This window comes from Nonomuraea sp. NPDC003727 (assembly GCF_053586935.1).
On sequence record NZ_JBSFNE010000013.1, the window covers coordinates 54,915 to 110,306 of the forward strand.

The window sequence follows — 55,392 nt, forward strand, 5'->3', positions numbered from 1 at the left end:
CGACATACCTGACGGCGTCGGCGTCGGGACTCGACTCGACACCGATCTCGTGCGGGACGCCGAGCCACGCCAGAGGCGCCAGGTAGGCGGGCATCTCGGCGAAGCGGTAGTGGCGCAGGGTGGCGGGCTGGCCCAGCAGTCCCCTGTCCACGTAGAAGGCGCGCAGCGCGAGCTCGTCGGCCGCCTCCCGGGTGACGAGGGCCGCGGCGTCGGCCGGGAGGACGGGGTCGGGCGCGTCGCGGTGGCGGTGCCGCAGCGTCGCCTCCATCGCCACCGCCCTGTCCCATTCCTGGCGCCCCATGGCGCGCAGCCGCTCGGCCCCGTACGGCAGCAGCGCCACCCTGTGGAGGAAGAAGGCCAGCCCCTCGGGCCCGACGGCCGTCTCGTCGGCGAACGACGGCATCCGCTCGTCCAGCCACGCGGCGAAGCCGTCGAGCGCCCGCACGGCCGCCTCCGTCGCCTCTCCCAGCCCCTCGTCGGACGGCAGCAGCGGCGCGAGGGCCGACATCGCGGTGCGCAGGGCCGTCCCCGCGCCGTCGAGCAGCGTCATCGCCGAGCGGGCGAACGGCGCGGCGGCGTGGCCCTCCAGGTTCTCGCGGCCATGGGCGAGCACCGAGGGGATCGCGCCCAGCACCGTGACGATCGAGGCGGCCCGCTCGGCGGTGAACGGCGGCGGGGGCAGCAGCCGGTTGTAGACGGCCACCAGGGCCTGGTCGACGTAGAAGCAGGGGTTGCGCCGCCACGAGCGCAGCACGTCCAGCTCCCACCGCACCCTGGCCAGCGCCGAGCCCAGCAGCCTGGCGTCGACCCTGACCTCGACGGGCGCTTCGGCCAGGTCGAGCGCGCGCAGCTCGGCGTCGAAGGCGCGCCACGCCTCCCGCCTGGCAGCCACCGCGGCGGCCGACCAGTCGGGGACCCAGCCGGGCGGACGCTCCACCCTGGTGATGTCGTCGGAGGTGTCGGGAGCGGTCGCCATCCGCCACTCCCACAAGCGCTCCGCCAGCTCCCCGAGCACGCCGCCCGCGTCCGCCATCCCGCACCTACCTCCCGATCCCCGCATGCCTAGGCATCGCTCACCCCGCCTTAGGCGTCCTGTGCCGCTACCTCAGGCAGGACATAGGGCATCCGTCCGATGTGGCGGGGCGGGCCTTAGCCCGAATCTAGAGAGTGTCAGGGAAAAACACGACATCACGGGAGACCCGGATGAACCCCGAAATCAACTACGAGATCATGCGGAGCCGGATCGGCGAGCTCCACACCGTGGCCGCGGAGGAGCGGCTGGCGAGGCAGGCGCGCAGGTCGCCGCATGCCGAGCGCCGGCACCGCTCGCTCTTCGCCCGCCTCCGCGCCGCATGATCCCCGTCCGACAGCCCGGCCGCCATCACCTCTGCGGCCGGGCTTTCTCGTCGTCCTGACCGATCCGTTTCCTGACCGATCCGCTTCTGGCCGATCCGTTCCCTGACCGATCCGCTTCCTGGCCGATCAGCCGTTCTGCGGCACGCGGATGATGAGGGCGTCGCCCTGGCCGCCGCCTCCGCACAGCCCCGCCGCGCCGAGCCCGCCGCCGCGCCGCTTCAGCTCGTGCGCCAGCGTCAGCACGATCCGCGCGCCCGAGGCGCCGATCGGGTGCCCCAGCGCGATGCCGCCGCCGTTGACGTTCACCTTCTCGTACGGCAGGCCGAGCTCCTTGGCCGACTGGATCACCACGCTGGCGAACGCCTCGTTGATCTCCACCAGGTCGAGGTCGTCCACCGACAGCCCCTGCTTGGCGAGCGCGTGCTTGATCGCGTTGGCCGGCTGCGACTGCAGCGAGGCGTCGGGCCCGGCGACGTTGCCGTGGCGGCCGATCTCGGCCAGCCAGGGCAGCCCCAGCTCCTCCGCCTTCGCCCTGGACATGACCACCACGGCGCACGCGCCGTCGGAGATCTGCGAGGCGGACCCGGCGGTGATGGTCCCGTCGGCGGCGAAGGCGGGCCGCAGCTTGGCCAGCGTCTCCACGGTCGTGTCGCCGCGCACGCCCTCGTCGTCCTTGACGACCACGGGCTCGCCGCGCCGCTGGGGGATCTCGACGGGGACGATCTCGTCGTCGAACACGCCGTTCTTGATGGCGGCGGCGGCCAGCTGGTGGGAGCGGGCCGAGAACTCGTCCTGCTCGGCCCTGCCGATGCCGAGCCCGGCGTTGTAGCGCTCGGTCGACTCGCCCATGGCGCACTGGTCGAAGGCGCAGAACAGGCCGTCGTGCGCCATCGAGTCGACGATCTGCGAGCCGCCGTACTTGACGCCCTTGCGCAGGGCGGGCAGCAGGTGCGGGGCGTTGGTCATGGACTCCATGCCGCCCGCGACGACGATGTCGAACTCGCCCGCGCGGATCAGCTGGTCGGCCATCGCGATGGCGTCCAGGCCCGACAGGCAGACCTTGTTGATGGTCACCGACGGCACGGTCATCGGGATGCCGGCCTTGACCGCGGCCTGGCGAGAGGGGATCTGCCCGGCGCCGGCCTGCAGCACCTGGCCCATGATGACGTACTCGACCTGCTCGGGTGAGACTCCGGCGCGCTCGAGCGCGGCCTTGATCGCCAGGCCGCCCAGGTCGACGGCCTGCTGGCCGGACAGGGCGCCGAGCAGGCGTCCGATGGGAGTGCGAGCTCCGGCGACGATGACGGAACCAGACATGGCAGCGGGCCTCCTGTGCACGCGAGGGGACGTTTGACACGATACCCATCGGTGTGGAACGCATCCCAGGGGGCCACTCCCCCTGGGAAGTCCATTCCATCCGGCACAGCCGAGCGACCACCATGGAGGCGGATCACACGTGTTTATGCGCATCGACCACATCGGGATCGCCTGCCACGATCTGGAGGAGAAGATCGCGCTGTTCGAGCGGACGTTCGAGCTGACGGTCGTGGCGCGCGAGACCAACGAGGAGCAGGGCGTCAAGGAGGCGATGCTGCACATCGCCGACGGTGAGGGTGGCGGCTCCTACATTCAGCTGCTCGAGCCGCTGTCGCCGGACTCCCCGGTCGGGAAGTTTCTCGCCAAGCGCGGCGAAGGCGTCCATCACGTGGCATTCGGTGTCCCGGACGTAGCGGACGCCATGCAACAAATCAGCGCGAAAGGCGTCAGGCTGCTGGACGAGCGGCCTCGACATGGATCAATGGGTTCCTCGATCGCGTTTCTGCACCCCAAGGACGTGGGAGGAATGCTCACGGAGCTGGTTCAGGCAACTGGCTCCCGGTAAACGCAAAAAAGGTTCATATGTAACTAGTAACGCAGATAGTTGGACGGGGCCTCCAAGGCGGCAACAGCGGAGTACGCTGGCCTACCACCGGACATGGAGCCTGCTGCCAGGAGCAGGCTCCAGACTCGGATGTCCCGAACCCCCCGTCCGGCCCGTGTAGCCGTCTCGACAACCCAGGATCGAGCCTCCATGCAGTCCGACATCGACGCCCAGCTCAACAACTTCTTCGAGGACGCCCCAGCGCGCGAGTTCGACGTGGTGCTCCGTGGTTACGACCGGCACCAGGTCCACGACCACCTCAAGCAGCTCGACAACGAGCTGCGCCAGTCCCGCGAGCAGGTCACCAGCCTGCAGCGCGACCTGTCCGACTCCCAGCGGCAGCTGCAGGAGCAGGAGCGCCCCACCTACTCGGGTCTCGGCGCCCGCATCGAGCAGCTCCTGCGCCTTGCCGAGGAGCAGGCCACCGAGCTCGTCCAGGCCGCCAGGTCCGAGGCCAACGAGATCAAGGCCCACGCCAAGGTCGAGGCCGCCGACCTGCGCGCCGCCGCCGAGAGCGAGGCGGCCGAGAAGCGCGCCCAGGCCACCCGGGAGGCCGACGACCTGCGCACCACCGCCGAGCGCGAGGCCGAGGAGATCCGTTCGACGGCCCGCCGCGAGGCCGAGGAGCTGACCAACACCACCGAGCGCGAGGCCGCCAAGCTGCGTGCCACCGCCGACCACGAGGTGGCCGAGAAGCGCGCCGACGCCGAGCGTGAGATCGCCAAGCTGCGCACCACCACCGAGCGCGAGGTCGCCCAGCTGCGCGCCTCGACCAAGCGGGAGCGCGACGAGGTCCTCACCACCGCCAAGCGCCAGGCCGACGAGATGCGCGCCCAGGCCCAGCGGGTGCTGGAGGAGTCCGAGGCGAAGCGGGCCCAGGACGAAGCCGAGTTCGAGATCCAGCTCGCCTCCCGCCGCGAGGAGGCCGAGCGCCAGGAGGCCGAGCGCCACGCGACCGCGCAGGCCGCCACCCAGAAGCTGGTGGCCGAGGCCGAGCAGCGCGCGGCGACCGCCGAGTCCCGCGCCACCAAGGCCACCCAGCAGGCCGAGCAGACCCGCCGCGAGGCCGACACCCACGCCAAGCAGCTGGTCGCCAACGCCCGCAAGAACGCCGACCAGGTCGCGTCCGAGGCCAAGGCCAGCGCCGAGCACATCGTCAGCGAGGCCAAGGCCGAGGCCGAGCGCATCCGCACCAGCATGCAGCGCCAGGTCGACGAGCTGACCAGGCAGCGTGACAGCATCACCAGCCACCTCGCGCAGCTGCGCCAGCTGCTCGGCGGCGCGCCCCTTCCTGGCATGGACCCCGAGCCGGCCGTCACCGCCGCCCCGCCGAAGCCGGCCCTGGCGCCTTCGGCGTCCAACGGCAGCGAGAAGCCGGCGCCCGCGCCCGCGCCCGCACCCGCCGCTGCGGCCGCCAAGCCGCAGGCCGCGGACGACGACTCGGAGTGGTGGCAGGAGTAGCCCGATCCGGAGGCTGATCGACGGCTGAAGAGAGCCTGGTGACCTTGGGTCGCTAGGCTCTCTTCTTGTCCGTGTACGGCTTGACCGGATCCCCCCACTTCCCTGGAGCCATCGTGACCGCCGACGTCGAGGAACCCGCGTCCCCCGAGCAGGGCCCCCCGGCGGCGGAGCAGACCACGACAGCCGCGGGGGACCCGGCGGCGGCACCGACCACAGCAGCCATGGCGAGCCCGGCGGCGGAACCGACCACAGCACCCGCGGCGAGCCCGGCCACGACGGTCGCGGGGGACCCGGGGGCGCCCCAGGCCGGGGGGTGGAGCCAGGTCGACGGCGCGCTGCCGTACGGGATGCCGGGCAAGCCCCTGGCCCGGGGACCTTTCCTGTTCGGTCTCGTGGGCGGGCTCGGCGTGCTGACCGCGATCGCCATCGGTCATCTGATCACCAACTCGCTGAGCGTGATCATTCTCATCGTGGTGGCGATGTTCCTGGCGGCGGGGCTCAATCCGGCCGTCGAGGCGCTGCAGCGGCGGCGCATGAAGCGGCGCACGTCCATCTCGATCGTCTTCGCCGGCGTCATCGTCCTGTTCGCGCTGTTCGGCCTGGCCATCGTGCCGCCGGTGAGCCAGGAGTCGGCCGACTTCATCGCCGCCGTGCCCGGCTACTTCGACCAGCTCATCGCCAACCCGACGCTCAGGCAGCTGGACGCCGACTACCAGCTCCTGCCGAAGCTGGCGGCGTTCGTCACCGACACGCTCGCGCCCTCGCTCGCCGGCGGGCTGGTCGGCGCGGGCCTGGTGGTCCTGGACGGGGTGTTCACCGGTGTGACGTTGCTGGTGCTGATGCTCTACTTCCTCGGCTCCCTGCACTCGATCAAGGAGTACCTGCTCAAGCTCGTGCCGGCCTCGCGCCGTACCAGGACCGCCGCCATCACCGAGGAGATCCTCGACGGCATCGGCGGCTACGTGGCGGGCAACATCCTCATCTCCGTCATCGCGGGCGTGCTGAGCTGGGCGTTCCTGACCGTCGCGGGGGCGCGCTACGCCCTGGCGCTGGCCCTGGTGATCGCGCTCACCGACCTGATCCCGCTGGTCGGCGCGACGATCGGCGCGGTGCTGGTGAGCGGCGTGGCGTTCCTGCAGTCGGTGCCGCTCGGCATCGCGTGCGCGATCTTCTTCCTCGTCTACCAGCAGGTCGAGAACTACCTCATCTACCCGCGCGTCATGAAGCGCTCGGTGGACGTGGCCCCCGCCGTGACCGTGATCGCGGCGCTGTTCGGCGGCGCCCTGCTGGGCATCGTCGGCGCCCTGCTGGCCATCCCGGTGGCCGCCGCGATCGCGCTGATCATCCGCGAGATCGTGCTGCCTCGCCAAGCTCGGAGCTGACGAACGCGGCCACGGCCGCGTTGAAGGCCTCCGGCTGCTCGACCGCGCTCAGGTGGCCGGCCCGCTCGATCACCGTCAACCGCCCGTCCGGTACGGCCCGCAGCATCGCCTCGGCGTCGTCGCGGGTGGTGAGCCCGTCCTCCTCACCGACGATCACCAGGGCGGGGGCCTTGAGCGCGGCCAGGGTGTCGAAGGAGTCGGGCCGTCCCGCCATGGCCCGCTGCGCCCACGCCACCGCGCCTGGCGGCGCCGACTGGACGAGCCCCCGGACCCTGCCGGAGACCATCGCCCTGCGCTCCTTCGTGGTCGAGCCGATGAGGCCGGGCAGGACCTCCTCGATCAGCACGCCCGTGCCGCCGGACTCCACCTGCCGCGCGATGCGCTCCCTGGTGTCCTTGGCCTGGTCGGTGTCCTGGCTCGCCTTGGTGTCGGCGAGGATCACGCCGAGCACGCGGTCGGGGTGACGCCTGCAGAAGGCCATCGTCACGTAGCCGCCCATCGACTGCCCGCCGATCACGGCCCGCTCGATCCCCTCGCCGTCGAGCATGGCGGCGACGTCGTCGGCCATGAGGTCGAGGGAGGGCTCGTCGTCGCCCAGCCTGGAGCCGCCGAACCCGCGCAGGTCGGGGGTGACGACCCGGCAGGTGGCGGCCAGGCCCTCGCGCTGGGCCAGCCACATCGCCGAGGAGAGCGGGAAGGCGTGGAGCAGGACGACGGGGACGCCGGTCCCCGCTGATCTCGTGTAGAGCTGCACGCACCTCACGGTAACCCGGTTCCCTCCGACAATCACCGTGCGGCATGTGCCGATATGCGGCCAAGGGTCTGACCGCTTCTCCCGTGGCGTCAGATCGTCCTCGCCGTGACCGAACGAGAGCGGGCCGCGCGGAAGCCTCAGCCGGTCAGATCGGTGGGCAGCGGGTAGGCCGCCGGGTTGACCCGCTTGACGATCTCGTTCAGCACGATCCGCACGTACGGCTCGCCGACCCACAGGTGCTTGGCCCCGTCGACCCCGATGACCTCGGCCCCCGGCACCCTGGCGAACCTCTCCTTGGCCTCCTCGGGACGCAGGTAGTCGTCGAACTCCGGCACCAGCGCCACCAGCGGACGCCCGAAGGCGGCCCAGGCGTCGAGATCGTCGTCCGTGGCCCGCTTGAGCGGCGGCGACAGCAGGATCGCGCCCTCCACCAGCGGATCGTGGGCCCACTTCAGCGTCAGCTCGGTGCCGAAGGACCAGCCGACCACCCACACGCGGGGCAGGTCGTGGAACTCGGCGTACTCCAGCGCCGCCGCCACGTCGTAGCGCTCCCCCTCGCCGCCGTCGAAGGCGCCCTGCGAGGTGCCGCGTTCGGAGGAGGTGCCCCTGGTGTTGAAGCGCAGGACCGCCAGGTCGGCCAGCGCGGGCAGCCGGTTGGCCGCCTTCTTGTAGACGTGGCTGTCCATGAACCCGCCGTGGGTGGGCAGCGGGTGCAGGGTCACCAGCGTCGCGACCGGCGGCCTGTCCGCGGGCAGGGCCAGCTCGCCGACCAGGGTCAGCCCGTCGGCGGTGTGCAGCTCGATCGGCTCGCGCCTGGCGGGCAGGACGGTGGCCGCGCGGATCTCCACAGCAGTTCTCCTCGATTCCCTCAGTACCTGCTGCGCCCCGGGCCCCGGTCGAGCCGCTTGCGCCAGCAGGTGGTGTGCCAATGGCGGCGTTCACTGTCGCCGCCCGTCCAGTTGGGCCAGCTCACGATATGCGCAAGACCCGGCCGGATCTCCTGGTCGCAGCCGGGACAGCGGTAGTTCTTGCCCGAGGAGGCGCCGCTGAGCATGCGGACCTTCCACTCCCCGTCGGGCCACTCCTCCACCCGGTCCGTCGAGCTGGCGAAGCCGATCGGGCGGGAGGACTCCTTCCGGCGGGCGCGTCGAGGGCTCATGGGCGGGGGAAGCGCGTCAACCCGGCGGTGACGAGGTGGTCGAGCAGCGGGGCGGGGGCGAGGGAGGGCGAGCGCCGCTCGGCGTAGAGGGCGCGCAGGCCGTCGCGTACCGTGGCCAGGCCGGCGGACTCCAGCAGCTCGAAGGGCCCCGCGGGGTAGCCGCAGCCCAGCCGCATCGCCGCGTCGATGTCACCGATGGCGGCGTAGCCGGACTCGTACATGCCGACCGCGTCGTTCAGGTGGGCGAACAGGAGGGCGTCGATCACCAGGCCGGCCCTGTCCCTGCACGGCACCGGCGTGTACCCGGCGATCTTCAGCAGGTCGCGGGCGCCGAGCACGGCCTCCTGCGCGGTCAGGACGGAGGTGGCCAGCTGCGCCACCTGCCCGGTCAGCTGGACGCGGACGGTCCTGGGCGAGCCGGGGTCGGCGCCGCCCGCCACGAGGATCACATCGGGGTCGTCGCTGTCCTTGAACCCGGCCGCGGCGAGCCGGTCGGCCAGCTCGGGCAGGCCGACGACGCGGACGGTCCGCGCGGCGGCCTTCTCGGGCTGACCGTCGGCAGGGCCGCCGTGAAAGCCCCTGCCCGACTTGCGCCCGAGCAGCCCGGCGTCGACGTAGGAGCGCAGCAGGGGCGAGGGCACGTGCCGGTCGGAGCGCGACTCCTCGAACAGCACTCCCATGATCTCGCAGGCGGTGTCGAGGCCGATCAGGTCGAGCAGCTCGAACGGCCCCATCGGCAGGCCGACGCCGAGCTTCATCGCGTTGTCGATGTCGTCGCGGCCGGCCACGCCGTGGTCCAGCAGGGTCACCGCGTGGTTGAGGTACGGCAGCAGCAGCCGGTTGACCACGAAGCCGGCCCGGTCGCCCACCGTGACCGGTGTCTTGCCCAGCCGTACGGCGAGGTCGGCGATCTCGGAGACGAGGCAGGGGGCGGTGACCACGGTGCCGACCACCTCGACCAGTCCCATGACCGGGGCGGGGTTGAAGAAGTGCATGCCGACCACCCGGTCGGGGCGTGAGGTGGCGGCGGCCAGCGCCGTGACCGACAGCGAGGAGGTGTTGGTGGCCAGGACGGTGGAGGGCTTGCAGAGACCGTCGAGCTCGGTGAACAGCGCGACCTTGACGTCCATGCGCTCCGGGACGGCCTCGATCACCAGGTCGGCGTCGCGCAGGCCGGCGCGCGAGGTGGTCAGCGTGACCCTGCCGAGAATCTCCGCACGCTCGGCCGGGGTCAGCTTCCCCTTCTGGAGCGCCCTTCCCGTGGACCTGTCCAGGTGGTCGCGCCCCCTGGCGAGCGCCTGCTCGTCGGCCTCGACGCCGGTCACCCGGATGCCCGCCCGGGCGAAGACCTCCGCTATCCCGGCCCCCATCGTGCCGAGGCCGACCACACCCACCATTTCGAACGCCATGCGACCAGTTTTCCAGAGCCGGTAGGGTTGGCCGTCATGCGGCTGGTCATCGCGCGATGCAGCGTGGATTACATGGGGCGGCTCACGGCACACCTGCCGATGGCGCCGCGGCTGGTGCTCATCAAGGCGGACGGAAGCGTGAGCATCCACGCCGACGACCGCGCGTTCAAGCCGCTCAACTGGATGAACCCGCCGTGCAAGCTCAAGGAGGACGGCGAGGTCTGGACCGTCACCCACGGCAAGACCGGCGAGAAGCTGGTGCTGACGATGGAGGAGATCCTGCACGACTCCTCCCACGAGCTGGGCGTCGACCCCGGGCTGATCAAGGACGGCGTCGAGGCGCACCTGCAGGAGCTGCTGGCCGAGCACATCAGCACGCTGGGCGAGGGCTACACGCTGATCCGCAGGGAGTACATGACGGCGATCGGGCCGGTCGACATCCTGTGCCGTGACGCGGCGGGCGCGACGGTCGCCGTGGAGATCAAGCGGCGCGGCGAGATCGACGGGGTCGAGCAGCTGACCCGCTACCTCGAACTCCTCAACCGCGACCCGCTCATCGCCCCGGTGCGGGGCGTCTTCGCCGCCCAGGAGATCAAACCGCAGGCCCGCGTGCTGGCGGGCGACCGCGGCATCGACTGCGTCACCCTCGACTACGACGCCCTCCGGGGCATCGAGCCCGAGAACCCGACCCTGTTCTAGTCCGTTCCAGTCCTGCTGTCCGGTCCTCCCGTACGGCAAGCCGGGCCGAGGCCACCGTGGTCACCGGTGGCCGCCCGTCCATCACGCGTGCTCCGGCAGGACTTCGGCGGGCCGCCGAACGCAGACGCCGGCCGCTCTGCACCGCAGGCCGCCGGCCGAGCCGGCCCACCGGGGGACCGGCAAGCCGGTGGACGACGCCGCCCGCCGACCCCGGGATGCGCGACGCCTGGGCGGGCTCATGCGCGGCGGCGCGACCGCGACCAACGCGGTGATCTCCCTCCGACCTCCTTCAGCCGCCGCCCTGACGATCTTGAGCGACTGATCAGGATGATGACCTTTTTGCATGGCCGACGTAAGCGCTAATGTAAACGCTCTTTCCCGATTGCGATCATCCATCCATAATTGTGTGCTCTGGGGGCTCACGATCATGTAGGAATGGGTGAAAAGTGAACCGGTCTTACCGGGGAATGTCGGCCGAGCAAAGGCTGGCTGACAGACGGGAGCGGCTGATGGCGGCCGCGTACACGCTCTACGCGAAACCGGGGTTCGCCGCCACGACGATCGAAAGGCTGTGTACGGAGGCGCGCATCTCCAACCGCGCCTTCTACGAGTGTTTCGGCGGCAGGGAGGAACTCCTCCAAGCCCTGCACGAGCGCTGCGTCGACGAGGCCCTGGCCGCGGTCTCGAAGGCACTTCAGGACGCCCCGCCCCAGCTCGAGGCCCGCATCAGCGCCGGGATCACCACCTATATCGGCTTCGCCACGGCCGACTGGCGGCGAGCCCGCATCATGCATGTGGAGGTCCGGCGGTCGGGCGACGTTCTGACCGCCTCGCGACAACGGGCGATAGACTCCTTCGCGCGCATCGTCGAGGACGTGACGCAACCGTTTCCGGCTTCGGCTCCCCTCGATCGGCACCTGCTCGCGCTCGGGCTGATTGGAGCGCTGCAGGAGCTCCTCATCGAATGGGTGCTGGCCGATCAACCCCCCGAGACGGACGAGCTTGTGCGCACAGCTGTCCATATCTTCCAGCGATCGATTTCCGGTCTTTCCTAATCATTCATTGGCACCTTCCGGATTATCCGGAACGGCGGACATGAGGGAGGGCAGAGCGCGGCTGATCGCGCTCCACCCTCCGATATGGTGTGGCCTCCGGCGTACTCCCGATCCCGCCGGATGTCATCTCAGGCCACCGCGGCCGCCGGCGCTTCCACGCGGAGCACTCGATTCAGCCGAGTCACCGCAAGCACCCGCATGATCCGCGGCGGCACCCCCCGGAGAACGAGGCGGCGATCCGCGCTCAGCGCGCGGCGATGCGTGCCGACGAGAACGCCAAGGCCGGTGGCATCGATCATCTCCAACCGGGAGAGGTCGACGATCAGGTCACCGCGACCCGAGTCGACCGCGTCGTGCAGACGCGGCCGGACCCCTGACACGGTCCCCACGTCGAGCCGCTGCCCGACGTACACCACCTGAGCTCCAGGCGTACCCTTGACCCGCATGCCACCTCCTCAGGTCACGCTGCCATCTAATCACGCAACGTAGTCATGCTCTCTCTCGGGGTGATAATCGGCACACCAACCATCAGTACGGTTACCCGGTCAGAGCCAACCCATGTCCCGAGCCATCCGAATTGCGGTGATTCGGTTGCTCGCACCGAGTTTGGTGATCGCGCTCGACAGGTAGTTGCGGACCGTTCCCTCCGTCAGGTGCATGGCCGCGGCGATCTCGCTGACCGGCGACCCGGCGGCCGCCAGCTCGAGCGCCCGGCGCTCCCGATCGGTCAGCGGGTTCTCCCCCGCCATCATCGCCGAGGCCGCCATCTCCGGGTCGAGGTAGCGCCCGCCGTCACGCACCTTCCTGATCGCCGCCGCCAGCTCGCTGGCCGAGGCGTCCTTGGGGATGAACCCGCGCACCCCCGCCGCCAGCGCCCTGCGCAGATAGCCGGGACGGCCGAAGCTGGTGAGGATCACGATGGCCTGCCCCGGCAGCGCCTCGGCGACGCTCAGGCCGTCCATGCCGGGCATCTCGATGTCGAGGACGATCACGTCGGGCCGGTGCGCGCGGACCGCGGTCACCACCTGGTCGCCCCTGCCGACCTGGGTGACCACCTCGATGTCCGGTTCGAGGCCGAGCAGCGTGGCCAGCGCCTCACGGATGAGGTGCTCGTCGTCGGCCAGCAGCACCTTGATCATGCGGGGATCCTCGCCCTCACCACGAACTCTCCCTTGCTCTCCCCTGCCGTCAGCACGCCGCCGAGCGCGGCCACCCGCTCGCTCATCCCGGTGAGGCCGGTGCCGGCCGTACCCCTGGACGGTTTGGGGTTGTCGTTGCTCACGGTCAGCTCCACCTCCCCGGCTCCGGCCGCCACCCTGATCCGGCAGGCGGTCGCGGCGCTGTGGCGCAGCACGTTCGTGCTGCTCTCGCGTACCAGCCAGGCCAGCAGCGTGCTGACCTCCTCGCTCAGGCCGTCCTGCGGCAGTTCGAGGGCGCAGCTGATGCCCGCCGCCTCCAGGACCGCTCTGACGCTGCGCAGCTCGGCGCCGAGATCGACCGTACGGTAGCCGCGCACCACCGCGCGGATCTCCTTGAGCGAGTCCCTGGCCAGCCGCCTGACCTCCATCATCTCCTTGGCCGCCTCCCCTGTGGCCAGTCGGGCGGCCAGCTCGCTCTTGACCGCGATGGCCGAGAGGCTGTGGCCGACGATGTCGTGCATGTCGCGCGAGAAGCGCAGCCGCTCCTCGGTGACGGCGAGCTTGGTCAGGGCCTCCCTGCCGTCATGGGCGGCCTTGACCACCGTCCAGAACCAGAACTGGAAGCGGCTCAGCCAGCCCACCACCCCGCCCATCAGCGCGTAGAAGAACACCCCCATCGGCACGATCGCGCTGCAGACCGCGACCGCGCCCAGCCCGATCAGGACCGCCCGCAGCTTGGACACGCGCAGGACGGCCAGCGCCACCCACGCGACGGGAATCCCCGCGGCGGGGATGAACTGCTCGCGGATGAGCACGAAGGCGATCAGCCCGAGCACCGCGGTGATGAGCACCTCACGGCGGGGGTACTCACCCTGGACCACCGTCCTGGCGCCGCGCACGTAGCAGACGGTGAAGACGACCAGGAGGAGCGCGACCGCCACCAGCCGCCACACGGCGGGCCGGGCGGGATCACCCACCGCCCCCACCAGGCTCAACCAGGGCAGGGTGGCGCCCCCGGCGACGCTCCACAGGGTGGCTCGCCGGAGGCGCTGGTAGTCGGTGCTGATATCGGTCATCTCGCAGCAAACCTAGCTGTGCCGGGGATCCCATCGGAACAGCCACCTGACCAGCAGCACCGCGATGCCGAGCCAGACGACCAGCGCTCCGATCCACGGCAGCGCGTCCACCCACGATCCGCCGACGTAGCCCATCCGCATCATCTCGGTGATGGGCGTGGTCGGCACCAGCCGCGCGGCGAAGGGCATGTGCTCCAACGGCACCATGAGCGGCGCGCCCAGCAGCGCGACCAGCAGCACCGGCACCACCGCCACCTGGGCGAACTCCGCGTTCGGCGTGATCCCCGAGAACGCGGCGGCCAGCAGCGCGAACACCGCCGTCCCCAGGACGGCCGCCACCAGCATCATGGGCACGTTCCGCGGCAGCCCGCCGCCCGAGCGGTCGATCCACACGCTCAGCAACGCCACCTGGCCCGCGTACACCGCCAGCCCCGACAGCGCCGCGCCGCCGAAGATGGCCGCGGGCGAGCTCTGGCCGCCGCGCAGCCGCTTGAGCACCAGCTCCTCGCGACGCGCGGTGAAGGAGTTGACCAGGTTGATGAAGACCGCGAACACCACCATCAGCCCCGGCAGCCCGGTGAGCACGAACGTCTGGTCGCCGTTCTGCGAGAACATCAGGCCGAACAGGAACGGCAGCAGCACCACGTTGACCATCGCGGTCGTGTTGCGGCCCAGCAGCTTCAGATCCATCCTGGCCAGCCGTACGGCATGCAGAGCGTCGGTCCTCATCGCCTGTCTCCCACCACGCGCAGGAACGCGTCCTCGAGGGTGCCCCTGCGCACCTCGAGCCGCTCGAGAGTGAGACCGTGACCGTCGGCCCAGGCCAGCAGGGTCCGCAGGGCCGGGTGCGCCTCGCCCGCCAGGCTGTAGACGACCTGACTGCCGGTGACGACGGGAGCCGCGCCGGGCAGGAACGGCGGCTCGGCGGGCTCCGGCAGCCTGAAGGTGATCTGGTCGCCCGTGGTGCTCACGACCTCGTCGACCGTGCCGTAGGTGCGGATCACGCCCTCGTGCATGATGGCCAGCCGGTCGGCCAGGCGCTCGGCCTCCTCCAGGTAGTGCGTGGTCAGCAGCACCGTGGTCCCGGCGGCTCTGAGGCCCCTGATGACCTCCCAGGTGGCCTGCCGGGCCTCCGGGTCCATGCCGGTGGTGGGCTCGTCCAGGAAGAGCACCTCGGGGCGGGACAGCAGCGCCAGCGCCAGGTCCAGCCTGCGCTTCTGCCCTCCCGACAGCTGGCGGACCCTGGTCTTGGCCTTGGCGGCCAGGTCGACGGTCTCCAGCACGTCCGCCTCGAGGGGCGGACGGCCGGCGTCGGCGCTCATGCCCTTCCAGACCGCGACCGTCTCCGCGACGGTCAGGTCGCCGAGGAAACCGGCCTCCTGCAGCATGATCCCGATGCGCGGGCGCAGCGCCCTGCGCTGGCGGACCGGGTCCAGGCCGAGGACCCGCACACGGCCCTCGCTCGCCCTGGTGAAGCCCTCCAGGACCTCCATCGTGGTGGTCTTGCCGGCGCCGTTGGTGCCGAGCAGCGCGAACAGCTCGGCCGGGTGCACCTCGAAGGAGATGCCGCGCACCGCCTCGAAGCTCCCGTACCGCTGCCGCAGACCCGCGACCTCGATCGCCGGTCCGTCCGCCGTCGTGGGGGCGACGGGGTCCCGCGTCTCTATCGTCCTCATGCCCATAAGGCTGTCGTTTCGGGATTCGCCGCTGTAGTCGCCGATATCACCGGCCTGCCATGAAGATCGCGCCGAACCCCCATGACATCTGTCACCTCCACCGGCGACCGTCCCGGCCGGCGCCTCGACCGGTCACCAGGAGATCAGCAGCGCCGGCCGTCGCGGCCGGGGCGTCTGCGATGCTGGGGGCATGACGCGCGCAGACAAGGACAAGCCAGTCGTCCTCTCCACGATCTACACCCGCACCGGCGACGACGGCACGACCGCGCTCAGCGACCTGAGCCGCACGTCCAAGACCGACCCCAGACTCGCCGCGTACGCCGACGCCGAGGAGGCCAACGCCGCCATCGGCCTCGCCCTCTCGTACGGCACGCTCGCCCCCGAGATCGCCGAGGTCCTGCGCCGGGTCCAGAACGAGCTGTTCGACCTGGGCGCCGACCTGGCCACCCCGCTCGTCGACAACCCCGAGTTCCCGCCGCTGCGCGTCGAGCCCTCCTACATCGAGTGGCTCGAATCGCAGTGCGACCGCTTCAACGCCGACCTCGAGCCGCTGCGCAGCTTCATCCTGCCCGGCGGCGACCCGGCCACGGCGCAGCTCCACGTGGCCCGGGTGACGGTGCGCCGCGCCGAGCGTTCGGCCTGGGCGGCCCTGGAGGCGCACGAGTACGTCAGCCCGCTGCCGGCCAAGTATCTCAACCGCCTGTCCGACCTGCTGTTCATCCTGTGCCGCACCTCGCACGACGGCGGCGAGATCCTGTGGAAGCCGGGAGGTACCCGGTAGACGTGACGGCGACCGGCCGGAGTCGCGCTGGAGTGGCGTGATGGACGGGCGGCCACCGGGTGACCGCGGTGGCCGTGACCCGGCTTGCCGTACCGGGGGCTCTTGAACGGCGGAGAACCGCAGCCCGGGGCAGGAAGCCCGCCGCCCGAAGCAGAAAGGCCCGGCGCAGGAAGCTCGAAGCGGGGCGCACGGAGCCCGAAGAAGACGGCGACCCGGAAGGAACCCGAGCCGGACGAACCGGTCGCGGAGCCGGGTGGGTCAGGCGACGTCGAGGTAGGCGCTGGGTGGGGCGGATTCGAGCCACGCCAGGAAACCCGTCAGCGCGTCCTCCGACATCGCCAGCGACACCTCGCCGCAGTCGACCGCCCACAGGCCGCCGCCGAGCTGCTGCCTGGCGGAAACAGTCAGGCCGCGCCTCGCGATCGCGTGGCGCGGCCTGAACAGCACACCCATGAGCGGGATCCAGTGGAGCTCCCCGTCGGCATAGCGGGCTACACCGCTGCGCCAGCCTCCGGGACCCGTGATGGACCCTACCTTGAGTCGACACGGCACGCTCCCGCGGGAACGTGCCAGCGCGAAACCGCGGATCATCATGAGAGCCGCGAGCAGCAGGGCAGCGAGCAGCGCGTCCGTGAGAATCGTCAGCATCGCCGCCCCCGCATGTTGTGAAAGATCAGACGTCCTCGCCGGCCGCGCGCAGCCGTGCCCGAGCCCGCTTGGCCTCGAGCGCCGCGTCGGCGTCCTCCTGGTCCGCCTCGATCGAGGCCTGGGCCCGCTCGAGAGCGTCGCGGGCAGCCGCGACGTCCACCTCGGACCCGAGCTCGGCCGCCTCGGCCAGCACGGACACCTCGTTGTCGGCCACGGAGATGAACCCGCCGTGCACCGCGGCGATGAGGTCCTCCTCGCCGCCGCCGCGCTTCACACGCAGGACCCCGCCCTCGACGAGCACGCCGAGCACCGGTGCGTGTTGAGGCATAATACCGATCTCGCCGTCCACGGTCTTGGCAATCACCATGTCGGCCTCGCCCGACCAGATCTCACGCTCCGGTGAGACGACCCCTACGCGTAGCTTCGCCACTTGTGTAGGTTCCTTTCCGATCAGATGCCAGGTGCGGCACTTGCGTCGCCGCACCTGGCACCGAAGGCGATTACTTGGAGAGTTCCTTGGCCTTGGCGATGGCCTGCTCGATGCCGCCGACCATGAAGAAGGCCTGCTCGGGCAGGTGGTCGTACTCACCCTCGCACAGCCCCTTGAACGAGGCGATCGTCTCGTCCAGCGGCACGAACTCACCCGGCTGGCCGGTGAACGCCTCGGCGGCGTACATCGGGTGCGACAGGAAGCGCTCGATGCGGCGGGCCCGGTTGACGGTCACCTTGTCCTCTTCGGACAGCTCGTCGATACCGAGGATCGCGATGATGTCCTGGAGCTCGCGGTACTTCTGCAGGATCCGCTTGGTCTCCTGGGCCACCCGGTAGTGCTCCTCGCCCACGATCTGCGGGTCGAGGATGCGGGAGGAGGAGTCGAGCGGGTCCACCGCGGGGTAGATGCCCTTCTCCGAGATCGGCCGCGAGAGAACGGTCTGCGCGTCGAGGTGCGCGAACGCGTTGTGCGGGGCCGGGTCGGTGATGTCGTCCGCGGGCACGTAGATCGCCTGCATGGAGGTGATCGAGTGGCCACGCGTCGAGGTGATGCGCTCCTGGAGCACACCCATCTCGTCGGCCAGCGTGGGCTGGTAACCCACGGCGGACGGCATACGGCCGAGCAGGGTGGAGACCTCGGAACCGGCCTGGGTGAAACGGAAGATGTTGTCGATGAACAGAAGCACGTCCTGCTTCTGCACGTCGCGGAAGTACTCCGCCATGGTCAGCGCGGAGAGCGCGACACGCAGACGGGTGCCCGGCGGCTCGTCCATCTGACCGAAGACGAGGGCGGTGTCCTTGAGAACGCCCGCCTCATCCATCTCCAGCCAGAGGTCGTTGCCCTCACGGGTACGCTCGCCGACGCCCGCGAACACCGAGGTGCCCGAGAACTTCAGCGCGACTCGGCGGATCATCTCCTGGATCAGAACGGTCTTGCCGACACCGGCGCCACCGAACAGACCGATCTTTCCACCCTTCACGTACGGCGTCAGCAGGTCGATGACCTTGATGCCGGTGGGCAGCATCTCGGTACGCGACTCGAGCTGGTCGAACGCGGGGGACGGACGGTGGATGCCCCACTTCTCGCTGACCTTGAGGGAGGCGGTCGGCACGTCGAGCGACTCGCCGAGCGCGTTCCACACGTGGCCCTTGACGATGTCGCCGACGGGCACCGAGATCGGGTTGCCGGAGTCGGCGACCGCCGCACCGCGGGTCAGGCCGTCGGTGGGCTGCATCGAGATGGCGCGGACCAGGTTGTCACCCAGGTGCTGGGCGACCTCGAGGGTCAGCGTCTTGGTCTCCTCGCCGAGGATCACCTCGACGGTAAGGGCGTTGTAGATGTCGGGCATCGCCTCGACGGGGAACTCCACGTCGACGACGGGACCCGTGACGCGAGCCACGCGGCCCGTGCCGGTCGTGGTCTCAACAGTCTCTGCAGTCATTTCACTCTTTCCCCGCTGCGGCGTCAGCCAGCGCGTTGGCGCCACCGACGATCTCGCTGATTTCCTGGGTGATCTCGGCCTGGCGAGCCTGGTTCATCTGCTGGGTCAGGACCCGCCTGAGCTCGGTGGCGTTGTCCGTCGCGGACTTCATGGCGCGGCGGCGCGCGGCCTCCTCGGAGGCCGCGGACTGGAGCAGCGCGCTGAAGATGCGCGACTCCACGTACCGCGGCAGCAGCGAGTCCAGAACGTCACCCGCGGTCGGCTCGAACTCGAAGTACGGCGGGATCGTCTCGGTCGCCGTCGCCTCCGACTCCTCGATCTCGAGCGGCAGGACGCGCTTGACCACCACGTTCTGGGTCAGCATCGAGACGAACTCGGTCGAGACGATGTGGATCTCGTCGATCCCGTTCTCGTCCTTGAACGCCTCGATCAGCTCGTTGGCGATCTCCTTGGCGTTGGCGTAGGACGGCCTGCGGGAGAACCCGACCCACTCGCCGGCCATCTCGCGACCACGGAAGGAGTGCCAGGTGACACCCTTGCGCCCGCTGACGAACGGCTTGACCTGGAGACCCCGCCCTTCGAGGTGACCACGCAGCGCCTCGGCCTCACGCAGCACGTTGGCGTTGAAGCCGCCGCAGAAGCCGCTGTCGCTGGTGACGATGAGCACGCCCGCCGTCTGCGGCTGGTCCTTCTCCACGGTCAGCGGATGGTCGACGCTCGCCGCGTTGCTGACGACGCCCGTGACGGCGCGGGTGATCTCCCGCTCGTACGGCACCGCCGCCTGCATCCGCTGCTGCGCCCGCACGATCCGTGACGAGGCGATGAGCTCCTGGGCGCGCGTGATCTTGGCGGTCGACTCGACCGACTTGATCCGCCGCCGCAGCAGCCTTAGCTGGGCACCCATCGGCTACTTCTTCTCCGCCGGGCGGACGACCTTGCGGATCTTCTCCTGGCCGACCTCGTCGGCGTCCAGCGGCGCGACGGGCTCGTCCTTGACGAGCAGCTCACCCGAAGAGGTGGTGAAGCCCTTCTTGAACTCGGTGATGGCGTCCTTGAGGGCGGTCACCGTGTCGTCGCTGAGGTCCCTGGTCTCGGCGATGCTGGTGAAGACGCCCTTGTGGGAGCTCTGGATGTAGTCGAGGAACTCGCCCTCGAAGCGGCGGATGTCCTCGACCGGAACCTCGTCGAGCTCACCGGTGGTGCCGGCCCAGACCGAGACGACCTCGCGCTCCAGGGAGAACGGGCTGTACTGCGGCTGCTTGAGCAGCTCGACCAGGCGCAGACCACGCTCGAGCTGAGCCTTGGAGGCGGCGTCGAGGTCCGAGGCGAACGAGGCGAACGCCTCGAGGTCACGGTACTGCGACAGGGCCAGACGGAGCGTGCCCGCGACCTTGCGCATCGCCTTGGCCTGCGCCGAACCACCGACTCGGGAGACGGAGATACCGACGTTGATGGCGGGGCGCACACCGGCGTTGAACAGGTCGGTCTCGAGGAAGACCTGGCCGTCGGTGATGGAGATGACGTTGGTCGGGATGAAGGCCGACACGTCGTTGCCCTTGGTCTCGATGATCGGCAGACCGGTCATCGAGCCACCGCCCATCTCGTTGGAGAGCTTGGCGCAGCGCTCCAGCAGGCGGGAGTGGAGGTAGAAGACGTCGCCGGGGAAGGCCTCACGGCCCGGCGGGCGACGCAGCAGCAGGGAGACGGCGCGGTAGGCGTCGGCCTGCTTGGTCAGGTCGTCGAAGACGATCAGGACGTGCTTGCCCTGGTACATCCAGTGCTGCCCGATGGCGGAACCGGTGTAGGGGGCGATGTACTTGTAGCCGGCCGGGTCGGAGGCGGGGGCGGCGACGATGGTGGTGTACTCCATCGCGCCCGCCTCCTCGAGGCGGCCACGGACCTGCGCGATCGTCGAGCCCTTCTGGCCGACGGCGACGTAGATGCAGCGCACCTGCTTCGCCGGGTCGCCGGACAGCCAGTTGTCGCGCTGGTTGAGGATGGTGTCGACGGCGATCGCGGTCTTGCCGGTGCCACGGTCACCGATGATCAGCTGGCGCTGACCACGGCCGATCGCGGTCATGGCGTCGATCGCCTTGATGCCGGTGGCGAGGGACTCCTTCACCGGCTGGCGCTGCACGACGGAGGGGGCCTGCAGCTCGAGGGCACGCAGGCCCTCGGCCTCGATGGCGCCCTTGCCGTCGAGCGGGTTGCCCAGGGGGTCGACGACGCGACCGAGGAAGTTGTCGCCGACCGGCACCGACAGGACCTCGCCGGTCCTGCGGACCGACTGGCCCTCTTCGATCTTGCTGAAGTCGCCGAGGATAACGACACCGATCTCGCGGGTGTCGAGGTTCAGTGCCAGGCCGCGCGTGCCGTCCTCGAACTCGAGCAGCTCGTTCGCCATCGCCGAGGGAAGGCCGGAGACATGGGCGATGCCGTCGCCACAGTCGACGACGGTCCCGATCTCCTCGCGCGCGGCGCCTTCCGGTTCGTACGCCTGGACGAAGCGCTCAAGCGCGTCCCGGATCTCGTCCGGCCGGATCGTAAGCTCCGCCATCTCTTCTCTGTCTCCCTATTCGCCTAGCCGGCCAACCGGCGGCGGACTTCTTCGATTCGTCCCGCGATCGTGCTGTCGATGACCTCGTCGCCGATGCGAACCGAGAAACCACCCTGCACTCGCGGGTCCACCTCGACGTTCACGTGAACGTCACGGCCATAGGAGGTGCGCAGCCACGCACCCAGACGCTGCCGCTGCACGTCGGTCAGCGCCACTGCGCTGCGAACCACCGCCACCAGACGCTGGCGCTGCTCCGCGACGAGCCAGGAGTACTCCTCCAGGCCCGTCTCCAGGCTACGTCCTCTCGGACGAACTGCCAGCTGCGTGATGAGACGCTGGCTCGCAGCGGCGACCTTGTCACCGATCAGCTCCGTCAGCAGCCGCTCCTTGCCCTCGGCGGGCGCGGCCGGGTCGGCGAGCGCGCGTCGCAGGTCGGGGTTGGCGGCGATGATGCGGCTGAAGCGGAAGAGCTCGTCCTCCACGTCGTCCAGCCGGCTCTCGGACTCGGCCTGAGCGGCCGAGGCGATCACGCTGAGCCGCTCGAGCGCGTCGGTCAGGTCACTGGCGCGCGACCACTTGGCCTCGACCGCCGCGGCGGCGGTCTCCAGCGCGGCCTCGCTGACCTTGCCCTCGAGCAGCGTACGGATGACCTGGGCCTTCTGGGGTGCGGGCCGCGCCGGATCCGAAAGGTTCCGGCGCAGGCCGTGCTCGCGGTCGAGCAGGTCCACGATGGCGCTCAGGTCGTCGGCCAGGCGCCCCAAGTCCGCCGAGGCCGCCACCGTGTTGAAGCGCTCCTCAACAGCGGCCAGCGAACTCCTGCTCAAGCCTCTCATCAGCGCACCGCCTGCGCAGAGGAGCTCTCCAGCTCGTCAAGGAACCGGTCGACGATGCGGCGCTGACGCGCCTCGTCCTCGAGGGACTCGCCGACGATGCGGGCGGCGAGGTCGGTCGACAGCCGACCGATCTCGGTGCGCAGCTGGCTGAACGCCTGCTGGCGGTCGGCCTCGATCTGCGCGTGCGCCGCCTCGACGATGCGGCGCGCTTCGACCTGAGCCTCCTCGCGGAGCTCGGCCTTGATCTGGGCGCCCTGCTCGCGAGCCTCCTCGCGCAGCCTGGCGGCCTCGTGCCTGGCCTCGGCCAGCTGGTCGCGGTACTGCTTGAGCAGCGCCTGCGCCTCGGCCTGGGCGTCCTCCGCCCTCTTGATGCCGCCCTCGATCGCGTCGGTCCGCTCGGCCAGAGTCTTCTGGATGCGCGGAGTGAGGATCTTACCGACGACGAGGAGGACGGCGAAGAACGCGAAGATGCCCACGACCAGCTCGTACACGTGCGGAATGAGCGGGTTGGCGCCGCCCTCCGACGCGAGGAGCGAAGCTGCCGTATTCATGGATGCAGCCTTTCAGTCAGGGTGGTCTTCGGTCTTACAGGTTCGCGAAAATGAACGGCGCGACCAGACCGATCAGGGCCAGAGCCTCGGTCAGAACGAAGCCGAGGAGCATGTTCTGGCGGATCAGGCCGTAAGCCTCGGGCTGACGCGCGATGGCCTGCACGCCCTGACCGAAGATGATGCCGACGCCGATGCCGGGGCCGATGGCGGCGAGACCGTAGCCGATGGCGGTGACGTTGCCGGAGACCTCAGCGAGAAGGCTCATTGATGTTTTCCTTTACTTGGTCGGCCGGTGATGCGGTGTATCACCGGTCTGGATATACCGCTAGGTGGTTCTAGTGCTCCGGGTGCAGGCTGTTGCCGATGTACATCGCAGCCAGCATCGCGAAGAGGAACGCCTGCAGGAACTGGATGAACATCTCGAAGCCGGTCATGATGACGGTCATCAGGACGCCGAGGACGCCGATCGGCGCACCGAGAGGGGTCAGTTTCTCGAAAAGGAACCAGAAGCCGACCGCGCTGAAGAAGGCAAGGAGCATGTGGCCGGCGAACATGTTGGCGAAGAGTCGCACCGCGTGCGTGAAGGGCGCGATGATCATGTTCGAGAGGAACTCGATCGGCGCCAGCAGCGCGTAGATGCCCTTCGGAAGCCCGGGCGGGAACATCATGTTCTTGAAGTAGCCGCCGACGCCCTGGGTCTTGAAGCCGAGGTAGAGCTTCAGCACGTAGATCGAGACGGCGAGCACGATCGGGAAGGCGATGTGCGAGGCGACGGGGAACTGGGCGAGCGGGATGACACCCATCACGTTCCAGACCCAGATCACGAAGAACATGCTGAGGAGCAGGCCCATGAACCGGTCGGCGTCCTTGCCCAGGAAGGGCCGGGCGACCTGGTCACGCACGAACATGTAGCCCATCTCGGCGATGTTCTGGATGCCCCTGGGCACGATCTTCGGGTTGGAGAAAGCCGCCCAGACGAAGGCGAGCACGATGATCGAGCTGAGGATCGCCAGCAGCACCGGCTTGGTGAACCAGTCGACCCCCGGAATGATCGGAGGAAGTTCGAACAGCTCTTCCGGCGTCGGAGCCTTGAACTGATCAGGATCGGCGAGGAGCGTCAGCGCGATCACGCGGCGTTCCCTTCAGCGTGGTAGGTGGTCACAACAAAGGTGCTTCGGCGGGTAGTACCGCCGCGCGGAGTTAGCGGCCGTGCTTCCGGTAGACCAGGTAGACGGCGAGCACTGTCCCCAGGACGATGCCTATGGGGAAGAACGCGGACGTGTCGAGGTACCGGTCCAGCAACCAGCCAGCACCGCCGTAGACAACCATCCCGGAGATCAGGGAGCTGGGAATCGACCACGCGGCGTTGGCGAAGTCGCGACCGTCGTCCTCGGGCCGGCGTTTCTCTTCGCTCATCGCGCGCCCGACGATAGCAGGCACAGGCAGGACTAGTCATATCGGGCCCGGTTACTTTACCGGGGTTCATGACAGGTCCCGCCCGGGCACCTTGGCCTCGGGGTCCACGTAAAGCATCTTGGTCTTGATGAAGGCGCGCACTTCACCGGCGGTCCACGCGATGGTGCCGAGCACGACGGTCCAGGCGAAGGCCTTCGGCTCCCACGCGGTCGTGTCGCCGAAGGCGTTCAGCATCGCGAGGATGACGAGCACCTTGACGACGTAGCTGAGCATGGCGGCGATGGCCATCATCTGCGGGGAGACGCGGGCGGCGTAGGACACCGCCACCACGCTGATGCTGAAGAAGACAGCCACCAGCGCGAGTCCGACGAGGGCGCCGAGGACGCCCTTACCGCCGGCGAGAACGAAAGCCACGATGACAGCGACGGCACCCACCACCACCGTGGGTAGCGCGGCGCTCTTGAGGACGCGCACGTCGTTTGCCTGCATCGGTGCTCCATAAGTCAGTTAACAAGCGAGCGATTGCTACCCCATGAGCCGTACTCTATGAGGGCCTGCTCGTGAAAGATATCACAAGCTCGCCGACGACCGCCTTTACCTGCCCTTTCTAGTTCGCGATCAAGGCGAACGGGCGGGAAACGCGGGGAGAACGTGGGAGTCATCACTGACCTGGCTCATCGAGGTGACATCGGCGCTGATGGGAGGCATCGGACCGGTAGGCGGACCATCGTCCTCATCGTCCGGTTTGCCCTTGCGTTTGGCGGAATGCGAGCCGCCCCTTCCGCGCCAGCGCGGCAGCGCCATCAGCACCAGCACACCGATCGCCAGCGCGATGACGATCGGGAAGAACACGACGGGCACACCGGTGACCGACATGCCGACCAGGCCGAGCGCGAACAGCGACGTCCACGCGTACATGATCAGTACGGTGCGCCGGTGCGAGTGGCCGATGTCGAGCAGGCGGTGGTGCAGGTGGCCCCGGTCGGGCGCGAACGGCGACAGGCCCATCGACGTGCGCCGGATGACCGCGCTTATCAGGTCGATGAGCGGCAGCACCATCACCGCGGCGGGCAGCAGGATCGGCATCAGCGCGCCGAACCTGTTCATGCCCTCGATCACGTCGGCGTCGACGGGCGTGACGGTGATCAGCGACGCGGCCAGGACCAGGCCGAGGAGCATCGCCCCGGTGTCGCCCATGAAGATCCTGGCGGGGTGGAAGTTGTGCGGCAGGAAGCCCAGGCACATGCCGATCAGGATCGCGGTGATGGCCGCCGTGGTGTTGATCCTGTTCTGCTCGATGTTCTGGTCGAGGAAGATGGCGTAGACCCAGGTGGCCGCAGCGGCGATGCCGACGATGCCGGCGGCCAGGCCGTCCAGGCCGTCGACGAAGTTGACCGCGTTGATGGAGATCACCACGACCAGGATCGTGATGATCGCGCTCAGATCCGGCGCGAGGCCGATGCTCTCGCCGCTGACCCAGGGGATCCACGGCAGGTACAGCCCGAAATAGACCAGCACGCCCGCCGCGCCGATCTGGCCGCCCAGCTTGATGAAGGCGTCCATGCCCCACCAGTCGTCGAGGAAGCCGGTCAGTGTGATGAGCCCGCCCGCGACGATGAGCGCGAGGACGGTGCTGTCCTGGGCGAGGACGCCGCCGGTCTTGTCGAGCTGGGTCGCCGTCAGCAGTCCTGCGACCAGCCCGCCGTACATCGCGAGCCCGCCGAGCCGCGGAGTCGGAGTGGTGTGCACGTCGCGATCGCGAACCTCGGGCATGGCTCCGATACGGATGGCGAAACGCCGGACCAGCGGGACGAGCAGGTACGTCACCGCCGCCGCTGCCAGCGCCATGAAGAGGTATTCGCGCACGGACCTAGTTTCCCGGATACCCCGGCCAGCTGTGACCGGAAATCGACACAGATCACCTTATAATTCACTGAGATAAGGCTGATGTTCCGCCGCCAGCTCGGTGACGCGTTCCCGCACTTCATCCACTGTTTCGGGATATCTCACCGCGCGCGACACCAGCGTTCCCACCTCCTTCATGTGCTCGGTTCCCATGCCCTGCGCCGTGAGGCACGGCGTGCCCACCCGCAGCCCCGACGTGACAGCCGGTGGCTCAGGATCGTAAGGGATGGCGTTGCGGTTCAGCGTGATGCCGGCCGCGGCGCACCGCCGCTCGGCCTCCACCCCCGTCACCCCGCACCCGCGCAGGTCCACCAGCGCCAGATGCGTGTCGGTGCCACCGGACACCGGCCGCATGCCCTCGAGCGCCTCGCACAGCGCGCGGGCGTTGTCGACCACCGCCCGCGCGTAGCCGGCGAACTCCGGCCGCGCCGCCTCACCGAACGCCACCGCCTTCGCCGCGACCGCGTGCATGAGCGGACCGCCCTGCACGAACGGGAACACCGCCCTGTCGACCCGTGCCGCCAGCTCCGCCGTGCACAGGATGGCGCCGCCGCGCGGCCCGCGCAGCGTCTTGTGCGTGGTGAAGGTGACGACGTCCGCGTACGGCACGGCCGAGGGGATCGCGCCGCCGGCCATCAGGCCGATCGTGTGCGCGACGTCGGCCAGCAACCACGCGCCCACCTCGTCGGCGATGCCGCGGAAGACACCGAAGTCGATCAGCCTCGGATAGGCCGTCGCCCCGCACACGATGAGCTTGGGCCGGCGCCGCAGCGCCAGATCGCGCACCTCGTCGTAGTCGATCAGCTCGGTGTCGCGGCGCACCCCGTACGACACCACGTCGAACCAGCGGCCGGAGAAGTTGACCCGCGAACCGTGGGTGAGGTGACCGCCGTGCGGCAGCGCCATGGCCAGCATCGTGTCGCCTGGCTGGAGCAGCGCGGCGTAAGCGGCCAGGTTCGCGCTGGCGCCCGAATGCGGCTGCACGTTGGCGTGCTCGGCGCCGAACAGCCGCTTGGCGCGCTCCGTCGCCAGCAGCTCGGCCCGGTCGACGACCTCGCAACCGCCGTAGTAGCGCCGGCCTGGGTAGCCCTCGGCGTACTTGTTGGTGAGCGTCGATCCCAGCGCGGCCAGCACCGCGGAAGAGGTGAAGTTCTCGCTGGCGATCAGCTGCAGGCCGCCCCGCACCCGATCCAGCTCGTCGAGCAGCACCTGCGCGATCTCAGGGTCCTCCCGCTGGAGAACCCCGAAGTCCGGGCCGTAATGGGGTGCGTAGCCCATCTCACCACTGTAAACCCACAATCACGAGAAGGCATGGGGAGCGCCGACCGCGGCCGGAACCCACCGCGGTGTGTCGGCCGCCTGGTCGCTGATCGCCGTGAGCACCGCCTGCCGGTACAACGCCAGCCTGTTCCGCCATTCACCCAGATCCTCGACATACCGGGCACCGACCGGCGCGTCCCACGTCTGGGGGCTGCGCGCCAGCCCGTACGCCTTGTCCAGGGTGGCCGTCAACGTCTCCAGCATGGGCAGAACGGCCTGCCAGGCGGTCACCAGGCGCTGGTAGTCGGGATTGAACTCCCAGGCCCGCGGTTGGCCGTCCAGGGGGCTTCCCGAGCCGGTCGCGGGCGGCTGCTCGCCCGGCTGGCGCGGCTGCGGGGCCGGTGGATCGACGTACATGCGACACTTCCTCTCAGCTGCCCGGCATGCTCCTCGTTGCCCGGCGTGCGCTCAGCTCAGCTGCCCGGCATGCTCTTCGTTGCCCGGCGTGCGTTCAGCTGCCGGGCGGCACGATCGGCCTGCCGGGCGCGTTCGGCTCCACCCGGCCCGGCTCGCCGTCCGGCCCGACGTCATCGGCGACCCAGACCCCCTTGCCCCACTCCCCCGGCGGGACGTGCACGCCGGGCATCTCCATCGGCTCGATGTCGCTCGCGTTGTCCATCAACGCTTCCAGGGCCGCGGCCGACGGGGGCTTCGCGTCCATGGACACGACGTCGCTGCCGTCGTTCGCCCATCTTCCAGGCCCGTCGCCGTCCAGCCCCGCGTCCGCACCGGCCGCCATAGAACTCGCGCCGGTCGTCGTCGGGCTCGTACTGGCCGCCGTGGGACCTGCGCCGGTCGCCGGACGCGGGTCGCCGGTGTGCGAGGAAGGCTGCCCGTTCCCGCCCTCGGCGGCCGCGGAGGGCCGGCCGCCGGGATCCTGCGCGTGCGGGGCCGGGCCGGCGGGTTCCACCGCGCCCGCGGGGCCGTCGGGCTGGATGCTCTCCGGAACCCAGACCCCCTTGCCCCACTCCCCCGGCGGGACGTGCACGCCGGGCATCTCCATCGGCTCGATGTCGCTCGCGTTGTCCATCAACGCTTCCAGGGCCGCGGCCGACGGCGGCTTCGCGTCCACGGACACGACGTCGCTACCGTCGTTCGCCCATCTCGCGACGCCGTCACCGACAGGTCCCATCGGTGACGGATCTTCCGCGTAGGCGGCCGGAGCACCGTGAACGGCCCCGGTCGTGCCTTCGGCAGGTCGTGGGCCGCCTGCTGGCGGCGGTTCAGACACCTGGGGGCCGGGCTCCGGCCGCCCTTCGGCATGGCGCGGCGCGGCGTCGTGGGCGGCTCCGGAGACCTGGCCGTTCGCTGCGCGGGCGTCCGCCGGAGGCTGACCGGTGGAGTCCTGACCCTGCGGCACCGGCCCGCCCGGATCCACCAAGCCCGTGGGGCCGTCGGGGCGGAAGTGCTCAGGAACCGCCGGTCTGCCCCACTCCCCCGTGGGCAGCTGCACGCCCGGCATCTCCTTCGGCGTGATCGTGCTCGCGTTGTCCACGAGCGACTTCACCGCCCCGTCCGACGGCGGCCTGGCCTGCGCCGACACGACGTCGCTGCCGTCGTTCGCCCAGGTGGCGTGGGTAGCGCCGGTGGCATCCGAGCTCCCCGTACGGCCTGCCGTACCCTCCGGCGCCCCGGCGGAGTCCCTCGCGCCCTCGACAGCGGGAAGATCGGCAGGCTGGACGGCGTCAGCGTGCTCCAGCAGGTCGGCGACCTCGCGAGCCGTCGGCGGGTCGAGCGGGATCTGCAGCACCTTGACCCCGTCCACCTCGACGACCTGCGGTTTGCCGGGGTCGGTCTGGTCGGCGTCGTCGGGGTGGTCCTTGCCCGGAGTGTCGAGGACGTGCTGGCCGGATCGGCCGGGATCGGTCACCCGGTCGTGACGGCTGTCCCTTCCGCCGTCCTTGGGGTCGTCCGCGCGGGGCTGCGGCTGCTCCGGGCCGTCCTTCGGCCGGTCAGACGTGGCGGAGTCGTCTCTCGGCTGGTCGGGCCGGGTGGCGTCTGGATGCCCGGACCTGGTGGAGTCGTCCCTTGGCTGGTCGGGCCTGCTCGGCGTCTCGTCCTTCGGCTGCTCCGGCCTGCGGGGGGTGTCGTCGTTGTTCGGCTCGTGCGCCCTGGCAGGGGGATGCGGCTGGTCGTTCCCGGGCGGGTCGGCGGGCGTCGTGTCCCGGGGCGTCTCGCTCCTCGGGGTGGGGTCCGGTGGAGCGGGGTCCCGCTTCGGCTGCGGTTCGGGGGGCGTCGTCTCGCGGGGGTTGGCCGTGCGCGAGGCCCTGTCGTCGTCACGCTGGTCCTTCGGCGTCTCCTTGGGCTCCTGGAAGAGCTCGCGCGACTCCTTCGAACTCTCCCGTGACTCCTTGGCGACGTCACGCGTCTCCTTCGGGTCCTCCCGCGGCTCCCTGCCGACGTCACGCGTCTCTTTCGGGTCCTCCCGCGGCTCCTTGGCGACGTCACGCGTCTCCTTCGGGTCCTCCCGCGGCTCCCTGCCGACGTTCCGCTGATCCTGGGGACTCTCGTGCGGCTCCTTCGGAGAGGGGCGGTGCTCCGTCGCGTCCTTCAGGGTGGGGCGGTCGCGGTCCGGGTCCTCGTCCTTGCCGGAGGCGGGCGTGCCGTTCATCGACACGTCCTTGGCCTGCTCCCCCGTCCGGGGCGCGGCCTCCTTCTTCTCCAGCAGCGCGAGCCGCGCCGTGACGTCGCGCGCCATGGTCTCGCACGCGTCGGCCACCTGCGAGGGCCGGTGCGTCGCGGGTGTCGCCAGCCCCGCGGTCCTGGTCACCTGCGCGACCCTGGCCTCGATCGTGCGCATCTGCTCGGCGGCCCGCCGTACCTCGGCCAGCAGGTCGCGTACCAGGGTCGGATCCATACCGTCGAACGAGCCCATGGGCCACACGGTAGGTGCAGGCGGAGCCCCCCGCCTCAGGGATAAACAGACGGCATCAATCGTCGGTGGCGACGTAGCCCACGATGCCGCGCAGCTTCTCCACCGGGATGGCGCCCTTCCTGAGCAGGCGGGGCACCGCCGTGGTCAGGTCGATGATCGTCGACGGCGTGTTGTCGGCGCACGCGCCGCCGTCCAGGTAGACCGTCACCGAGTCGCCGAGCTGCTGCTCGGCGTCGCTCGCGGTCGTCGCGGCGGGCGCGCCGGACCGGTTGGCGCTGGAGACGGCCATCGGCCCGGTCTCCTTCAGCAGGTCGAGCGCGACCGGGTGAAGCGGCATCCGGAGCGCGACCGTGCCCTTGGTGTCGCCGAGGTCCCACGACAGCGACCGGTTCGCCTTGCACACCAGCGTCAGCGGGCCGGGCCAGAAAGCGTCGATGAGGTCCTGGCCGTACGGGCCGAGGTCCTCCACCAGGGCGTTGGCCGCGCGTACGGTGCCGACGAGGACGGGCGGCGGCATGTCGCGCCCCCGGCCCTTGGCCTCGAGCAGCGCGGTCACCGCCGACGGGGTGAAGGCGTCGGCGCCGATGCCGTAGACGGTGTCCGTGGGCAGCACCACGAGCTCACCCTTGCGTACGGCCGAAGCCGCGTCGGTCAGGCCCGCGGCCCGCTGGTCGGGGTCTGCGCAGTCGTAACGTCGTCCCACGGCGTGCATCCTATTCCTGGCCGAACTTGGCGGTGACGAAGCGGTCCCTGCGGGTGAGGTCCTGGCGCAGCCGGGCGTCGCGCCAGCCCTTGTCCTCGGGGAACAGCCGGTAGACGGCCTGGCCCTGCTCGTCGGCGTGCTCGACGGCCACCAGGCCGCCCGGCCTGAGCAGGCGGCGGGCCGTACGCTCGACGGCTCTGACCTCGTTGAGGCCGTCGGCGCCGCTGCCGTACAGCGCCCGCGCCGGATCGTAGTCGCGCACCTCGGGGTCGCGCGGGATCGCGCCGGGCGGGATGTAGGGCGGGTTGGAGATGACGAGGTCGACCTTGCCGTTCAGCTCGGGCAGCGCGTCGGCGAGATCCTCGGGGTGCAGGTGGACCCGGCCCTGGCCGTGCTCGGCGATGTTGCGCTTGGCCCAGCCGTACGCGTCGGGGTCGACCTCGACCGCGTGCACCTGGGCGAGCGCCACCTCCTGCGCGATCGACAGCGCGATGGCGCCCGAACCGGTGCCGAGATCGACCACGAGCGGTTCGGCGACGTCCATCTCGCGCAGGCGCTCGATCGCCCAGCCCGCGACGACCTCGGTCTCGGGGCGCGGCACGAAGACGCCGGGGCCGACCGCCAGCTCCAGGTAACGGAAGTAGGCGTGGCCGGTGATGTGCTGCAGTGGCTCTCTGGCCTCGCGCCTGGCCACGCCCTCCCAGAAGAGGGCGTCGAAGTCGGCGTCCTTGACCGTGTGGAGCGCGCTCCTGCGCACGCCGTGGACGAACGCCGCGATCTCCTCGGCGTCAGTGCGCGGCGACGGCACCCCGGCCTCGGCCAGCCGAGCGGTTGCGAGGGCGATCTCGTCCAGCAGGAATGTCATGAGTGTTGTGCGAGCTTCTCCGCCATTTCGGCGTCGATGAGGGCCTGGGTGACAGCGCTCAGTTCTCCGTCGAGCACCTGGTCGAGGTTATACGCCTTGAACCCGACGCGGTGGTCGGAGATGCGGTTCTCGGGGAAGTTGTAGGTCCTGATGCGCTCGGAGCGGTCCATCGTGCGGACCTGTGACTTGCGCTCGGCCTGGGCGGCGGCCTCGGCCTCCTCCTGCGCCACGGCCAGCAGCCTGGCGCGCAGGATGCGCATCGCCGACTCCTTGTTCTGGAGCTGGCTCTTCTCGTTCTGGCAGGAGACGACCACGCCCGTCGGCAGGTGCGTGATGCGGACCGCCGAGTCGGTGGTGTTGACGCTCTGCCCGCCGGGGCCGCTGGAGCGGTAGACGTCGACGCGCAGGTCGTTGGGGTCGATGGTGACCTCGACCTCTTCGGCCTCGGGGTAGACCAGCACGCCGGTGGCGCTGGTGTGGATCCGGCCCTGCGACTCGGTGACCGGCACCCGCTGCACGCGGTGCACGCCGCCCTCGTACTTCAGCCGCGACCAGACGCCCTCGTCGCCCTTGGCCTTGATGGCGATCGTGACGTCCTTGTAGCCGCCGAGGTCGGAGTGCTGGGCGTCGATGATCTCGGTCTTCCAGCCGACCCGTTCGGCGTAGCGCAGGTACATCCGCAGCAGGTCGCCGGCGAACAGCGCCGACTCCTCGCCGCCCTCACCCTGCTTGATCTCCATGATGATGTCCTTGTCATCGTTGGGATCGCGCGGGATGAGCAGGTGCTTGAGTTTGTCCTCCAGCTTGGGGACGCGCTCCTCCAGTTGGGCGGCCTCCTCGGCGAAGGCGGCGTCCTCGGCCGCCAGCTCCTTGGCCGCGGCCAGGTCGTCGCGGACGGCCTCGAGCTCCCGGTAGGTGCCGATGACGGGCGTCAGCTGACGGTAGCGCCTGCCGAGCGTGCGGGCCTTGTTCTGGTCGGCGTGCACGGAGGGGTCCGCGAGCTGCTGCTCCAGCTCGGCGTACTCACCGAGCAGTTCGTCGAGATTCACCGTGCGTCCTTCTTCCGCTTTGTCGCCGCCCTCTTCACCACGAACGCCGACCCGGGAGCGCGGACGCGCGTCTCCGGGCCGGCGTGAGGGAAGCTACTTGCTGGCCTTCTTGCCGAAGCGCTGCTCGAAGCGCGCCACGCGACCGCCGGTGTCGAGGATCTTCTGCTTGCCCGTGTAGAACGGGTGGCAGGCCGAGCACACGTCGGCGTGGATGACGCCGTTCTTCGCGGTGCTGCGCGTGGTGAAGGAGTTGCCGCAGGTGCAGGTCACCTGCGTCACGTTGTACTCGGGGTGGATGTCGCGCTTCATGGCTGTCCTTTCGAGATGCGGTCGCCGGGTCGCTCCGTACGGCTTGCGCGCGGTCGCACACGGTCGGTCGCGCGCTGCGGGAACCGGTACCGCTTCGGTTCAGCTACCAGTGTGCCAGATCCTTGAACCATCCCAGGCCACGAGCGATTCCCGCCGATCTTGTGGACGGGTCACACCAGGCACACTAGGCTCCGGTGTCCAAACCGTAACTTTTGTTACATTTCAAACTGATGCAAGGGGCCCCATCACATGAAAAGAAGGATGCGGTTGCTGCTGGCGACCGCAACGGGGGTGGCTGTGCTCGTCGGGGGTGCCGGCCTCTCCTCGGCCAGCGCATCCGTGTCGCGGGCGGTCCACGCGGTGGCCGACGACATCACCAGTGTGTCCGTCGGCAACGCGTACGTGCCCGCTGACAAGGAGATCGAGGTCTCGTTCACCTTCCAGGTGTCGAACCCGCTCGGCACCGGCACCGCCGCCACGACGGACGCCGACAAGGTGACGATCGGCTCGGCCGCCATCACCCCGCCCGGCAAGAGCGCCAGGCCGCTGAACGTCTCCTACACCGCGCCCGCCCACGTGGGCGAGAACCAGCCGCGCCCCGCCTCCGCGCCGGGCAGCGGCAAGTTCACCATCTCCAAGGACGACCCGTCCGGCGACTGGACCCTGACCATCGTGACCTCTCGCGGCACGAACAACTTCACCGTCAAGGTCGCGGCCAAGCAGGGAATCACCGGCGCCTCCATCACCCCCAACCCGGTCGACCTGATCAAGGGCAAGGAGGTCAAGGTCTCCGTCCGCGCCGCCGTCAAGGACGCCACGCTCGTCAGCGCCAAGATGGTCAGCGACACCACCTCCGAGTACTACGACCTCGGCAGCCTGGAAGTCGACACCGACGGCTACTACACCGGCGCCGTCTACTTCACCGACGACAGCGCGCCCGGCGCGTGGACGCTGGAGATCTCCGCGAGCCGCGGCAACGAGACCCTCAAGGGCGTCGGCTCGTTCACCGTCAACGCGCCGGCCGGCGGAACGTCGAAGAAGTCGAAGTCGAAGATCACGCTGACCGCGCCGAACAAGGCGACGACCGGCAAGGCCTTCAAGATCTACGGCAAGGTCTATCGGGGGACCAAGGCGTACTCGGGCAAGGTCGTCGAGGTGTACTTCAAGAAGAAGGGCACCAAGTCGTACAAGTTCATGGGCTTCGCGAAGGCCACGTCGACCGGCAAGTACACCAAGGCGGTCAAGCAGCGTTACGACGGTTACTGGCGCGCCAAGGTGCCGGCGTCCGGCAAGACGTACAGCTCCTGGTCGGCCCAGGAGTACGTGGACGTGAAGTAACGGCGTCCCTGATCGGCACGAACGGCCCGCTCCCCTCACGGCACTTTCCAGGGGGCGGGCCGTTTTCCTGTGTCCGGCGGCCGATGGGCCCGAACCCCCGCCGGCAACCGCAGAGCCCAGCGGACGGTCCGGCGGCAACCGTCCGCACGGCGCGGCCCGATCCCCGGCACGCGCCCTGGAAGCCCGAAAGCGCCCCGGGTGCGAGACCCGAGGCGCTTTCGCGTGACGTCGCGCTAGTCGCGGTCGGAGCTGACCGTCGTCTTCTGGACCTGAAGGAGGAACTCCGCGTTGGACTTCGTCTCCTTCATCTTCTCCAGAAGCAGCTCGAGCGCCTGCTGCATGTCCAGTGCGTGGAGCACGCGGCGGAGCTTCCAGACGATCTGGAGCTCCTCCTTGGCCATGAGGATCTCTTCCTTACGCGTGCCGGACGCGTCGACGTCGACCGCGGGGAAGATGCGCTTGTCGGCCAGGGAGCGGTTGAGCTTGAGCTCCATGTTGCCGGTGCCCTTGAACTCCTCGAAGATGACCTCGTCCATCTTGGACCCGGTCTCGACCAGGGCGGTGGCGAGGATCGTCAGCGAGCCGCCGTTCTCGATGTTGCGCGCGGCGCCGAAGAAACGCTTCGGCGGGTAGAGCGCGGTCGAGTCGACACCACCGGACAGGATGCGTCCGGACGCCGGGGCGGCCAGGTTGTAGGCGCGGCCGAGGCGGGTGATGGAGTCGAGCAGGACGACCACGTCGTGGCCCAGCTCGACCAGGCGCTTGGCGCGCTCGATGGCCAGCTCGGCGACGGTCGTGTGGTCCTCGGCGGGCCGGTCGAAGGTCGAGTGGATGACCTCGCCCTTGACCGAGCGCTGCATGTCGGTGACCTCTTCGGGCCGCTCGTCGACGAGGACGACCATGAGGTGGCACTCGGGGTTGTTGCGGGTGATCGCGTTGGCGATCGACTGCAGCACCATCGTCTTACCGGCCTTGGGCGGGGAGACGATGAGGCCGCGCTGGCCCTTGCCGATCGGCGACACGAGGTCGATGATCCGCGTGGTCAGGATGTTGGGCTCGGTCTCCAGGCGCAGCCGCTCCTGCGGGTAGAGCGGGGTGAGCTTGTTGAAGTCGGGCCGGTTGCGGGCCTGCTCCGGGTCCATGCCGTTGACGGTGTCGAGGCGGACCAGGGCGTTGAACTTCTCCCTGCGCTCGCCGTCGCGCGGCTGGCGGACGGCGCCGGTGATGACGTCGCCCTTGCGCAGGCCGTTGCGGCGGATCTGGGCCAGCGACACGTACACGTCGTTGGAGCCGGGCAGGTAGCCGCTGGTCCTGACGAAGGCGTAGTTGTCGAGGATGTCGAGGATGCCGGCGATCGGGATGAGAACGTCGTCGTCGCCGATCACGGGCTCGTTGCTGTCGAAGCGGTCACGGCCGCGGCCGCGGTTGCGCTCCCTGAAGCGACCGCGCCTGCCGCGCCCGCGCTCGTCGTCATCGCCGCCGCCGCGCTGGTCCTGCGAACGGTCCTGCGAACGGTCCTGGACGCGATCCTGCGAACGGTCCTGACGGTCCTGACGGTCCTGGCGGTCACGGTCCTGACGGTCACGGTCCTGACGGTCCTGGCCGCGGTCGGTGCGCTGCGGCTGCTGCTCGCCACGCTCCTGGCGCTCGCCGCCACGCTCCTGGCGGTCACCGCGCTCGCCACGCTCGCGGCGGCTGCGGCGCTCGCCGCGCTCGCGGCGGCTCTCGCCACGCTCGGCGCGGCCTTCGGCCTGCTGGTCCGCCTGCTCGACGGCCGGCTGCTGCGGCTGCTCGACGACGGGCGCGGCGGCGGCCACGGCGGGCTGCTCGGGGGCCGCCACGGGCTCGGCGGCGGTCACGGGCTCGGCGGCCGGCGCAGGGCGGGAACGTTCCCGGCGGCTGCGGGCGGGACGCTCGGCCACAGGCTGCGCCTCGGCGGGCGCGGCGGTCTCGGCGGGCGCCGGGGCACTGTCACCGGCGCCGACTCCCTGCTTCTCCTGGATACGCGCGATGAGCTCGCTCTTGCGCATCCGCCCGGTCCCGCTGATGCCGAGCTCGGCGGCGATCTTCTGCAACTCGGGCAGCACCTTCGCGGACAGTCCGGTGCCGGAGCGACGCGCGCGAGGCTTGGCCGGGGCGCGGGTGGGGGTGTCGCCGGACGCGCTCGCGGCGGAGCCGGAAGCGTCGGAGAGGAGTTCGGTGGTGTCGCTCAACTAAGGGTCCTTCCCAGGGGTCGGGCGTCGGCCGTGATCAGCCGATCGTCCTGGAGGTGCTGTCGATCCGGCGGGACAGACCGGGTCGAGGTGCACTTTGCGATCTTCGGCCGCCGCGCAGGACGGCCGCCACGGTTGGGGAGGGGCTCGTCCAGGCCGCCACAGGACAGTGGCACGTGGAATGAACCCCCCAGATTGCTGTCGCCAGCCAGATGTCGAGGTGGTTCGAACGCGCACTTCCCCGGATTCGCCGCCTCGCGTCGCGCCGACCGGTTGTGGGCCGAACGGGGCGAACGGATTCGGGGAGACAGCCATGCTGCTCACGCCTCGCGACGTGAAGCATGATGCAGCGATGTGTGGCTGACAAGCACGCACCCAACAAGGGGGCATCTGGTGCGGCTACCAGCCTAACATCACCAGCGCACACGGCTATTCCCTGAAGGTCTAAGAGGCATCAGCGTGTCTCGGGGAACTGAACGCTCGCACCATCGTGGTCGACGTCCATTTGCTGGATGTGCCAGTCATTACCCACTTCTGGCGCGATCAAATCCTGCGCATCCGGTGTCGAAAACGCAAGAATTGTGGGACCTGCTCCCGAAACGACGGCGGGTACCCCCACGGCACGCAGTCGTTCCACCAGATCGGCGGTCCGCCGCATGGCAGGCGCGCGATAGTCCTGGTGGAGACGATCTTCCGTGCCGGCCAGCAGCAGCTCGCGATCGGGCAGCCGGGTCAGGGCGGCGATCAGCAGTGCGGCCCGCCCCGCGTTGAAGGACGCGTCCGTGTGGGGCACGTCCTTGGGTAGCAGTCCCCTTGCCGTCTCCGTGGACAGCCGCGTGGCGGGTATCAGCACCACAGGTCTGATGTTCGCGTCGGGGACCAGTTTCACCATACGCGGAACTCCACCGTGGTCGCTCCAGGCGACGGTGAGCCCGCCCGCCAGGCAGGGGGCCACGTTGTCGGGATGCCCCTCCATCTCGGTGGCCAGCGCGAAGACCGCCTCGTCGCTCAGGTCGGCTGTTCGCTCAGAGCCGAGCGCCGTGCCGTCCTCGGCCGTGTACGGCATGCCCGCCAGCGCCCTGGCGGCGAGGATGCCCGCGCAGATGGCCGCCGACGACGAGCCGAGCCCCCTGGCGTGCGGGATGCGGTTGCGACAGTGCAGGCGGATCCCCGCCGGCCGAGGGGCGTTCATCCGGTCGAAGGTCTTGCGCACGGCCTGGATGACGAGGTGCTCGTCACCGAGGTCGAGTTCGCCGAAGCCCTCGCCCTCGACCGAGACCTCCACCACGCGCTGCCCGCTGGGCGGCGTGAACAGTGACGCCTCGATGTCGTCGTAGAGGCTCAGCGCCAGGCCGAGGGAGTCGAACCCGGGACCCAGGTTCGCCGATGTCGCCGGAACCCGGACGATCACCCTGCTGTCGGTCATGCGTCTCCTCAGGGTCGCCGTGACGGCGGGCGCCGGAGTCCTGCTGGGCGGCGCGCCTTCGGCGGACGGCGCCCCGTGACCACGGAGGCGCCGGGCCCGCTTGCCGTAGGGGAGGACAAGGTCATTCGAGGCCGAGGGCGGAGGCCGCGGCGTGGACGTCGATGGGAATGGTGACGGGCGCGGGAGCGCCCGAGATCGCCCAGTCGGGGTCCTTCAGGCCGTTGCCCGTGACCGTGCAGACGATGCGCCGGCCCGGCTCGACCAGCCCCTGCGCGTGGGCGTGGAGCAGGCCGGCGACGCTGGCCGCCGAGGCCAGCTCGACGAACACGCCCTCCTCCTGGGCCAGCAGCTTGTAGGCGGCGGCGATCTGCCGGTCGGTCACCGCCTGGATGAGCCCGCCGGACTCGTCGCGGGCCGCCTCGGCGAGCTTCCACGAGGCAGGGTTGCCGATGCGGATGGCGGTGGCGATGGTGTGCGGGTGGGTGACGGGCGCGCCGTTGACGATGGGCGCGGCGCCGCTGGCCTGGAAGCCGAACATGCGCGGCGCGGTGCCGTACTCCTGGTAGCCCATCCAGTAGGCGGAGATGTTGCCCGCGTTGCCCACGGGGATGCAGTGGATGTCGGGGGCGGCCCCGAGCGCGTCGACGATCTCGAAGGCGGCCGTCTTCTGGCCCTGCAGGCGGTACGGGTTGACCGAGTTGACCAGCGCGATCGGGTAGTTCTCCGACAGCTTCCTGGTCATCTCGAGGCAGTCGTCGAAGGACCCCTCGACCTGCAGCAGCGTCGCGCCGTGCACGAGCGCCTGCGCCAGCTTGCCCATGGCGATCTTGCCGCGCGGCACGAGCACCGCGCAGGTCAGCCCCCCGCGTACGGCGTAGGCGGCGGCCGAGGCGGAGGTGTTGCCGGTCGAGGCGCAGATGACGGCCTTGGCGCCCTCCTCCACGGCCTTGCTGATGGCCATGGTCATGCCGCGGTCCTTGAAGCTGCCGGTCGGGTTGGCACCCTCGACCTTCAGGTAGACCTCGCAGCCGGTCAGAGCCGAGACGCGGTGGGCGGGGACGAGCGGCGTGCCGCCTTCGAGAAGCGTCACCACGGGCGTCTTGTCGCTCACCGGCAGCCGGTCCCGGTATTCCTCGATGAGGCCTCGCCATGCCCTGGTCATGATGTGCTCCTGCGACTACCTGCGGTGTTGGGCACAGAGTCTACGGCCACCCGGCTCGCCCGGCGGAACGCACGTCCACTTGTTGGACAGACTTCTCCGCCAATACCCAGCAACCCCGGATAAGGTCTCCCACAGGGGACGGGGAGGGCTGGAAACACCATGACTGCGATGAGGCAGAACGACTACTCCGCGCTGACGCCGCCGCGGCTGGGCGCGTGGTCGCCCTCCCTGTCGGTGAGCGTGGTCGTCCCCGCCCACGGCGGCCCGCATCTCGACCTCGTCCTGGCCGCGCTGGCCGGGCAGAGCTATCCCGAGCACCTCATGGAGGTCGTGGTCGTCGACGACGGCAGCGAGCCGCCGATCAGGCTGCCGGAGATCCGGCCGGTCAACACGAGGATCGTCCGCGTGACGGACGGCTGGGGCATCTCCGACGCGGTCAACACCGGGGTGAAGGCCGCCGACGGCGAGATCATCCAGCGCCTCGACGCCGACATGGTGGCCTGCCGCGAGCACATCGAGGCGATGGCCAGATGGCACCACGTGTCGGACTACGTGGTGTCGATCGGGATGAAGAGGTTCGTCGAGGCCCCGCCCCTGACGCCGAAGCAGGTCCGCCGCGCGACGGACCTGGGCGAGCTGTTCGACCTGTCGTCGGCGCTTCCCAGCTCGACGGAGGCGACGATCGAGAAGACGGACGGGCTGCGCAAGAGCCGCAATCCCTACCACGTGTGCACGGGCCCGACGTTCGCCCTGCCCCGGGAGGTGTTCCACGCGGTGGGCGGCCTCGACCCGCACGTCTTGCGCGGCGAGGACACCGAGTTCGCCTACCGGCTGGCCATGCACGGCGTGGTGTTCGTGCCCGAGATGGAGGCGCGGGCCGTCCACCTGGGGCTGCCCGCGCAGCACCGCGACCGGGAACGGGCGGTGCGGGTGGTCGAGCCGTTCCTCGCGCACCGCATCCCGCTCCGCCGTGACCTGCGCAAGGACAAGGGCAGGCGGTGGCTGGTGCCGTACGTGGAGATCGTCCTGGATGTCACCGACACCTGCGAGGCCACGGTACGGCAGGCCGTGTCGGCGGCGCTCGACGGCAAGCTGCAGGACGTGGTCGTGACGCTCGTCGGGCCGTGGTCGCGGCTGCACGAGGGCAGGCGTTCGGTGCTCGGCGACGCCTGCTTCGAGCTCAGGGTGATGCGCGAGCTGTACGCGCACGACGACCGCGTCAGGCTCATCGACGAGGCCGCGCCGACGCCTTCGCCGACGCCGTTCCGCTACGTCGGTCCCGTCGACGTGCCGCTGCACCGGGCCACGCTGGAGCGGATGGTCGAGTCCGTGCAGAAGGACCTGGTCGGCGTGCTGGTCGTCGACCTGCCCGACGGGCGCACGGCCCGGCTGGAGCGCACGTCGGCGCTGGGCCGCGCGCGGCTGCTGGCCGCCGCCGGTACCGACCCCGACGAGGTCATCGAGGCCACCCACGGCATCAGGCGTGAGGGCCCGGACCGCTACTGGCCGGCGCCCGCCCCGCCCGCGCCGGTGTCGATCCCCGCGCCCGTGCCCACCCCGCCGGCGGACACCCCCGAGGAGCGCACCCTCCTGCGCCGTCTCAGGTCGGCCCTGCGGCCCAACTGAGGCGCCCCGGCCGCGTCCCGCCTGACAGGTTCGTCCCGATTCCCGCCTGGGTAGCTTCGTAACGAGCGTCAGGTCCTCCCCCCGTGCACCTGGACAAGCACGAGACGAACGAGGTGAGGATCATGGGGGAACCGGCCAACGGACTCGAGGCTCTCGCGCGGGGCGACGTGCCCGTGCTGGAGACGCTGACCCAGATGACGGTCAACACGATGGAGCGGTCCGGGCTCGACCCCAAGACCTACATCCTCGTGCGGATCGCCGCGCTCGTCGCGCTGGACGCCTCGCAGCCGTCCTACCTGCTGAACGTCGGCGCGGCGGGTGAGATGGGCGTCTCTCTGGAGGAGATCAGGGGGACGCTCGTCGCGGTCGCGCCGGTGGTGGGCACGGCCAAGGTGGTCTCGAGCGCCGACAAGATCCTCCAGGTCCTGGGGGTCTGACGAGCGGGCGTCTGACCTGGGAAAAGAGGGTCAGTCCTTCTTGCGCAGGGCGCGGCGCAGCGAGGTGGCCAGCGCGGCGCGCAGTCCGCGCTGCATCCGCCCCGCGGCGGCGAGCTGGCGGCGCAGCGTGCCGACCTCGCGCCGCAGCTCCACCGCGTTCCTGCGCCACTTGCCCGACTCCTCGCGCCACCGCTCGACCTGTCCCCGCAGCCGCTCCACGTCGGCGCGCAGCTTCGCGACCTCCGCCTGCGCGTCGAGCCTGGCCCGGTACACGCTGCCGCGCCCGGGGATCTCGCGGCCCTGCCGGGCGAACCCGTACGTCTCCCCCGCCACCCAGCGCACCCCGGACACCGTGTCCACCGCGTCGTCGAGGTCCTCCTCCGGCCCGGCCACGATCGCGGCCCTGGCGAAGGCGGCCGCGCGTTCGAACCTGGCGGTGACGACGCCGGCGGCCGACTCCGACAGCAGCACGTCGACCAGCCCCTGCCCCTCCGTCGTGGCCAGCTCGATCAGGCGGGCGAGGGAGTCGGGGCCCGGCACCCACCCGGCCGGCACTCTCAGCACGTACGGCACGGCCGGGTCGACCGCGTCGCCGGTCACCAGGCGCACCCTGCCCTCGTAGGCGTAGTGCCCCCGCACCAGCACCAGGTCGAGGCAGGGGTCCCTGAGCGGCGCCCTCCTGTCACGCTCGAGCGTGTCCCACGGCCCGACCAGCGCCACCCGCACGTCGGGGACGGTGCCCGCCAGCAGCGCGTCCACGGTCGCCCGCACGTCCTCGTAGCTGGAACCGGCGGCGTGGACGACGGCCTCGACGAAGGGCACCTTCCACTGGCGGCCGGGGTGCGAGCGCAGCCACCGGTAGGCGGGGATGCGGTCGGCGACGGTGGCGTGGCTGACCCGGTCGATGGGCGCCTTGTCACGCATGCGCATCGTGGGACCGAGGTGGTAGGCGCGGGCCAGCGGCTCCGGCACGAACACCGCGCCCGCCTGGGCCAGCCGGTAGCCCATCTCGGTGTCCTGGCCGAGGATGAGCTCCTCGTCCATGGGCCCCGCGGCGGCGATCAGGCGCGCGTTGACGGAGGTGGCGCCACCCACGTGCAGGCTGAAGGGACGCGTGGGATTGGCGGTGAGACCGTCGGTCCGCTCGACCAGGTCGACGATCCACTGGTGCGGCTCGGCCGGCTCGAAGCTCTTCTCCAGGTCGTCGGGCAGCTGCGCGGGCACGGGCGCGGAGGTGAAGCGGATGTAGCCGGTGACCACCAGGTACGGCGCGGCGTGGTGCCAGCGCATGTGGGCCTCGATGGCGCGCGGCGTGAGCACCACGTCGGAGTCGAGCCAGTGGACGACCTCGCCCGAGGCCACCTCGAGCCCGGCGTTGCGCGCGCAGGCCCGGCCCGGCCGCTCGCAGACGACGAGCTTGACCCACGACGGGACGCGCAGGGCGGGCTCGCTGCCGTTGTCGACCACGATGACCTCGGTCAGGTCACGCGGGTAGCTCTGCCTGCCGAGCGCCTCGACGACCAGATCGAGCTTGTCCTGGTCGCCGTAGGCGGGGATGACCACGCTGACGCTCATGGTGGGGGTCCACGAGCCGAGCGCGGGCACGTCGAGCGTGCGGTAGTCGTTGCCCCGCACCCGGGGAGGGATCATGTGGTTTCCAGGAGCAGACTGGGCCGGAAGCCGCGCCACTGGTTGTGGGCGACGTTGAGGAAGTGCGCCAGCGGTAGCTGCCAGGTGTGACCCTCGCTGAGCGAGCGGCGCAGCACGTAGCCGAGGCCGTGGGCGCGGTAGATCCGCGCGCCCTCGGCGTGCCGCGACTTCAGCAGCGCCGCGTCGACGCCGCGCGTCAGCGGCTCGAAACCGGGGAAGGCGTCCCTGCCGAGCAGGATCGTGCCGCCGGCGACGAAGTCGCTCCACACCTCGCTCTTGTAGGAGGTCCGACGAATCGTCGTTCTGAGCGGCTCGAGGTAGAAGAATTCGGCGGCCGTGCCGACGATGTCGGCGCCGGACGCGCGTTTGGCGAGCAGAAGATCGGAAAGATGCTCGGGGCCGTACCAGTCGTCGTCATCCCATTTGGCGATGAATTCGCCGGAGGCGTGCGCGGCAGCGCGGTTCAGCAGCGCGCCGAACGGCACGCCCGCCTCCGCCGACACCACGCGGATCGGCGCCGCGCAGGTCTCGACGGCCCTGCGGGCCAGCGGATGGTCCTCGATGCCGTGCAGGCCGAGCAGGACCTCCACCTGGACGTGGCGCTGCCGGGCGATCTGGTCGAGCGCGGAGCCGAGCAGGTGCGGCCGCATGCTCGACATCACGACGCTGACCGTGGGCGCGAGCGCGGGCTTGGGCGCGAGCCTGCGCAGCCGCACGCTGTGCTCCTCGCGGCGCAGGTCGGCGACGCAACGCGGCCCCGGCTCCCGCCGTACGGCGAGCCATGCCCGGTCGGCGAGCAGCCCGCCCAGCTCGGCGGGCACCCAGGACGGGACCGGCGCGGAAGGCTCGGTGGTCAGCGGCACGCCCGCGCAGGCGAGGGCGAGCAGCCCGTCGCCGGCCGCCCGCCGTTCGGCCGGCCCGATCTCCTCGGCCGCCGGCCACTCGACCGACAGCCCCGCCAGCGGCCTGAGCGTGTCGAGTTCGGGTAGCGGCGCCCCCTCGACGGTCCACCGCGCGCTCTCCCATCGGAGCGTCGCGATCCCTTTCGCCGGGGTGCGCAGGTAGCCGGCAGCCCCTTGCGTGCCCACGAAGGGGGTGGCGGTCATGGGGGGACTCCTCCTGCCTTCATCGTCGAGCCCGCCCACTTTACGCCGCTCTGACAAGCGCGGCCGAGGGGGCATGCCCAACGGGCACGTGGAGCCCAAGGTTCCCAGGGATCCTCCAGAAACTTGTGGCACGGTAGTGACCAGCCTTGACTATGGTGTAAATATCCAGACTTTTCCCAGGTTGGCGTTCAAACATGGAAAGGTATGCGCGGATGCTCTCGCCCCGCCGGCTGGCCGCGACCGCAATCCTCGGAGCTCTGGTGCTCGGCGCGCTGGCGATAACGGTGTACACGGGCGTCCTGTCCTTCACCGCCGCCCTCGCCGCGACCGCCGTCCTCCTGTCCCTGGGCGTGCCGGCCTTCCTGATGCTGGCCGTACGCCGCCTCGACGGCAAGGCGCACCGCATCGACCTGCGCGTCAAGAAGATCGAGACGGGCCTCGCGCAGACCGGCGCGGGACTCAAGCGGATCGAGACCCGCATCGACGCGCTCACGGCCGCCGTGGAGGAGGTCGCGCGCGGGCGCACCGAGGGCCTCAGCGCCATCCTCGCCTCCCTCGGCGAGGACCGCGTCAACGCGATGGCCCACGCCGAGGAGGTGGCCCTGCTCAGAGCGGAGCTCAGAGAGCTGCGCAGGGAAAGCGTATGAGGATCCGCCACAACGACTACGGTGTGCTCAGCCCTCCAGTGATCGGGGCGTGGACGCCTGAGCTGTCCGTCACGGTGGTGATCCCCGCCTACGACTGCCAGGACGAGCTCGACCGGACGCTGGCCACGCTGGCGGCGCAGACCTACCCGGCGCACCTGCTCGACGTGGTCGTCGTGGACGACGGCAGCGACCCGCCCCTGCGCGCGCGGCCCACCGGCCCCCTGGCCGTCAGGGTCGTCAGGGTCGAGGACGGCTGGGGCCGCGGCAACGCGAGGAACACCGGGGCGCGGGCCGCGACGGGCGAGGTGATCCACTGGCTCGACGCCGACATGATCCTGGCGCCCGACCACATCGAGGCGCACATGCGGTGGCACCACCTGATCGACCACGCGGTGGTGATCGGCGACATCGTGTTCGGCACCGGCTTCGCCGACGGGGCGGCGCAGCCGTACACGGCGAAGATGCTGGCCGAGACCCGGCGGCTCAAGGACGCGGGCGCCAGTGCCTACCTGCTGCACACCGGCGCGACGACATCGGTCCCGGCACGCCTGCTCGCCGACGCGGGCGGCGTCGACCCGCGCCTGAACATGGCCGAGGACACCGAGCTCGGCTACCGGCTCGCGCAGGCGGGCGCGGTCTTCATCCCCGACGGCGAGGCGCGCAGCCTGCACGTCGGGGAGTCGACGGTGATGCGCAGGCAGCAGGAGGTCCACCGGCACAACTGGTCCTTCCTCGGCGACCACATCCCCGACCTGCGCTGGCTGCGCGGCCACCCGCGCCGGCAGTGGCTGGTGCCGTACGTGCGGGTCGTGGTCGAGGCGGGCGGCTACGAGGAGACCCGCGCCACGGTGGACTCGGCGCTGGCCGGCTCGGTACCCGACGTGGCGGTCACCCTGGTGGGTCCCTGGTCGCTGCTGACCGGCGGGCGGCGGTCGAGCCTCGACGACCCGCACCTCGACCTGCGGCTGCTGCGCAACCTGTACGAGCACGAGCCGCGCGTCGACTTCGCCGCGGCCGCGCCGGTCGGCGTGGCGCCGACGCCGTACCTGCTGACCGTGCCGCGCGGGTGGGTGCTGGGCGCCGACACCGTCGCCCGGCTCGTCGCCCGCGAGGAGGGGCTGGTCAGCGTGGCGCTGGCCGAGGCGGCCGAGGGGGTGGTCGCCGCGCGTCTGGAGCGCACGGCCGCCTTCGCCAGGGCGCGCAGGATCGGCGGGGACCTCGACGCGCTGGTGGACGAGATGTTCGGGTCGCTGTGGGTCGGCGCGGCCGAGTACGGCGTCACCACCGCGGAGGAGGCCGAGCCGCTCGCGGGCGATCCGGCCAAGTGGCGGGCGCTGGCCGCCCGGCGCAAGGACGAGATCAAGGCGCTGCAGGCCGAGGTGAGCAGGCTGAAGCGGCAGCTCGACACCCCCGCCACGGTGGCGCCGCCGCGCCGGGGCGGCCTGTCGACGTTCCTGAGGCGCGTCATATGATCGCCGACCTGGTGGCCGAGGCCCTGGCCCGCACCCCGGACGTCCGCGTCTTCCACGCGGGGCTCGACGTAGACGTCGAGGGCACCGACCTCGACCACGAGCTGGTCGAGCCGCCCCCGGCCGCCGAACGGGTCGCCGAGGTGCTGGTGCTCGCCGGCACGCCCGCCGACCTGCGCAGGATCGCCACGCTGCACAAGGTGCTGCCGGAAGCCGAGCGGGTCGTCGTCGCGGTCGCCGACACCCCTGCCGCGCACCCGGCCCCGGTGCCCACGCCCACCCCCGCCCATCGTTGGCGGTCGCTGGCCGAGCTGCGCGTCCACCGGCCGAAGGACCGGGTGTGGGTGGTCGACGCGCGGTTCTCGGCGCCCACCCCGGCCGGCCGTACGGTCACCGCGACCGCCCGCGCCTTCGCCGGGCACCGGCTCGACGTGATCGCCGCGCCGGCCGCGGCCATCGCGGGCGTCGGCGCGGCGGACTGGCGTCCGGGCGACCCGAACGCGACTCCCGCCGACCTGACCGGTCCCGTGCCGGAACGCGTCGGCGCGCCGGGCGGCGACATCGTCCTGCGTACGGTCGAGACCGAGGTGGAGTGGACGGAGGACGAGCCGCCGGTGGACCGGCCGACGGCCGGGGCGACCAGCTGGGAGCGCATCGGCCGGCCTGGCGGCACCGGTCTGGCCGCCGTCCTCGCCGAGCCCTCGATGATCCCCCCGGTCGACGAGCGCCTGGTGAACCCCATGGGCTTCGTCACCACGCCGTCGCGGGGGACGGCGATGCTGGCCGAGTCGGGCGGCCGGTGGTCGGTCGTGCTGGACGGCAGGCCCGTGGTGACGTTCGCCGCCTCCGGTGGCGTGACCGACGCCGACGTGGCCAGGCTGCGGCAGGTGCGCGGCGTGACGATCGACTGGCACCACGCGCACAGCGGGCCGCTGGCGGCCGTGCGGGTGCTGGCCGGGCTGGCCGCGGCGGGAGTGCCGCTGGTCGCCCAGGAGGTGCCGCGCTGGGCCGGCGCGCTCGGCGAACCGCTCGCCCGCCTCGTCACCTCACCCGTCGACCTGGCCGACGACCTGCGGCGCGAGGAGCACAGCGTCAGGCTGCGCCGCGAGGCGCTGCGCACCCACGGCGTGGCCGCCCGCTGGGAGCAGCTCGGCGCGCCGGCTCCCGCTCCCCCGCTGACCTCGGTGCTGCTGGCGACACGCCGGCCTGCCATGGTCGGCTTCGCGCTGGAGCAGGTGGCCAGGCAGCGTGACGTGCAGCTCGAGGTGATCCTGGCCCTGCACGGGTTCCCGGCCTCGCACGCCGACGTCGTGGACGCCGTCAAGCGCTTCGACCGGCCGATCACCGTCTTCGAGACCGAGTCGGTGTTCGGCGAGGTGCTCAACGACGCGGCGGCCCGCGCCTCCGGATCGTTCCTGCTGAAGATGGACGACGACGACTGGTACGGGCCCGACTTCCTGTCCGACCTGCTGCTGGCGCACTCCTACTCCGGCGCGCAGGTCGTCGGCACCGTGCCCGAGTTCGTCTACCTGACCTCGATCGACGTGACCGTGCACCGCAGCCAGGTCACCGAGCAGATCACCAGCTTCGTGGCGGGCGGCACCATCCTGGTCGAGCGGTCGGCGTTCCAGGCGGTCGGCGGGTTCCGGCCGCTGCGCCGTTCGGTCGACACCCAGTTCCAGGAGGCGCTGCAGGCGGCGGGCGGGCAGATCTACCGCACCCACGGCCTCGGCTACGTCCTGCGCAGGGGACCGGCCGCCGACCACACCTGGCAGGAGCCGATCGGCACGTTCCTGCGGCGCAACCGGCGGCAGTGGCGGGGCTTCCGGCCGAGCGCGCTGATGGAGCTGGCGCCATGAGGATCAGGCGCAACGACTTCGGGGTGCTCAGTCCGCCCGAGCTCGGCACCTGGGAGCCGACCATGACGGTGACCGTGGTGATCCCCGCCCACGACTGCCAGGAGACGCTCGACCTCACGCTGGCCGCCCTGTCGGCGCAGACCTACCCCGCCCACCTGCTCGACGTCGTCGTGGTGGACGACGGCAGCGACCCGCCGCTCCAGGCGGCCGGCCCTGGAGACCCGCCGCGCCACGTCTCCCGGCCCGGTGACCCGCCGCGTCCTGCCCGCGTGCGGGTCGAGCGGGTGCGGGACAGCTGGGGCAGGGCCGCGGCGGTCCAGACGGGCCTGGAGGCGGCCACCGGTGACGTCGTGCTGGTGCTCGACGCCGACATGGTGCCACACCCCGACCACGTCGAGGCCCAGATGCGGTGGCACCACCTGGCCCCCTACCTGGTGGTCCTCGGCTGGATCGACTTCACCCAGCCCGAGTCGCCGCCCACCCCGGCCGAGGTGGCCGCCGGGGCGAAGGACCTGTTCCCGATGTCCCCGCACCGGCACGACTGGGCGGAGGAGATCATCGCCGCGCACGACGGGCTCAGATCCGCGCCCAGCTCGCTGGTGTCGCGGGTGCACGTGGGCGCGACCGCGTCGTATCCGGCGTGGCTGCTGCGCGCGTGCGGCGGCATGGACGTCTCGCTCAAGCTCGCCGAGGACACCGAGCTCGGCTACCGGCTGACGCAGGCCGGCGCGGTCTTCGTGCCGGATCCCGAGGCGCGCGCCTGGCATCTCGGGCTGCCGACGGCCATGCGCTCGTTCGCCGAGCTGAAGCGCTACAACGACCCGTTCGTCGCCGACCGCGTGCCGTACCGGCGTTACCTGCGGGGCGATCAGGGGCGGCAGTGGCTGGTGCCGTACGTGGACGCGGTGGTCGAGGCGGGCTCCTACGAGGACGTCCGCGCCACGGTGGACGGCCTGCTGGCCGGGTCGCTGCCCGACGTCAGGGTCACGGTCACCGGGCCGTGGGAGTGGCTGACCGACGCGCGCCGTTCCCCGCTCGCCGATCCGCTGCTCGACCTGCGGCTGCTGCACGCGCAGTTCACCCACGACCCCCGGGTACGGCTGGACGGCCCGCCTTCCGGCGTGGCGCCGTTCCGGTTGCTGTGCCCGCCGGGCTGGATGCCGGGACACGACACGGTGGAGCGGCTGGTCGCGCACCTCGAGGACAGCGACGGCGGCGTCCTGTGCGTCGCGCTCGGCGAGCGGCCCGACGGGGTGGTGGCGGCGCGGCTGGAGCGGACGGCGGCGCTGTCGCGCGCGGCGCTCGTCATCCGCCCCGGCGAGATCCTCGACGACGTGCTGGACGAGGTGTTCGGCGTCGAGTGGGTGGACGGCGCCGAGTTCGGCTTCACGCGCCGGCCGCGCGTCTACCCGCCGCGCAGGCGCCCGCTGCCCGAGCACGAGCGCCTGGCGCGGCAGCGGGAGAAGGAGCTGGCCAGGTTGCGCGAGCGGGCGGCCGCGCTGCGCGCCGAGGTCGCCCAGCTGCGCAGGGAGGCGGCCAAGGGGCGCAGGGACACCGCCAGGTGGAAGGAGAAGGCCGAGCACTGGCGGCGGGAGGCCGTCAGGCTCGCCCGGGAGCGGAACCGCACCGTCCTCAACCGCGCGGTCCGGCGGGTCCGGAGCCTGACCTTCCCCGGCCGCTGAACCGGTCGGGAAAGCTGGGTACCTTCGCCCGCTGACCAGGCCGGGGAAGGCGGGCCGGTGCTCAGGTCCGCCGGCGCGGGTGGTGCTCAGGCCCGCCGGCGCAGGCGGGTGGTGCTCAGGCCCGCCGGCGCAGGTAGTAGGCGTAGGTGGCGGCGGCCAGGGCCAGCCCCCAGGGCAGCCACGCCAGGCCGGGCAGGAACGTGCCCCAGCGCTCGGCGGTGATCGTGATGTCTCCGGTGAGCATCGCCAGGTACAGCCGCGCGCCCGCTTGGACCAGCATGACCGACGCGGCCAGCCCCGGCACGACCGCGAACCAGACCGGCACCCGCCTGCCGCGCAGGAACGGGATCCACCGGGGGAAGACCTCACCCCAGCGCCGCACCAGACCGATCGTGAGGACGGCGCCCGCGACGCACAGGCCGCCGAGCACCGTCTCGGAGATCCACCCGCCATCGGCGTTCCCCGCCGCGATGTCCTCCGCCGGTATCCCGAGCGGGATGCCCGCCGCCCACGAGATGCGCGAGATCGCGTACGGCAGGGCCAGCAGCGCGGCCGCGTAGGTCACCGGCCTGCCCCATCGGACCGGCTCCCGCGTGCCGCCGCCCTGGTGGACCCAGGCCGCCGCCGCCCAGAGAGCTCCGCCCGCGATGCAGAACACCATGAACAGCAGGGGCCCGTCCCACAGGCCGGTGTATCCCATGAACAGGTAGGCGAAGTTCTGGATCACCCTGATGTCGGGCACGGCGACGAGCAGCGCGCCGCTCATCGCCCACGCGAAGACGAGCGGCCCCCTGGCCGGGGTGGCGCGGGCCATCCCCACCGCGACCACGGCGCCGAGCAGTCCGAGCACCGCCATGGCCGCGCCCACCGGCCCCGGCTCCGCCGCCGCGAACAGCGAGCCCACCTGCTCGGCTCGCGGATCGCCCGCGCCGAACGGGAAGCCGGCGCCCCCCACCGCCCAGTAGGCGCCCGCCGCCGCGAACGCCACCGACCACACCGCCGCCGCCGACGCCGCCCACCGTGTCCGGCCCCGCGTCCGGCCCCGCGTCCGGCCCCGTGCCGTGGCGGCCACGCTCACACTCTCTGTCATGGCCACCAGCCTGCTCCGTGCGGGCCCGGCGCCCCTCCCCTGCGCGGGGGAGGCCGCTCCCCTCAGGCGGGGAGCGAGCCTGCAGGGGAAGGCCGCCTCTCAGGCGGGGAGCGGCCCGCCTGTGCGGGTCAGCGCGGCGGCCAGCCGGGCGGCCAGTTCCCGGGCGAAGACATCCCGATCCTGGCGGCGGATCAGGAACAGCCAGGCGAACACGGGACCGACCAGCAGGGCGTGGACCACGTCCAGCTCGGGCCGCTCCGCGAGCTCACCCCGCTGGACCGCGCGGTCCAGGACGGCCGTGACGCAGTCGCGCTGCCGTTCCATGAACGTCCGCTGGAACCTGGCCGTCAGGTCGGTGTCGGCGACGACGTCGGCCAGCAGCCCGGGAACCGTGACCGCGGCGACCGGGTTGCCCAGCGTGGCGAGGACGTCGTCGACGAGCGCGACCAGGTCGGTGACGAAGGAGCCCGTGTCGGGCGGGATCTCCAGGGCCATGGAATGGACGGTGGCGGCGAAGACCATTTCCTGCTTGGTGGCGTAGCGGCGGTAGATGGCGGCCTTGCCGACTCCCGCCCGTACGGCGACCGCGTCGACGGTGAGGCGGGCGTAGCCGGTCTCGGCGAGCACGTCCCTGGTCGCGACCAGGACGGCCGCGTCGACCCTGCTGTCTCTCGGCCGTCCTGTCCGCGTTGTCTGCGCGGCCCGCGTGCCCTGCCGTTCCACTGGCGTTCCTTTCCCGGTCACCGCGGCCCCTGGTCCGCGCCCGCCCCTCCGGCCTGCCCGCGCCGCCGGTCGGCTGCGGGAGCCGCGCTCACCGGCGCTTCCCGGCCGCGACGAGCAGCATCACGGCGGGCACCCAGACGGCGACGAACGGCGACGGCTCGAAGGTGAGCGCTCCGATCGTGCCCCACACGCCGAGCAACCATGCCACGAACGCCGGAGGAGTCGCGCCGCGCCGACCGGCCCAGTCGATCAGCAGGCCCAGCGCGAACAGCGGCAGGGCGAAGGACCCGATCGTGAGCCAGAAGCCGCCCAGTGCGGGAGGGAGCTCGCCCAGGCCGTTGGCGGGGAACCACAGCCCGCCCGAGAACCAGGTGGGCAGGTACCGGATGTTCAAGGCGACGGTGACGGCCATGTGGAACACGCCGAGGAAGGCGATGATCCGGCCGGCGAGAACGACCGTGCGGTGCGGGGAGGTGACAGAGACGTCCATGCTCGCTCCTAACGGAACCATGAGTTTCGGAACTCTTAGTTCCGTATGATGCCATGGCGGGTGCACGGTGTCTTCCGCGGGTGACGGTCGGCGCGCCGCGTCGGGTGGCGACCCTCAACGCCGGCAGCGTGCCTGACGCCCGTGTGCCCCTCCGGGCATGGCGCCGGCCTGCCGTTCCTCCCGGGTACGGCAGGCCGGGTCGTCGCGGTTTCGGGTGTGTCGCTAGGGCGCCGGGTCGTCCCGGTACGCCGCGCCGGGTCGCGACGCCTCAGCCATCGCCACGGTCCGACACTTCGGCGGACTCGGCCGCCGATTCGTTCTGCCGCAGAGCCTCCTCGAGGAGGTCTCTGTCGATCCTTCGCTCGACTGCATCCACATAGGCGGAGAAACGGCTTGTTTCTCCACCCTCTTCACCAAAAGGCGGCGAGCACGACAAAGGGATCTCCTTCGGTGGGGAACCGAGAGCGTGGCGCGCCTCTCGGCGGAAAAGGGATATCCGTGCACGACCGCGCCCCGGGCGACCTGGGTGCCTGCATCACCGACGGCATGACCATGGTCGTCACGATCTCTCGATGGGCGCTCTTCAAGAATCGCCCATCGAGCATCTCTTCGCCCGGCGAATCAGATCAGCGATCCGCCATTTCCACGGGGCCGGTCACCGGCCCCGCACCAAATCCCGCAAGAAATCCCCGTGCCTGCCGGGTCAGTCGTCGCCCTCGACCCGCATCACGCCGGCGATCGCCCGCACGATGTCGAGGTTGCGCAGCCCCTCCATCGTCGCCGACAGCGCCGCGTCCGTCGCCCGGTGCGTGACGATGACGAGCTGGGCGTCGTCGCCGTGGCCCTCCTGGCGGACCGTCTGGATGGACACGTCGTGCTTGGCGAACAGCGTCGCCACCTGCGCCAGGACGCCCGGCTTGTCGGCGACGTCCAGGGACACGTGGCAGCGGGTGACGGTCTCGCCCATCGGGTGGACGGCCAGCGACGCGTAGATCGACTCGCTGGGGCCCCTGGTGCCCGCGATCCGGTTGCGGGCCACCGCGACCAGGTCGCCGAGCACGGCGGACGCGGTCGGGGCGCCGCCCGCGCCCTTGCCGTAGAACATGAGCTGCCCGGCCGACTCGGCCTCGACGAAGACCGCGTTGTAGGCCTCGCGGACCCCGGCCAGCGGGTGCGACCTGGGGATCATCGCCGGGTGGACGCGGACCCCGATCGAGCGGCCGTCGTCGGAGCGGGAGCAGATGGCCAGCAGCTTGATGACGTAGCCCATGGCCTTGGCGCTGGCCACGTCGGTCGCGGTGATCTCGGTGATGCCCTCGCGGTGCACGTCGGCGGCGGTGACGCGGCTGTGGAAGGCGAGACCCGCGAGGATGGCGGCCTTGGCCGCGGCGTCGAAGCCCTCGACGTCGGCGGTGGGGTCGGCCTCGGCGTACCCGAGGGCCTGGGCCTCTTCGAGCGCGTCGGTGAACGAGGCGCCGGTGGAGTCCATCTTGTCGAGGATGTAGTTGGTGGTGCCGTTGACGATGCCGAGCACCCGTTTGACGTGGTCGCCGGCCAGCGACTCGCGCAGCGGGCGCAGCAGCGGGATGGCGCCGGCGACGCTGGCCTCGTAGTAGAGGTCGCCGCCGCCCGCGTGGATGGTGGCGCCGTCCTCGGCGAGCAGGGCCTTGTTGGCGGTGACCACCGCCTTGCCGCTGGCCATGGCGGCCAGGATGAGCGATCGGGCCGGTTCGATGCCGCCGATCACCTCGATGACGATGTCGACGTCGTCGCGGGTGACCAGGCCCTCCGCGTCGCTGGTCAGCAGGGCCGGGTCGAAGTGGACGTCGCGCTTGCGGCCGGGCTTCCTGACCGCGACGCCCGCCAGCTCCAGCGGGGCGCCGATGCGCGCGGCCAGGTCGTCGGCCTGCTCCTCCATGAGCCTGATGACCTGGGACCCGACGACGCCGCACCCCAGGAGCGCGACTTTCAGCGGTTTGCCACTCATAGCTGTCCCCTCAACAGGTCATCCTCGGTCTCGCCCTGCACGATGACGCGCGCCTGGCCGCCGGAGACGGCCACGACGGCGGGCTTGGGCAGGTAGTTGTAGTTGCTGGCCAGCGACCTGCAGTAGGCGCCGGTCGCGGCCACGGCGATCAGGTCGCCGGGCGCGAGGTCGGCGGGCAGGTAGTGGTCGCGGACCACGATGTCGCCGCTCTCGCAGTGCTTGCCGACCACGCGCGACAGCATGGGGGCCGCGGCGGAGGCGCGGGAGGCGAGGACGGTGGTGTACTCGGCGCCGTAGAGGGCGGTGCGGGCGTTGTCGCTCATGCCGCCGTCGACGCTGACGTAGGTGCGCAGGCCCTCGACGTCCTTGACCGTGCCGACCTCGTAGAGGGTGACGCCGCCGGGGCCGACGATGGCCCGGCCCGGCTCGACCGTCAGGCGCGGCACGGGCAGCCCGGCGCCCGTGCAGACCTTGGCGACGATCTCGCGCAGGGCGTCGGCGATCACCTTGATGTCGGGGGCTTCGTCCTCGTCGACGTAGGCGATGCCGTAGCCGCCGCCGAGGTCGAGCTCGGGCAGCACGACGCCGTGCTCGTCCTTGATCTGCACCAGCAGGCCGGCCAGCCGGCTGGCGGCCACCTCGAAGCCGGCGGTGTCGACGATCTGCGATCCGATGTGGGAGTGCAGGCCGACGAGTTCGAGCTGCGGCAGGGCCAGGATGCGCCGGACGGCCTCGGCCGCGGCGCCCGAGCTGAGCGACAGGCCGAACTTCTGGTCGTCGTGCGCGGTGGCGATGAACTCGTGGGTGTGCGCCTCGACGCCGGTGGTCACGCGGACCATCACCCGGGGCCGCACGCCCCTCTCCTCGGCGAGGTAGCCCAGGCGGGCGATCTCCTCGAAGGAGTCGACGACGATGTGGCCGACGCCGACCTCGAGAGCGCGCGACAGCTCGGCGACCGACTTGTTGTTGCCGTGGAGCGTGATGCGCGAGGGCGGGAAGCCGACGCTGAGCGCCACGGCCAGCTCGCCGCCGCTGGCCACGTCGAGGCCCAGGTCCTCGTCCATCAGCCAGCGCACGATCTCCTTGCACAGGAACGCCTTGCCGGCGTAGTGGACGTCGGAGCCGGCGAAGGCGGTGGCGTACTCGCGCATCCGGGAGCGGACGTCGTCCTCGTCGATGACGTAGAGCGGCGTGCCGTACCGCTGGGCGAGGTCGCGCACGTCGACGCCGCCGATCGTGAGCGCGCCATCCGTTCGCGTCGACGTTCGCGGCCAGATCGAGGGGTTGATCCGGTTGAGGTCGGCGGGCGCCAGCGGCGGGCGCTCGTGGGGCAGCATCTCAGCGTGTCTGTCCCCGGCTGGATGGGCGAATCGACTCACCCGATCGAGGCTATCGGACGTGGTGCAGCTGATGGGACGTCCGACCACGGATCGAGACGAGATCGCGGGATGGAGAGGAAACTTTTGCCCTAAATCGTGCAATGACCGGATATTTTCAGATTCGCTCTGGTCCGGGGAGCACGGTCCAGACGGCCGCCGCCAGCCGGACGCGCGCCGTGTGCACAGGCTCCGGGCTTCCGTCCCCCCGTGGTACGGCGGGCGCGTGCTCGTGGGCGTCGTGGTAGGCGAGGGCGAGCCGGGGAAGGTAGGACTGC

At 70.9% G+C, this 55,392-nt stretch carries 55 protein-coding genes (2 of these 55 running past the window's edge); 14 read left to right on the forward strand and 41 right to left on the reverse strand.

From position 1 onward, the window contains the following. Window positions 1-1,033, reverse strand: partial view of a DUF885 family protein gene (locus ACWDLG_RS30735; protein WP_449926583.1) — the 5' portion only. 605 nt of this gene lie to the left of the window's left edge; 1,033 of the gene's 1,638 nt are visible here — the first part of the coding sequence; the start codon lies at window positions 1,031-1,033; its stop codon lies off the left edge, out of view. 170 nt (window positions 1,034-1,203) lie between these two features. On the opposite strand from ACWDLG_RS30735, the gene ACWDLG_RS30740 reads away from it, so the two are divergent. Beyond that, window positions 1,204-1,356, forward strand: coding sequence for a hypothetical protein (locus ACWDLG_RS30740; RefSeq protein WP_354917317.1), 153 nt, complete (start codon window positions 1,204-1,206; stop codon window positions 1,354-1,356). 126 nt (window positions 1,357-1,482) lie between these two features. On the opposite strand, the gene ACWDLG_RS30745 is transcribed toward ACWDLG_RS30740, so the two are convergent. Next, window positions 1,483-2,673, reverse strand: coding sequence for an acetyl-CoA C-acetyltransferase (locus ACWDLG_RS30745; RefSeq protein ID WP_354917314.1), 1,191 nt, complete (start codon window positions 2,671-2,673; stop codon window positions 1,483-1,485). Window positions 2,674-2,812: 139 nt separating this feature from the next. Here ACWDLG_RS30745 and mce point away from each other — a divergent pair, with 139 nt between their 5' ends. The 3 genes from mce to ACWDLG_RS30760 all read left to right on the forward strand — a co-directional run bounded on the left by mce (window position 2,813) and on the right by ACWDLG_RS30760 (window position 6,120). After that, window positions 2,813-3,238: a methylmalonyl-CoA epimerase gene (mce, locus tag ACWDLG_RS30750; RefSeq protein ID WP_354917310.1), complete on the forward strand. Its 426-nt coding sequence runs from the start codon at window positions 2,813-2,815 to the stop codon at window positions 3,236-3,238. A 189-nt stretch (window positions 3,239-3,427) separates the two neighbouring features. Further along, window positions 3,428-4,738, forward strand: coding sequence for a DivIVA domain-containing protein (locus ACWDLG_RS30755; protein WP_354917307.1), 1,311 nt, complete (start codon window positions 3,428-3,430; stop codon window positions 4,736-4,738). Between the two features lie 113 nt (window positions 4,739-4,851). Further along, a complete protein-coding gene (locus tag ACWDLG_RS30760; protein ID WP_449926590.1) occupies window positions 4,852-6,120 on the forward strand; it encodes an AI-2E family transporter in 1,269 nt (422 codons plus the stop codon). Here the strand turns inward: ACWDLG_RS30760 and ACWDLG_RS30765 are convergent. From ACWDLG_RS30765 to ACWDLG_RS30780, 4 genes are all read right to left on the reverse strand, one after another. Beyond that, window positions 6,080-6,874, reverse strand: coding sequence for an alpha/beta fold hydrolase (locus ACWDLG_RS30765; RefSeq protein WP_449926593.1), 795 nt, complete (start codon window positions 6,872-6,874; stop codon window positions 6,080-6,082). The genes ACWDLG_RS30760 and ACWDLG_RS30765 overlap by 41 nt on opposite strands. Window positions 6,875-7,011: 137 nt before the next feature. Further along, window positions 7,012-7,722 carry an alpha/beta hydrolase gene (locus ACWDLG_RS30770; protein WP_449926596.1) on the reverse strand — a complete coding sequence of 237 codons (711 nt, stop codon included), beginning with the start codon at window positions 7,720-7,722 and terminating at the stop codon, window positions 7,012-7,014. Window positions 7,723-7,742: 20 nt separating this feature from the next. Next, window positions 7,743-8,033 (reverse strand): ATP/GTP-binding protein, encoded by a 291-nt coding sequence (locus ACWDLG_RS30775; protein ID WP_449926599.1) that lies wholly within the window; start codon window positions 8,031-8,033, stop codon window positions 7,743-7,745. Next, window positions 8,030-9,442 (reverse strand): 3-hydroxyacyl-CoA dehydrogenase, encoded by a 1,413-nt coding sequence (locus tag ACWDLG_RS30780; RefSeq protein ID WP_449926602.1) that lies wholly within the window; start codon window positions 9,440-9,442, stop codon window positions 8,030-8,032. Before ACWDLG_RS30780 ends, ACWDLG_RS30775 begins: the two co-directional genes overlap by 4 nt. A gap of 36 nt (window positions 9,443-9,478) precedes the next feature. Between ACWDLG_RS30780 and nucS the strand changes: the two genes are divergently transcribed. Next, the gene (gene nucS / locus ACWDLG_RS30785; protein WP_449926605.1) at window positions 9,479-10,141 is read left to right on the forward strand and encodes an endonuclease NucS; all 663 of its coding nucleotides are present in this window, start codon (window positions 9,479-9,481) and stop codon (window positions 10,139-10,141) included. 509 nt (window positions 10,142-10,650) lie between these two features. Continuing rightward, the gene (locus tag ACWDLG_RS30790) at window positions 10,651-11,196 is read left to right on the forward strand and encodes a TetR/AcrR family transcriptional regulator (protein WP_354917287.1); all 546 of its coding nucleotides are present in this window, start codon (window positions 10,651-10,653) and stop codon (window positions 11,194-11,196) included. Between the two features lie 128 nt (window positions 11,197-11,324). Here the strand turns inward: ACWDLG_RS30790 and ACWDLG_RS30795 are convergent, their stop codons facing one another. The 5 genes from ACWDLG_RS30795 to ACWDLG_RS30815 all read right to left on the reverse strand — a co-directional run bounded on the left by ACWDLG_RS30795 (window position 11,325) and on the right by ACWDLG_RS30815 (window position 15,087). Beyond that, a complete protein-coding gene (locus ACWDLG_RS30795; protein WP_354917284.1) occupies window positions 11,325-11,642 on the reverse strand; it encodes an STAS domain-containing protein in 318 nt (105 codons plus the stop codon). 99 nt (window positions 11,643-11,741) lie between these two features. Next, window positions 11,742-12,335, reverse strand: coding sequence for a response regulator transcription factor (locus tag ACWDLG_RS30800; protein ID WP_449926609.1), 594 nt, complete (start codon window positions 12,333-12,335; stop codon window positions 11,742-11,744). Beyond that, window positions 12,332-13,411, reverse strand: a complete 1,080-nt coding sequence (locus tag ACWDLG_RS30805; protein WP_449926612.1) for a sensor histidine kinase — start codon at window positions 13,409-13,411, stop codon at window positions 12,332-12,334. Before ACWDLG_RS30805 ends, ACWDLG_RS30800 begins: the two co-directional genes overlap by 4 nt. Window positions 13,412-13,423: 12 nt before the next feature. Beyond that, window positions 13,424-14,140: an ABC transporter permease gene (locus ACWDLG_RS30810; RefSeq protein ID WP_449926614.1), complete on the reverse strand. Its 717-nt coding sequence runs from the start codon at window positions 14,138-14,140 to the stop codon at window positions 13,424-13,426. Continuing rightward, on the reverse strand, window positions 14,137-15,087 hold the full coding sequence (locus ACWDLG_RS30815; RefSeq protein WP_449926616.1) for an ABC transporter ATP-binding protein: 951 nt from the start codon (window positions 15,085-15,087) through the stop codon (window positions 14,137-14,139). The genes ACWDLG_RS30810 and ACWDLG_RS30815 overlap by 4 nt, the downstream gene beginning before the upstream one ends. Before the next feature lie 190 nt (window positions 15,088-15,277). Between ACWDLG_RS30815 and ACWDLG_RS30820 the strand changes: the two genes are divergently transcribed. Continuing rightward, the gene (locus ACWDLG_RS30820; protein WP_449926619.1) at window positions 15,278-15,868 is read left to right on the forward strand and encodes a cob(I)yrinic acid a,c-diamide adenosyltransferase; all 591 of its coding nucleotides are present in this window, start codon (window positions 15,278-15,280) and stop codon (window positions 15,866-15,868) included. 258 nt (window positions 15,869-16,126) lie between these two features. Here ACWDLG_RS30820 and ACWDLG_RS30825 read toward each other — a convergent pair whose 3' ends face one another. The 19 genes from ACWDLG_RS30825 to rpmE all read right to left on the reverse strand — a co-directional run bounded on the left by ACWDLG_RS30825 (window position 16,127) and on the right by rpmE (window position 32,833). After that, the gene (locus ACWDLG_RS30825; protein WP_354917265.1) at window positions 16,127-16,516 is read right to left on the reverse strand and encodes a DUF2550 domain-containing protein; all 390 of its coding nucleotides are present in this window, start codon (window positions 16,514-16,516) and stop codon (window positions 16,127-16,129) included. Window positions 16,517-16,541: 25 nt separating this feature from the next. Beyond that, window positions 16,542-16,946 carry a F0F1 ATP synthase subunit epsilon gene (locus tag ACWDLG_RS30830; RefSeq protein ID WP_354917262.1) on the reverse strand — a complete coding sequence of 135 codons (405 nt, stop codon included), beginning with the start codon at window positions 16,944-16,946 and terminating at the stop codon, window positions 16,542-16,544. A 70-nt stretch (window positions 16,947-17,016) separates the two neighbouring features. Then, window positions 17,017-18,450: a F0F1 ATP synthase subunit beta gene (gene atpD, locus ACWDLG_RS30835; protein WP_354917259.1), complete on the reverse strand. Its 1,434-nt coding sequence runs from the start codon at window positions 18,448-18,450 to the stop codon at window positions 17,017-17,019. A gap of 1 nt (window position 18,451) precedes the next feature. Next, window positions 18,452-19,354 (reverse strand): F0F1 ATP synthase subunit gamma, encoded by a 903-nt coding sequence (locus ACWDLG_RS30840; RefSeq protein WP_354917256.1) that lies wholly within the window; start codon window positions 19,352-19,354, stop codon window positions 18,452-18,454. 3 nt (window positions 19,355-19,357) lie between these two features. Further along, window positions 19,358-21,007 (reverse strand): F0F1 ATP synthase subunit alpha, encoded by a 1,650-nt coding sequence (atpA, locus tag ACWDLG_RS30845; RefSeq protein WP_354917253.1) that lies wholly within the window; start codon window positions 21,005-21,007, stop codon window positions 19,358-19,360. A gap of 23 nt (window positions 21,008-21,030) precedes the next feature. Then, window positions 21,031-21,840 carry a F0F1 ATP synthase subunit delta gene (locus tag ACWDLG_RS30850; RefSeq protein ID WP_449926627.1) on the reverse strand — a complete coding sequence of 270 codons (810 nt, stop codon included), beginning with the start codon at window positions 21,838-21,840 and terminating at the stop codon, window positions 21,031-21,033. Further along, window positions 21,840-22,391, reverse strand: coding sequence for a F0F1 ATP synthase subunit B (locus tag ACWDLG_RS30855; protein ID WP_449926630.1), 552 nt, complete (start codon window positions 22,389-22,391; stop codon window positions 21,840-21,842). The genes ACWDLG_RS30850 and ACWDLG_RS30855 overlap by 1 nt, the downstream gene beginning before the upstream one ends. Window positions 22,392-22,425: 34 nt before the next feature. After that, window positions 22,426-22,656, reverse strand: coding sequence for an ATP synthase F0 subunit C (gene atpE / locus ACWDLG_RS30860; RefSeq protein ID WP_354917244.1), 231 nt, complete (start codon window positions 22,654-22,656; stop codon window positions 22,426-22,428). Window positions 22,657-22,726: 70 nt separating this feature from the next. Next, window positions 22,727-23,521, reverse strand: coding sequence for a F0F1 ATP synthase subunit A (atpB, locus tag ACWDLG_RS30865; protein ID WP_449926634.1), 795 nt, complete (start codon window positions 23,519-23,521; stop codon window positions 22,727-22,729). Window positions 23,522-23,591: 70 nt separating this feature from the next. Further along, a complete protein-coding gene (locus ACWDLG_RS30870) occupies window positions 23,592-23,807 on the reverse strand; it encodes an AtpZ/AtpI family protein (RefSeq protein WP_354917238.1) in 216 nt (71 codons plus the stop codon). A 66-nt stretch (window positions 23,808-23,873) separates the two neighbouring features. Then, entirely contained in the window at window positions 23,874-24,296 is a 423-nt protein-coding gene (locus ACWDLG_RS30875) for a hypothetical protein (protein ID WP_354917235.1), read from the reverse strand. Between the two features lie 129 nt (window positions 24,297-24,425). Beyond that, window positions 24,426-25,673, reverse strand: a complete 1,248-nt coding sequence (locus tag ACWDLG_RS30880) for a glycosyltransferase family 4 protein (RefSeq protein ID WP_354917233.1) — start codon at window positions 25,671-25,673, stop codon at window positions 24,426-24,428. 57 nt (window positions 25,674-25,730) lie between these two features. Beyond that, entirely contained in the window at window positions 25,731-26,990 is a 1,260-nt protein-coding gene (locus ACWDLG_RS30885; RefSeq protein ID WP_449926639.1) for a serine hydroxymethyltransferase, read from the reverse strand. 21 nt (window positions 26,991-27,011) lie between these two features. Further along, the gene (locus tag ACWDLG_RS30890) at window positions 27,012-27,389 is read right to left on the reverse strand and encodes a hypothetical protein (protein ID WP_449926642.1); all 378 of its coding nucleotides are present in this window, start codon (window positions 27,387-27,389) and stop codon (window positions 27,012-27,014) included. A gap of 94 nt (window positions 27,390-27,483) precedes the next feature. After that, window positions 27,484-29,907, reverse strand: coding sequence for a hypothetical protein (locus ACWDLG_RS30895; RefSeq protein WP_449926645.1), 2,424 nt, complete (start codon window positions 29,905-29,907; stop codon window positions 27,484-27,486). A gap of 55 nt (window positions 29,908-29,962) precedes the next feature. Next, the gene (locus ACWDLG_RS30900; RefSeq protein WP_354917221.1) at window positions 29,963-30,610 is read right to left on the reverse strand and encodes an L-threonylcarbamoyladenylate synthase; all 648 of its coding nucleotides are present in this window, start codon (window positions 30,608-30,610) and stop codon (window positions 29,963-29,965) included. A gap of 10 nt (window positions 30,611-30,620) precedes the next feature. Beyond that, entirely contained in the window at window positions 30,621-31,475 is an 855-nt protein-coding gene (gene prmC / locus ACWDLG_RS30905) for a peptide chain release factor N(5)-glutamine methyltransferase (RefSeq protein WP_354917218.1), read from the reverse strand. After that, window positions 31,472-32,524 (reverse strand): peptide chain release factor 1, encoded by a 1,053-nt coding sequence (gene prfA, locus ACWDLG_RS30910; protein WP_449926650.1) that lies wholly within the window; start codon window positions 32,522-32,524, stop codon window positions 31,472-31,474. The genes prmC and prfA overlap by 4 nt, the downstream gene beginning before the upstream one ends. Window positions 32,525-32,617: 93 nt before the next feature. Then, entirely contained in the window at window positions 32,618-32,833 is a 216-nt protein-coding gene (gene rpmE, locus ACWDLG_RS30915) for a 50S ribosomal protein L31 (protein ID WP_354917212.1), read from the reverse strand. 249 nt (window positions 32,834-33,082) lie between these two features. Here rpmE and ACWDLG_RS30920 point away from each other — a divergent pair, with 249 nt between their 5' ends. Continuing rightward, window positions 33,083-34,171, forward strand: coding sequence for a hypothetical protein (locus tag ACWDLG_RS30920; protein ID WP_449926653.1), 1,089 nt, complete (start codon window positions 33,083-33,085; stop codon window positions 34,169-34,171). A 233-nt stretch (window positions 34,172-34,404) separates the two neighbouring features. Here the strand turns inward: ACWDLG_RS30920 and rho are convergent, their stop codons facing one another. The 3 genes from rho to thrC form a co-directional block, all read right to left on the reverse strand. Next, on the reverse strand, window positions 34,405-36,384 hold the full coding sequence (rho, locus tag ACWDLG_RS30925) for a transcription termination factor Rho (RefSeq protein ID WP_449926656.1): 1,980 nt from the start codon (window positions 36,382-36,384) through the stop codon (window positions 34,405-34,407). A 454-nt stretch (window positions 36,385-36,838) separates the two neighbouring features. Then, window positions 36,839-37,810 (reverse strand): homoserine kinase, encoded by a 972-nt coding sequence (thrB, locus tag ACWDLG_RS30930; protein WP_449926659.1) that lies wholly within the window; start codon window positions 37,808-37,810, stop codon window positions 36,839-36,841. A gap of 121 nt (window positions 37,811-37,931) precedes the next feature. Beyond that, a complete protein-coding gene (gene thrC, locus ACWDLG_RS30935) occupies window positions 37,932-38,972 on the reverse strand; it encodes a threonine synthase (protein ID WP_449926662.1) in 1,041 nt (346 codons plus the stop codon). Window positions 38,973-39,140: 168 nt separating this feature from the next. On the opposite strand from thrC, the gene ACWDLG_RS30940 reads away from it, so the two are divergent. Both ACWDLG_RS30940 and ACWDLG_RS30945 read left to right on the forward strand, forming a co-directional pair. Continuing rightward, the gene (locus ACWDLG_RS30940; RefSeq protein ID WP_449926665.1) at window positions 39,141-40,598 is read left to right on the forward strand and encodes a glycosyltransferase; all 1,458 of its coding nucleotides are present in this window, start codon (window positions 39,141-39,143) and stop codon (window positions 40,596-40,598) included. Between the two features lie 83 nt (window positions 40,599-40,681). Beyond that, the gene (locus tag ACWDLG_RS30945; RefSeq protein ID WP_354917196.1) at window positions 40,682-41,035 is read left to right on the forward strand and encodes a carboxymuconolactone decarboxylase family protein; all 354 of its coding nucleotides are present in this window, start codon (window positions 40,682-40,684) and stop codon (window positions 41,033-41,035) included. Between the two features lie 30 nt (window positions 41,036-41,065). Here ACWDLG_RS30945 and ACWDLG_RS30950 read toward each other — a convergent pair whose 3' ends face one another. Beyond that, a complete protein-coding gene (locus ACWDLG_RS30950) occupies window positions 41,066-42,685 on the reverse strand; it encodes a glycosyltransferase (protein WP_449926668.1) in 1,620 nt (539 codons plus the stop codon). Continuing rightward, window positions 42,682-43,791 carry a glycosyltransferase family 2 protein gene (locus ACWDLG_RS30955; RefSeq protein ID WP_449926671.1) on the reverse strand — a complete coding sequence of 370 codons (1,110 nt, stop codon included), beginning with the start codon at window positions 43,789-43,791 and terminating at the stop codon, window positions 42,682-42,684. Before ACWDLG_RS30955 ends, ACWDLG_RS30950 begins: the two co-directional genes overlap by 4 nt. A 212-nt stretch (window positions 43,792-44,003) precedes the next feature. Between ACWDLG_RS30955 and ACWDLG_RS30960 the strand changes: the two genes are divergently transcribed. Genes ACWDLG_RS30960 through ACWDLG_RS30975 form a run of 4 tightly spaced genes read left to right on the forward strand, consistent with a single transcriptional unit; the run spans window position 44,004 to window position 49,448 of the window. Next, on the forward strand, window positions 44,004-44,438 hold the full coding sequence (locus ACWDLG_RS30960) for a hypothetical protein (RefSeq protein ID WP_449926674.1): 435 nt from the start codon (window positions 44,004-44,006) through the stop codon (window positions 44,436-44,438). Further along, the gene (locus ACWDLG_RS30965) at window positions 44,435-45,910 is read left to right on the forward strand and encodes a glycosyltransferase (RefSeq protein WP_449926677.1); all 1,476 of its coding nucleotides are present in this window, start codon (window positions 44,435-44,437) and stop codon (window positions 45,908-45,910) included. Before ACWDLG_RS30960 ends, ACWDLG_RS30965 begins: the two co-directional genes overlap by 4 nt. Then, window positions 45,907-47,766: a glycosyltransferase gene (locus ACWDLG_RS30970; RefSeq protein ID WP_449926680.1), complete on the forward strand. Its 1,860-nt coding sequence runs from the start codon at window positions 45,907-45,909 to the stop codon at window positions 47,764-47,766. The genes ACWDLG_RS30965 and ACWDLG_RS30970 overlap by 4 nt, the downstream gene beginning before the upstream one ends. Further along, window positions 47,763-49,448, forward strand: a complete 1,686-nt coding sequence (locus tag ACWDLG_RS30975; protein ID WP_449926683.1) for a glycosyltransferase — start codon at window positions 47,763-47,765, stop codon at window positions 49,446-49,448. The genes ACWDLG_RS30970 and ACWDLG_RS30975 overlap by 4 nt, the downstream gene beginning before the upstream one ends. 115 nt (window positions 49,449-49,563) lie before the next feature. On the opposite strand, the gene ACWDLG_RS30980 is transcribed toward ACWDLG_RS30975, so the two are convergent. The 6 genes from ACWDLG_RS30980 to ACWDLG_RS31005 all read right to left on the reverse strand — a co-directional run. Next, window positions 49,564-50,538, reverse strand: a complete 975-nt coding sequence (locus ACWDLG_RS30980) for a hypothetical protein (RefSeq protein ID WP_449926686.1) — start codon at window positions 50,536-50,538, stop codon at window positions 49,564-49,566. A gap of 99 nt (window positions 50,539-50,637) precedes the next feature. Continuing rightward, window positions 50,638-51,261 (reverse strand): TetR/AcrR family transcriptional regulator, encoded by a 624-nt coding sequence (locus ACWDLG_RS30985; RefSeq protein ID WP_449926689.1) that lies wholly within the window; start codon window positions 51,259-51,261, stop codon window positions 50,638-50,640. 88 nt (window positions 51,262-51,349) lie between these two features. After that, window positions 51,350-51,751 carry a DUF6463 family protein gene (locus ACWDLG_RS30990; protein WP_449926692.1) on the reverse strand — a complete coding sequence of 134 codons (402 nt, stop codon included), beginning with the start codon at window positions 51,749-51,751 and terminating at the stop codon, window positions 51,350-51,352. A 703-nt stretch (window positions 51,752-52,454) separates the two neighbouring features. Then, on the reverse strand, window positions 52,455-53,738 hold the full coding sequence (locus ACWDLG_RS30995) for a homoserine dehydrogenase (RefSeq protein ID WP_449926695.1): 1,284 nt from the start codon (window positions 53,736-53,738) through the stop codon (window positions 52,455-52,457). After that, the gene (gene lysA, locus ACWDLG_RS31000; RefSeq protein ID WP_449926698.1) at window positions 53,735-55,117 is read right to left on the reverse strand and encodes a diaminopimelate decarboxylase; all 1,383 of its coding nucleotides are present in this window, start codon (window positions 55,115-55,117) and stop codon (window positions 53,735-53,737) included. Before lysA ends, ACWDLG_RS30995 begins: the two co-directional genes overlap by 4 nt. A 115-nt stretch (window positions 55,118-55,232) precedes the next feature. Beyond that, window positions 55,233-55,392, reverse strand: the 3' portion of a protein-coding gene (locus ACWDLG_RS31005) for an anticodon-binding protein (protein ID WP_449926701.1). The gene runs 464 nt beyond the window's last position; the window shows 160 of its 624 coding nt (coding positions 465-624); its start codon lies beyond the right edge, outside the window; its stop codon occupies window positions 55,233-55,235.

What these genes read in the sequence shown, in the direction of transcription:
- ACWDLG_RS30740 (WP_354917317.1), top strand. Translation starts at nt 1,204, where the DNA reads ATGAACCCCGAAATCAACTACGAGATCATGCGGAGCCGGATCGGCGAG.
- ACWDLG_RS30745 (WP_354917314.1), bottom strand. Translation starts at nt 2,673, where the DNA reads ATGTCTGGTTCCGTCATCGTCGCCGGAGCTCGCACTCCCATCGGACGC.
- ACWDLG_RS30755 (WP_354917307.1), top strand. Translation starts at nt 3,428, where the DNA reads ATGCAGTCCGACATCGACGCCCAGCTCAACAACTTCTTCGAGGACGCC.
- ACWDLG_RS30775 (WP_449926599.1), bottom strand. Translation starts at nt 8,033, where the DNA reads ATGAGCCCTCGACGCGCCCGCCGGAAGGAGTCCTCCCGCCCGATCGGC.
- ACWDLG_RS30780 (WP_449926602.1), bottom strand. Translation starts at nt 9,442, where the DNA reads ATGGCGTTCGAAATGGTGGGTGTGGTCGGCCTCGGCACGATGGGGGCC.
- nucS (WP_449926605.1), top strand. Translation starts at nt 9,479, where the DNA reads ATGCGGCTGGTCATCGCGCGATGCAGCGTGGATTACATGGGGCGGCTC.
- ACWDLG_RS30790 (WP_354917287.1), top strand. Translation starts at nt 10,651, where the DNA reads ATGGCGGCCGCGTACACGCTCTACGCGAAACCGGGGTTCGCCGCCACG.
- ACWDLG_RS30795 (WP_354917284.1), bottom strand. Translation starts at nt 11,642, where the DNA reads ATGCGGGTCAAGGGTACGCCTGGAGCTCAGGTGGTGTACGTCGGGCAG.
- ACWDLG_RS30800 (WP_449926609.1), bottom strand. Translation starts at nt 12,335, where the DNA reads ATGATCAAGGTGCTGCTGGCCGACGACGAGCACCTCATCCGTGAGGCG.
- ACWDLG_RS30805 (WP_449926612.1), bottom strand. Translation starts at nt 13,411, where the DNA reads ATGACCGATATCAGCACCGACTACCAGCGCCTCCGGCGAGCCACCCTG.
- ACWDLG_RS30810 (WP_449926614.1), bottom strand. Translation starts at nt 14,140, where the DNA reads ATGAGGACCGACGCTCTGCATGCCGTACGGCTGGCCAGGATGGATCTG.
- ACWDLG_RS30815 (WP_449926616.1), bottom strand. Translation starts at nt 15,087, where the DNA reads ATGAGGACGATAGAGACGCGGGACCCCGTCGCCCCCACGACGGCGGAC.
- ACWDLG_RS30820 (WP_449926619.1), top strand. Translation starts at nt 15,278, where the DNA reads ATGACGCGCGCAGACAAGGACAAGCCAGTCGTCCTCTCCACGATCTAC.
- ACWDLG_RS30825 (WP_354917265.1), bottom strand. Translation starts at nt 16,516, where the DNA reads ATGCTGACGATTCTCACGGACGCGCTGCTCGCTGCCCTGCTGCTCGCG.
- atpD (WP_354917259.1), bottom strand. Translation starts at nt 18,450, where the DNA reads ATGACTGCAGAGACTGTTGAGACCACGACCGGCACGGGCCGCGTGGCT.
- ACWDLG_RS30840 (WP_354917256.1), bottom strand. Translation starts at nt 19,354, where the DNA reads ATGGGTGCCCAGCTAAGGCTGCTGCGGCGGCGGATCAAGTCGGTCGAG.
- atpA (WP_354917253.1), bottom strand. Translation starts at nt 21,007, where the DNA reads ATGGCGGAGCTTACGATCCGGCCGGACGAGATCCGGGACGCGCTTGAG.
- ACWDLG_RS30850 (WP_449926627.1), bottom strand. Translation starts at nt 21,840, where the DNA reads ATGAGAGGCTTGAGCAGGAGTTCGCTGGCCGCTGTTGAGGAGCGCTTC.
- ACWDLG_RS30855 (WP_449926630.1), bottom strand. Translation starts at nt 22,391, where the DNA reads ATGAATACGGCAGCTTCGCTCCTCGCGTCGGAGGGCGGCGCCAACCCG.
- atpE (WP_354917244.1), bottom strand. Translation starts at nt 22,656, where the DNA reads ATGAGCCTTCTCGCTGAGGTCTCCGGCAACGTCACCGCCATCGGCTAC.
- ACWDLG_RS30870 (WP_354917238.1), bottom strand. Translation starts at nt 23,807, where the DNA reads ATGAGCGAAGAGAAACGCCGGCCCGAGGACGACGGTCGCGACTTCGCC.
- ACWDLG_RS30875 (WP_354917235.1), bottom strand. Translation starts at nt 24,296, where the DNA reads ATGCAGGCAAACGACGTGCGCGTCCTCAAGAGCGCCGCGCTACCCACG.
- ACWDLG_RS30885 (WP_449926639.1), bottom strand. Translation starts at nt 26,990, where the DNA reads ATGGGCTACGCACCCCATTACGGCCCGGACTTCGGGGTTCTCCAGCGG.
- ACWDLG_RS30890 (WP_449926642.1), bottom strand. Translation starts at nt 27,389, where the DNA reads ATGTACGTCGATCCACCGGCCCCGCAGCCGCGCCAGCCGGGCGAGCAG.
- ACWDLG_RS30895 (WP_449926645.1), bottom strand. Translation starts at nt 29,907, where the DNA reads ATGGGCTCGTTCGACGGTATGGATCCGACCCTGGTACGCGACCTGCTG.
- prmC (WP_354917218.1), bottom strand. Translation starts at nt 31,475, where the DNA reads ATGACATTCCTGCTGGACGAGATCGCCCTCGCAACCGCTCGGCTGGCC.
- rpmE (WP_354917212.1), bottom strand. Translation starts at nt 32,833, where the DNA reads ATGAAGCGCGACATCCACCCCGAGTACAACGTGACGCAGGTGACCTGC.
- ACWDLG_RS30920 (WP_449926653.1), top strand. Translation starts at nt 33,083, where the DNA reads ATGAAAAGAAGGATGCGGTTGCTGCTGGCGACCGCAACGGGGGTGGCT.
- thrB (WP_449926659.1), bottom strand. Translation starts at nt 37,810, where the DNA reads ATGACCGACAGCAGGGTGATCGTCCGGGTTCCGGCGACATCGGCGAAC.
- thrC (WP_449926662.1), bottom strand. Translation starts at nt 38,972, where the DNA reads ATGACCAGGGCATGGCGAGGCCTCATCGAGGAATACCGGGACCGGCTG.
- ACWDLG_RS30940 (WP_449926665.1), top strand. Translation starts at nt 39,141, where the DNA reads ATGAGGCAGAACGACTACTCCGCGCTGACGCCGCCGCGGCTGGGCGCG.
- ACWDLG_RS30950 (WP_449926668.1), bottom strand. Translation starts at nt 42,685, where the DNA reads ATGATCCCTCCCCGGGTGCGGGGCAACGACTACCGCACGCTCGACGTG.
- ACWDLG_RS30955 (WP_449926671.1), bottom strand. Translation starts at nt 43,791, where the DNA reads ATGACCGCCACCCCCTTCGTGGGCACGCAAGGGGCTGCCGGCTACCTG.
- ACWDLG_RS30960 (WP_449926674.1), top strand. Translation starts at nt 44,004, where the DNA reads ATGCTCTCGCCCCGCCGGCTGGCCGCGACCGCAATCCTCGGAGCTCTG.
- ACWDLG_RS30965 (WP_449926677.1), top strand. Translation starts at nt 44,435, where the DNA reads ATGAGGATCCGCCACAACGACTACGGTGTGCTCAGCCCTCCAGTGATC.
- ACWDLG_RS30970 (WP_449926680.1), top strand. Translation starts at nt 45,907, where the DNA reads ATGATCGCCGACCTGGTGGCCGAGGCCCTGGCCCGCACCCCGGACGTC.
- ACWDLG_RS30975 (WP_449926683.1), top strand. Translation starts at nt 47,763, where the DNA reads ATGAGGATCAGGCGCAACGACTTCGGGGTGCTCAGTCCGCCCGAGCTC.
- ACWDLG_RS30980 (WP_449926686.1), bottom strand. Translation starts at nt 50,538, where the DNA reads ATGACAGAGAGTGTGAGCGTGGCCGCCACGGCACGGGGCCGGACGCGG.
- ACWDLG_RS30990 (WP_449926692.1), bottom strand. Translation starts at nt 51,751, where the DNA reads ATGGACGTCTCTGTCACCTCCCCGCACCGCACGGTCGTTCTCGCCGGC.
- ACWDLG_RS30995 (WP_449926695.1), bottom strand. Translation starts at nt 53,738, where the DNA reads ATGAGTGGCAAACCGCTGAAAGTCGCGCTCCTGGGGTGCGGCGTCGTC.